General features: G+C 68.3%; 54 protein-coding genes (1 of these 54 only partly in view). 15 read left to right on the top strand and 39 right to left on the bottom strand.

Translation table 11 applies throughout. From position 1 onward, the window contains the following. The 15 genes from AQY21_RS04720 to AQY21_RS04650 form a co-directional block, all read right to left on the bottom strand. Positions 1-242 carry the 5' portion of an ABC transporter substrate-binding protein gene (locus tag AQY21_RS04720; RefSeq protein WP_058096629.1) on the bottom strand. 838 nt of this gene lie to the left of the window's left edge, so 242 of the gene's 1,080 nt are visible here — the first part of the coding sequence; its start codon is at positions 240-242; the stop codon falls past the left edge of the window. Positions 243-346: 104 nt separating this feature from the next. Beyond that, the gene (locus AQY21_RS04715) at positions 347-1,426 is read right to left on the bottom strand and encodes an ABC transporter substrate-binding protein (protein ID WP_058096643.1); all 1,080 of its coding nucleotides are present in this window, start codon (positions 1,424-1,426) and stop codon (positions 347-349) included. A gap of 32 nt (positions 1,427-1,458) precedes the next feature. Continuing rightward, entirely contained in the window at positions 1,459-2,562 is a 1,104-nt protein-coding gene (locus tag AQY21_RS04710) for an ABC transporter ATP-binding protein (RefSeq protein WP_058096628.1), read from the bottom strand. Between the two features lie 186 nt (positions 2,563-2,748). Beyond that, a complete protein-coding gene (locus AQY21_RS04705) occupies positions 2,749-3,975 on the bottom strand; it encodes an FAD-binding oxidoreductase (protein WP_058096627.1) in 1,227 nt (408 codons plus the stop codon). Continuing rightward, a complete protein-coding gene (locus AQY21_RS04700; RefSeq protein WP_058096626.1) occupies positions 3,972-4,538 on the bottom strand; it encodes a DUF421 domain-containing protein in 567 nt (188 codons plus the stop codon). Before AQY21_RS04700 ends, AQY21_RS04705 begins: the two co-directional genes overlap by 4 nt. A gap of 85 nt (positions 4,539-4,623) precedes the next feature. Then, a complete protein-coding gene (locus tag AQY21_RS04695) occupies positions 4,624-5,349 on the bottom strand; it encodes an SDR family oxidoreductase (protein ID WP_058096625.1) in 726 nt (241 codons plus the stop codon). A 40-nt stretch (positions 5,350-5,389) separates the two neighbouring features. Next, the gene (locus AQY21_RS04690) at positions 5,390-7,012 is read right to left on the bottom strand and encodes an FGGY-family carbohydrate kinase (RefSeq protein ID WP_058096624.1); all 1,623 of its coding nucleotides are present in this window, start codon (positions 7,010-7,012) and stop codon (positions 5,390-5,392) included. A 28-nt stretch (positions 7,013-7,040) separates the two neighbouring features. Then, the gene (locus AQY21_RS04685) at positions 7,041-7,772 is read right to left on the bottom strand and encodes an SDR family oxidoreductase (protein WP_058096623.1); all 732 of its coding nucleotides are present in this window, start codon (positions 7,770-7,772) and stop codon (positions 7,041-7,043) included. Between the two features lie 36 nt (positions 7,773-7,808). Further along, a complete protein-coding gene (locus AQY21_RS04680; protein ID WP_058096622.1) occupies positions 7,809-8,786 on the bottom strand; it encodes an ABC transporter permease in 978 nt (325 codons plus the stop codon). Further along, positions 8,776-10,275, bottom strand: coding sequence for a sugar ABC transporter ATP-binding protein (locus tag AQY21_RS04675; RefSeq protein WP_058096621.1), 1,500 nt, complete (start codon positions 10,273-10,275; stop codon positions 8,776-8,778). The genes AQY21_RS04680 and AQY21_RS04675 overlap by 11 nt, the downstream gene beginning before the upstream one ends. 70 nt (positions 10,276-10,345) lie before the next feature. Then, a complete protein-coding gene (locus AQY21_RS04670; RefSeq protein WP_058096620.1) occupies positions 10,346-11,251 on the bottom strand; it encodes an ABC transporter substrate-binding protein in 906 nt (301 codons plus the stop codon). 99 nt (positions 11,252-11,350) lie between these two features. After that, positions 11,351-12,235, bottom strand: coding sequence for an AraC family transcriptional regulator (locus AQY21_RS04665; RefSeq protein ID WP_058096619.1), 885 nt, complete (start codon positions 12,233-12,235; stop codon positions 11,351-11,353). Positions 12,236-12,485: 250 nt separating this feature from the next. Further along, entirely contained in the window at positions 12,486-13,943 is a 1,458-nt protein-coding gene (xylB, locus tag AQY21_RS04660; RefSeq protein WP_058096618.1) for a xylulokinase, read from the bottom strand. A gap of 5 nt (positions 13,944-13,948) precedes the next feature. Continuing rightward, a complete protein-coding gene (locus AQY21_RS04655; protein WP_058096617.1) occupies positions 13,949-14,986 on the bottom strand; it encodes an NAD(P)-dependent alcohol dehydrogenase in 1,038 nt (345 codons plus the stop codon). 194 nt (positions 14,987-15,180) lie between these two features. Then, the gene (locus AQY21_RS04650; RefSeq protein ID WP_058096616.1) at positions 15,181-15,645 is read right to left on the bottom strand and encodes a GatB/YqeY domain-containing protein; all 465 of its coding nucleotides are present in this window, start codon (positions 15,643-15,645) and stop codon (positions 15,181-15,183) included. A gap of 167 nt (positions 15,646-15,812) precedes the next feature. On the opposite strand from AQY21_RS04650, the gene carA reads away from it, so the two are divergent. Next, positions 15,813-16,961, top strand: coding sequence for a glutamine-hydrolyzing carbamoyl-phosphate synthase small subunit (gene carA, locus AQY21_RS04645; RefSeq protein ID WP_058096615.1), 1,149 nt, complete (start codon positions 15,813-15,815; stop codon positions 16,959-16,961). Between the two features lie 86 nt (positions 16,962-17,047). Then, positions 17,048-19,156 carry a glycosyltransferase gene (locus tag AQY21_RS04640; protein WP_058096614.1) on the top strand — a complete coding sequence of 703 codons (2,109 nt, stop codon included), beginning with the start codon at positions 17,048-17,050 and terminating at the stop codon, positions 19,154-19,156. Between the two features lie 15 nt (positions 19,157-19,171). Here AQY21_RS04640 and AQY21_RS04635 read toward each other — a convergent pair whose 3' ends face one another. Further along, positions 19,172-21,973: a hypothetical protein gene (locus AQY21_RS04635; protein WP_058096613.1), complete on the bottom strand. Its 2,802-nt coding sequence runs from the start codon at positions 21,971-21,973 to the stop codon at positions 19,172-19,174. 224 nt (positions 21,974-22,197) lie between these two features. On the opposite strand from AQY21_RS04635, the gene AQY21_RS04630 reads away from it, so the two are divergent. The 3 genes from AQY21_RS04630 (at position 22,198) to ilvN (ending at position 25,537) form a co-directional block, all read left to right on the top strand. Continuing rightward, complete coding sequence (locus tag AQY21_RS04630; RefSeq protein WP_058096612.1) at positions 22,198-23,043, top strand: arginyltransferase; 846 nt, start codon at positions 22,198-22,200, stop codon at positions 23,041-23,043. 164 nt (positions 23,044-23,207) lie between these two features. Beyond that, a complete protein-coding gene (locus AQY21_RS04625; protein WP_058096642.1) occupies positions 23,208-24,962 on the top strand; it encodes an acetolactate synthase 3 large subunit in 1,755 nt (584 codons plus the stop codon). A 14-nt stretch (positions 24,963-24,976) separates the two neighbouring features. Then, positions 24,977-25,537, top strand: coding sequence for an acetolactate synthase small subunit (ilvN, locus tag AQY21_RS04620; protein WP_058096611.1), 561 nt, complete (start codon positions 24,977-24,979; stop codon positions 25,535-25,537). Positions 25,538-25,542: 5 nt separating this feature from the next. Here ilvN and AQY21_RS04615 read toward each other — a convergent pair whose 3' ends face one another. Together AQY21_RS04615 and AQY21_RS04610 are read right to left on the bottom strand one after the other, a co-directional pair. After that, positions 25,543-25,884, bottom strand: coding sequence for a hypothetical protein (locus tag AQY21_RS04615; protein ID WP_058096610.1), 342 nt, complete (start codon positions 25,882-25,884; stop codon positions 25,543-25,545). A gap of 253 nt (positions 25,885-26,137) precedes the next feature. Then, positions 26,138-26,887 carry a M48 family metalloprotease gene (locus AQY21_RS04610; protein ID WP_058096641.1) on the bottom strand — a complete coding sequence of 250 codons (750 nt, stop codon included), beginning with the start codon at positions 26,885-26,887 and terminating at the stop codon, positions 26,138-26,140. Between the two features lie 122 nt (positions 26,888-27,009). Between AQY21_RS04610 and AQY21_RS04605 the strand changes: the two genes are divergently transcribed. Then, entirely contained in the window at positions 27,010-27,261 is a 252-nt protein-coding gene (locus AQY21_RS04605) for a hypothetical protein (protein ID WP_058096609.1), read from the top strand. Here the strand turns inward: AQY21_RS04605 and AQY21_RS04600 are convergent. Beyond that, complete coding sequence (locus AQY21_RS04600; RefSeq protein WP_058096608.1) at positions 27,258-27,506, bottom strand: DUF167 domain-containing protein; 249 nt, start codon at positions 27,504-27,506, stop codon at positions 27,258-27,260. The genes AQY21_RS04605 and AQY21_RS04600 overlap by 4 nt on opposite strands. 106 nt (positions 27,507-27,612) lie before the next feature. Here AQY21_RS04600 and AQY21_RS04595 point away from each other — a divergent pair, with 106 nt between their 5' ends. Together AQY21_RS04595 and AQY21_RS04590 are read left to right on the top strand one after the other, a co-directional pair. After that, positions 27,613-28,179 carry a nitroreductase gene (locus tag AQY21_RS04595; protein ID WP_058096640.1) on the top strand — a complete coding sequence of 189 codons (567 nt, stop codon included), beginning with the start codon at positions 27,613-27,615 and terminating at the stop codon, positions 28,177-28,179. Beyond that, positions 28,179-28,880 carry an EI24 domain-containing protein gene (locus tag AQY21_RS04590; RefSeq protein WP_058096607.1) on the top strand — a complete coding sequence of 234 codons (702 nt, stop codon included), beginning with the start codon at positions 28,179-28,181 and terminating at the stop codon, positions 28,878-28,880. The genes AQY21_RS04595 and AQY21_RS04590 overlap by 1 nt, the downstream gene beginning before the upstream one ends. Here AQY21_RS04590 and AQY21_RS04585 read toward each other — a convergent pair. Both AQY21_RS04585 and mce read right to left on the bottom strand, forming a co-directional pair. Next, on the bottom strand, positions 28,846-29,106 hold the full coding sequence (locus AQY21_RS04585; protein ID WP_058096606.1) for a DUF1467 family protein: 261 nt from the start codon (positions 29,104-29,106) through the stop codon (positions 28,846-28,848). The genes AQY21_RS04590 and AQY21_RS04585 overlap by 35 nt on opposite strands. Continuing rightward, on the bottom strand, positions 29,106-29,510 hold the full coding sequence (gene mce, locus AQY21_RS04580) for a methylmalonyl-CoA epimerase (protein ID WP_058096605.1): 405 nt from the start codon (positions 29,508-29,510) through the stop codon (positions 29,106-29,108). The genes AQY21_RS04585 and mce overlap by 1 nt, the downstream gene beginning before the upstream one ends. Before the next feature lie 137 nt (positions 29,511-29,647). Here mce and AQY21_RS04575 point away from each other — a divergent pair, with 137 nt between their 5' ends. Then, on the top strand, positions 29,648-30,376 hold the full coding sequence (locus tag AQY21_RS04575) for a response regulator (RefSeq protein ID WP_058096604.1): 729 nt from the start codon (positions 29,648-29,650) through the stop codon (positions 30,374-30,376). 4 nt (positions 30,377-30,380) lie between these two features. On the opposite strand, the gene AQY21_RS04570 is transcribed toward AQY21_RS04575, so the two are convergent. The 9 genes from AQY21_RS04570 to AQY21_RS04530 all read right to left on the bottom strand — a co-directional run bounded on the left by AQY21_RS04570 (position 30,381) and on the right by AQY21_RS04530 (position 40,461). Beyond that, positions 30,381-31,001 (bottom strand): GNAT family N-acetyltransferase, encoded by a 621-nt coding sequence (locus tag AQY21_RS04570; protein WP_238986688.1) that lies wholly within the window; start codon positions 30,999-31,001, stop codon positions 30,381-30,383. Positions 31,002-31,397: 396 nt separating this feature from the next. Next, complete coding sequence (locus AQY21_RS04565) at positions 31,398-32,579, bottom strand: DUF1501 domain-containing protein (protein ID WP_058096603.1); 1,182 nt, start codon at positions 32,577-32,579, stop codon at positions 31,398-31,400. Positions 32,580-32,589: 10 nt separating this feature from the next. Beyond that, on the bottom strand, positions 32,590-33,957 hold the full coding sequence (locus tag AQY21_RS04560) for a DUF1800 family protein (protein ID WP_058096602.1): 1,368 nt from the start codon (positions 33,955-33,957) through the stop codon (positions 32,590-32,592). A 126-nt stretch (positions 33,958-34,083) separates the two neighbouring features. Beyond that, complete coding sequence (gene aspS, locus AQY21_RS04555; RefSeq protein WP_058096601.1) at positions 34,084-35,859, bottom strand: aspartate--tRNA ligase; 1,776 nt, start codon at positions 35,857-35,859, stop codon at positions 34,084-34,086. 60 nt (positions 35,860-35,919) lie between these two features. Then, positions 35,920-36,576 (bottom strand): type II CAAX prenyl endopeptidase Rce1 family protein, encoded by a 657-nt coding sequence (locus AQY21_RS04550; RefSeq protein ID WP_058096600.1) that lies wholly within the window; start codon positions 36,574-36,576, stop codon positions 35,920-35,922. Further along, positions 36,552-37,334, bottom strand: coding sequence for a GH25 family lysozyme (locus AQY21_RS04545; protein ID WP_058096599.1), 783 nt, complete (start codon positions 37,332-37,334; stop codon positions 36,552-36,554). Before AQY21_RS04545 ends, AQY21_RS04550 begins: the two co-directional genes overlap by 25 nt. 171 nt (positions 37,335-37,505) lie before the next feature. Beyond that, positions 37,506-37,964 carry a DUF2267 domain-containing protein gene (locus AQY21_RS04540; RefSeq protein WP_058096598.1) on the bottom strand — a complete coding sequence of 153 codons (459 nt, stop codon included), beginning with the start codon at positions 37,962-37,964 and terminating at the stop codon, positions 37,506-37,508. 82 nt (positions 37,965-38,046) lie between these two features. Then, complete coding sequence (locus AQY21_RS04535) at positions 38,047-39,426, bottom strand: FAD-binding oxidoreductase (RefSeq protein WP_058096597.1); 1,380 nt, start codon at positions 39,424-39,426, stop codon at positions 38,047-38,049. Positions 39,427-39,492: 66 nt separating this feature from the next. Beyond that, the gene (locus tag AQY21_RS04530; RefSeq protein WP_058096596.1) at positions 39,493-40,461 is read right to left on the bottom strand and encodes a DUF808 domain-containing protein; all 969 of its coding nucleotides are present in this window, start codon (positions 40,459-40,461) and stop codon (positions 39,493-39,495) included. Positions 40,462-40,618: 157 nt separating this feature from the next. Between AQY21_RS04530 and cobS the strand changes: the two genes are divergently transcribed. The 5 genes from cobS to AQY21_RS04505 all read left to right on the top strand — a co-directional run bounded on the left by cobS (position 40,619) and on the right by AQY21_RS04505 (position 47,735). Then, positions 40,619-41,593: a cobaltochelatase subunit CobS gene (gene cobS, locus AQY21_RS04525; protein WP_058096595.1), complete on the top strand. Its 975-nt coding sequence runs from the start codon at positions 40,619-40,621 to the stop codon at positions 41,591-41,593. Between the two features lie 25 nt (positions 41,594-41,618). Beyond that, positions 41,619-42,665 (top strand): hypothetical protein, encoded by a 1,047-nt coding sequence (locus tag AQY21_RS04520; RefSeq protein WP_058096594.1) that lies wholly within the window; start codon positions 41,619-41,621, stop codon positions 42,663-42,665. Between the two features lie 8 nt (positions 42,666-42,673). Further along, on the top strand, positions 42,674-44,536 hold the full coding sequence (gene cobT, locus AQY21_RS04515; protein ID WP_058096593.1) for a cobaltochelatase subunit CobT: 1,863 nt from the start codon (positions 42,674-42,676) through the stop codon (positions 44,534-44,536). A 100-nt stretch (positions 44,537-44,636) separates the two neighbouring features. Further along, positions 44,637-45,890: an exopolysaccharide biosynthesis GT4 family glycosyltransferase EpsE gene (gene epsE / locus AQY21_RS04510; protein WP_203416380.1), complete on the top strand. Its 1,254-nt coding sequence runs from the start codon at positions 44,637-44,639 to the stop codon at positions 45,888-45,890. Positions 45,891-45,917: 27 nt separating this feature from the next. After that, on the top strand, positions 45,918-47,735 hold the full coding sequence (locus AQY21_RS04505; protein ID WP_058096591.1) for an aminopeptidase P family protein: 1,818 nt from the start codon (positions 45,918-45,920) through the stop codon (positions 47,733-47,735). Positions 47,736-47,924: 189 nt separating this feature from the next. On the opposite strand, the gene AQY21_RS04500 is transcribed toward AQY21_RS04505, so the two are convergent. The 6 genes from AQY21_RS04500 to AQY21_RS04475 all read right to left on the bottom strand — a co-directional run bounded on the left by AQY21_RS04500 (position 47,925) and on the right by AQY21_RS04475 (position 51,937). After that, positions 47,925-48,971, bottom strand: a complete 1,047-nt coding sequence (locus AQY21_RS04500; protein ID WP_058096590.1) for a DUF475 domain-containing protein — start codon at positions 48,969-48,971, stop codon at positions 47,925-47,927. A gap of 76 nt (positions 48,972-49,047) precedes the next feature. Further along, positions 49,048-49,287: a hypothetical protein gene (locus tag AQY21_RS29300; protein ID WP_203416378.1), complete on the bottom strand. Its 240-nt coding sequence runs from the start codon at positions 49,285-49,287 to the stop codon at positions 49,048-49,050. Positions 49,288-49,307: 20 nt separating this feature from the next. Then, positions 49,308-50,258, bottom strand: coding sequence for a D-glycerate dehydrogenase (locus AQY21_RS04490; RefSeq protein WP_058096588.1), 951 nt, complete (start codon positions 50,256-50,258; stop codon positions 49,308-49,310). Then, positions 50,258-50,599 carry a tRNA-binding protein gene (locus AQY21_RS04485; RefSeq protein ID WP_058096587.1) on the bottom strand — a complete coding sequence of 114 codons (342 nt, stop codon included), beginning with the start codon at positions 50,597-50,599 and terminating at the stop codon, positions 50,258-50,260. Before AQY21_RS04485 ends, AQY21_RS04490 begins: the two co-directional genes overlap by 1 nt. Then, positions 50,596-51,399 (bottom strand): pyrroline-5-carboxylate reductase, encoded by an 804-nt coding sequence (gene proC, locus AQY21_RS04480; protein ID WP_058096586.1) that lies wholly within the window; start codon positions 51,397-51,399, stop codon positions 50,596-50,598. Before proC ends, AQY21_RS04485 begins: the two co-directional genes overlap by 4 nt. Positions 51,400-51,436: 37 nt before the next feature. After that, positions 51,437-51,937 (bottom strand): YbjN domain-containing protein, encoded by a 501-nt coding sequence (locus tag AQY21_RS04475; RefSeq protein WP_058096585.1) that lies wholly within the window; start codon positions 51,935-51,937, stop codon positions 51,437-51,439. A gap of 236 nt (positions 51,938-52,173) precedes the next feature. Here AQY21_RS04475 and cobD point away from each other — a divergent pair, with 236 nt between their 5' ends. Continuing rightward, complete coding sequence (gene cobD, locus AQY21_RS04470) at positions 52,174-53,136, top strand: threonine-phosphate decarboxylase CobD (RefSeq protein ID WP_058096584.1); 963 nt, start codon at positions 52,174-52,176, stop codon at positions 53,134-53,136. On the opposite strand, the gene AQY21_RS04465 is transcribed toward cobD, so the two are convergent. From AQY21_RS04465 to AQY21_RS04455, 3 genes are read right to left on the bottom strand one after another with little or no spacing between them, the layout of a single operon-like run. Next, positions 53,120-54,163: a 5-(carboxyamino)imidazole ribonucleotide synthase gene (locus AQY21_RS04465; protein WP_058096583.1), complete on the bottom strand. Its 1,044-nt coding sequence runs from the start codon at positions 54,161-54,163 to the stop codon at positions 53,120-53,122. The genes cobD and AQY21_RS04465 overlap by 17 nt on opposite strands. Then, positions 54,156-54,653, bottom strand: coding sequence for a 5-(carboxyamino)imidazole ribonucleotide mutase (gene purE / locus AQY21_RS04460; RefSeq protein WP_058096582.1), 498 nt, complete (start codon positions 54,651-54,653; stop codon positions 54,156-54,158). The genes AQY21_RS04465 and purE overlap by 8 nt, the downstream gene beginning before the upstream one ends. A 52-nt stretch (positions 54,654-54,705) precedes the next feature. Further along, positions 54,706-54,924: a YdcH family protein gene (locus AQY21_RS04455; RefSeq protein WP_058096581.1), complete on the bottom strand. Its 219-nt coding sequence runs from the start codon at positions 54,922-54,924 to the stop codon at positions 54,706-54,708. Positions 54,925-54,987: the final 63 nt, after the last annotated feature.

Genomic DNA, 54,987 nt, shown 5'->3' with positions numbered 1-54,987 from the left:
TCGAAGACGTCGCCGGTGATATTGCCCGCCTCGACCTGCGCCTTCAGCGGCGTGGCCGGGTTGTCGGCAGCCAGCATGTTCACCTTGATGCCGGTCTGTTCGGCAAAGGGGATGTTATAGGCCTCGACCTGCGAGCGTTCATAGGCGCCGCCCCAGGAGACGACGTTGACCTCCTTGTTCTGGGCATGGGCCGCGAGACCAAGGCTGCACAGCGCCGAGGTCAAGATCAATGTGGTTTTCATGTTCTACTCCCGTTGGTGTCCGCGGCGCTTTGGCCGTCTTTTGCCCGTTCGGGCTTTTATTCGGATGGCCGCGGCGGGGATGGCCCCGCCGCGGGCCGGACAGGTCAGTTCGCCAGCCAGGCGTTGAAGCGTTCCTGCAATTCGGCGTCGTGATCGACCCAGAAATCCAGGTTCGAGGCCAGCGCCTGCTCCAGGTTCTCGGCATAGGTCGGCAGGTTCGGCCCCATCGGCACGTCGGTGCCCTCGATATTGCCGACCAGCGCGGCGGCCGAGATGCGCGGCGGGCCGTAGCTGATGAACTCGGCGGCGCGGGCCTGCTGTTCGGGCGCGGTCGAGAAGGCGATGAATTCCTTCGCCGCCTCGGGATTGGGGGCGCCCTTCGGCATGACCCAGCCCTCCATCTCGTAGATCTGGCCGTCCCAGACGATCTTGAAGGGCTTGCCCTCCTGCTGGGCGGCGTTGAAGATCCGGCCGTTGAAGGCAAAGGCCATGGTCACCTCGCCATCGGCCAGCAGCTGCGGCGGCTGGGCGCCGGCTTCCCACCAGATCACGTTGTCCTTGATGGTGTCGAGCTTGGCAAAGGCGCGGTCCACGCCCTCGGGCGTGCCCAGCACCTCATAGACCTGGTCGGGCGCGACGCCGTCGGCCATCAGCGCGAATTCCAGGTTGAACTTGGCACCCTTGCGCATGGTGCGCTTGCCGGGGAATTTCGCCGTGTCGAAGAAATCCGCCGCGCCGGCGGGCTTGGCATCGGGGAACTTGCTGTCGTCATAGGCCAGGATCATCGAATAGACATCCGTGCCCACGAAGCATTCGGTGATCGCGCCCTCGATGAAGTCATCCGTCGCCGCGGTGCCGTCGGCGGCGGGGGTCAGGATCGCGGGGTCGATCTCCTCCAGCAGCCCCTCGTCGCAGAGCCGCACGGCATCGGCATATTCGACCGAGGCCACGTCGATCGAGACATTGCCCGCCTCGACCTGGGCCTTGACCGGGGTCGCGGGGTTGTCGGCATCCGAGACCACGACCTTGATGCCGGTCTGCGCCTCGAAAGGCTTGGCATAGGCCTCGACATGGCTCATGCCATAGGCGCCGCCCCAGGACAGCAGGTTGACCTGCTTGTCCTGCGCCTGGGCGGCTGCCGCGGCCGTGACCAGCGCAGAGGTCAGTATCAGCGTGCGTTTCATCATAACTCCCTGGTTCCTTGCTCGATGCACACTCAGACCGGATCGAGGGCGCGGGCGTCCTCGGGATGCCAGCCGATCCGTATCGTCTGGCCGGGCGACAGCTTCACCTGGCCCAGCGTATTGCGGTATTTCATGACGAAATCATCCTGGCCGGCGACATGCAGCCGCGCCCGCAGGATGTCGCCCATATAGATCACGTCGCGCACCTGCGCCTCGATGGTATGGGCGCCGTGGGGCATCAGCTCGGGCTTGAACTCGACCCGCTCGGGCCGGATCGAGACCGTCGTCGTCTTGCCGCTTTCGCGGATGTTGACGGCGGTGGCGTCGATCAGCTCGCCATTGCCCAGCCGCACCAGCGCCTTGTCGCCCTGCAACTGCTCGATGGTGCCACGCAGCGCGTTGTTTTCGCCGATGAAAGCGGCGACGAAGCTGTTCTCGGGCTGTTCATACAGCACCGGCGGCGCGGCAAGCTGCTGGATCCGCCCGTCGTTGAACACGGCGATGCGGTCCGACATGGTCAGCGCCTCGCCCTGGTCGTGGGTTACATAGACCACGGTGATGCCCAGCCGGTCGTGCAGGGCCTTGATCTCGAACTGCATGTGCTCGCGCAGCTGCTTGTCCAGCGCGCCCAGCGGCTCGTCCATCAAGACCAGCTTGGGGTCGAAGACCAGCGCCCGGGCCAGCGCGATCCGCTGCTGCTGGCCGCCGGAAAGCTGCGCCGGGCGGCGGTTCTTGAACTGGCCCATCTGCACCATGTCGAGCGCGCGGGCGATGCGGGTCTCGCGCTCGGCCTTGCCCATGCCGCGCACTTCCAGCGGAAAGGACAGGTTTTCGCCCACGCTCATATGTGGGAACAGCGCATAGTTCTGGAACACCATGCCGATGCCGCGCTTGTGGGGCGGCACATCGTTGATGTTGCGCCCGTCCAGCCGGATCTCGCCATGGGTCGCCGTCTCGAATCCGGCCAGCATCATCAGACAGGTGGTCTTGCCCGAACCGGACGGACCAAGCATGGTGAGAAATTCGCCCTTGCCGATGGTCAGGTTCAGATCTTTGACCACAAGTGTCTGGCCATCATAGCTTTTCTGGACGTGATCGAAGACAACGAAGGCGTCGTTGCCGGGGTCTGCTGTCACGATGCGGGCTCCCTGTTTCTATTGGTTCTTCGTTCCGCCAGCCAACAGTAATCGGCGCTTGTCGGAGAATGCAACTCACTTGTCGTCGCAGCCGGCAGGACGCAGGCGACGAAGTCGATGTCGCATTGCGTCACTGCCCTTTCGCCGGGCAGATTCGGGCTTGCAGGTAAGGGTTCGGCCGCCGGTTCAGCGAAACCGATAGAGGTCGGCATCCGGATCGCTCCGGCCGTCGATCCGGCGCGCGGTCAGTTCGGCCGCGATGACGGAATAGGTGATGCCGTTGCCGCCGAACCCCATCACCGCATGGCAGCGCCGGCAGCCCGGCACCGCGTCGATGATCGGCAGGCCGTCGTCGCTGTCGCCGAAGGCCGCGGCCCAGCGATAGGCCGGGCGGCCGATGCGGATGCCGCAGGTCTCGCGCAGCTTGCGCGCGATCTCGGCGGCGTTGCGGCGCAGCTTGTCCGCATCCTCATAGGCATCGGGGCTTGCTTCGTCCTCGCCGCCGGCGATGATCCGGCCGGTGGGCGTGGTGCGGAAATACAGATAGGGGTCGGCCGCCTCCCAGACCAGGAAATCCCGCAGCCAGGCCGGATGGCGCACCCCCTCGGCCGAGGCCACCGCCCAGGTCGAGATGATGCGGTGATGCGCCGAGGCGAGCTGCGGCAGGAATTCGTAGCCGGTGCAGAACACCGCATGGCCCGCCACCAGCACCCGCCCGGTCGAGGAGGTCAGCGCCACCCCATCCGCCAGTTCGGCGAAATCGGTGACCTCGAAGGGCGAGACGATCTCGGCCCCGCGCTCTTGCGCCACCCGCAGCAGCCCCGCCGTCAACTGCCCCGGATTGGCCGAGGCCGAGGCGGTCGAGACGATGGCGCCGGTGCGGTCGATGCCGAATGCCTCCAGCAGGCGCTGGCGAGGGATGAACTCGGCCGCGATGCCGGTCTCGCGGCGCAGCGCCGCCTCGGCCTCCAGCGCGCGAAAGCCCATCTCGTCGCCGGCGAGGTAGAGCGCCCGCTTGCGCTGCATCTGGCAGTCGAGGCCCAGACGGCGCGACAGGCGCAGCAACGCCTCGACCGCCTTGACCGAGCGGCGCCAGGCCCGCGCCGCCTTGTCGGGTCCGATCTGGCGCATGAGCCGGCTCAGCGGCACGTCGATCTCGTGCTGGATCATCGCGGTCGAGGCGAGCGACGAGCCCCGCACCGGCTGGCGGCGATCCACAAGCAGCACCCGCCGCTTGCGCCGGGTCAGCCGCTCGGCCAGCAGCGCCGCGGAAATGCCGGTGCCGACGATCACCACGTCCCAGCGCGGCTGCGAGGGCGCCACCTGATACTCTGCCGAGATATGCGGCGTCTCGGCCCAGAAGGGATGCGCCGTGCGCAGCCGCCGCTTGATGGTGCGGCGCATCACGGTCATGCCTCGTCCGCCCAGGCCATTTCGCCCGGCGGAAGGACGGGCGGCTGGTAAAGCCCGGCCGCGCCGTCCCGGTCCCGCTTCAGCACCGAAAGCGTGCCGTCCGCCTCGAGAATGGCGAACTTGATGTCGGCAAGGTCGGCCACGCCCTTTTCGCGCAGCTTGGCATAGAGTTCGCCCATGCCAATGCCCTGCCGGCGCAGGCGGTCGCGGTGGACGCGGCCCTCGGTGACGACGATGCGCGGCCGGCCCTCGAACAGCCGCGACAGCAGGTCCGAGGACAGGATCGCCTCGTCCACCAGCTTGTTGAAGGCCGCGACCAGGAAGATGGCGAACATCGCCGGCAGCAGGGGCACGTCGGGATAGAACAGCGAATCACCCACCGCCGAGCCGATGGCGATGACCAGCAGGAACTCGACGATGGAGAGCTGCGCCACCGTGCGCCCGCCCAGCCAGCGCATCAGGGCCAGCGTGTAGAAATAGATGATGACGGTGCGGAAGAAGATCTCCCAGGCGAAGCCCAGGTCCTGATCGCCCAGGAAGATGCGGTGAAGGTCTTCGAGCATGGCTGTCCCCCGGCTCGCGCCGGTTCTGGCGCCGAGAGACAAGCCGCGACGGCCGGCGCCGGTTCCACGCCCCGGCCTGAAGCGGTCAGACGGCGAGGAATCCCCCATCCAGCGGCAGCACCGCGCCGGTGACCATGCGGCTGTCGTCCGAGAGCAGCAGCGCGATGCCTTGCGCGACCTCCTCGGCCTCGGCAAAGCGGTTCAGGGGATGGCGCACCATCATCGGCTGGCTTTTTGCCGGGTCCGACCAGGCCTCGGCCGCCAGTTCGGTCAGGGTGATAGTGGGCGCCACGGCGTTCACGCGGATGCCATGCGGGCCCAGTTCCTTGGCCAGCACGCGGGTCGCGCCCTCCAGCCCGGCCTTGGAGGCGGCATAGCACAAGTGGTCCTGGAAGCCGCGATGGCCGGCGATCGAGGTGATGTTGACGATGGCACCGCCGCCACCCGCCGCAACGCGGGCGCGGGCGAATTCCTGGCAGCAGATCAGCGCCGCGCGCAGATTGATGCCCAGCACCGCCTCATAACCGGCCTCGGTCATGTCCAGCACGCTTTCCAGCACGTTGATGCCGGCGCTGTTGATCAGGTAGTCGGCGGCCCCCGCCTCGGCCATGGCGACGCGGGTGGCGGCCGGGTCGGCCAGGTCGACGCGGATGCCGCGCGCGCCGATCTCGGCCGCGAGGCTGTCGAGGTCGGATTGCGTGCGCGACAGCGCCACGACCTGCGCGCCGCGTTCGGCCATGAGCCGGGCGCAGGCGCGGCCGATCCCTTTGCCCGCGCCGGTGATGATAACGGTCTTGCCCGAGAATTGCATGGTTCCTCGCATGATCGGTTCGGCGGCAGCGCCGCCGTGTTCAGTTCGGCGACAGGGCCGCCATGGAGGCGCGGATCTGCCGCGCCGTGGATTGCAGCGCTAGGAAGGCGGCGTGGCGCGCGTCCTGCCGCGCCCGGCTGGCGGGATCGGGGGCGCAGTGCGTGGCGATGCGCGACATGGCGGGCATGGCGCTGTGCAGGTCGGGGAACAGCCCCGCCGCCACCGCGCCCAGCATCGCCGAGCCGAGCAGCACCGGCTCGGGGCATTCCGTCACCTCGACCGGCAGCCCGGTGGCATCCGCCAGAAGCTGCCGGGTCAGCGGATGCGCGCCGGCGCCGCCGCTGACGCTGATCGTCTCGACCGGAGCGCCGTTCTGGGCCTGGGTCTCGATGATCTGCCGCAGCCCGTAGCCCAGGCCGCAAATGCCCGCGACATAAAGCGCGACCAGCGAATCCGGCCCGGTCTCCATCCCCTGCCCCATGATGACGGCGCGGGCATGGGGATCGGCGAAGGGCGCACGGTTGCCCAGGAATTCGGGCACGACATGCAGCTCATCCGCCAGCCGCACGGCGGCGCTGGCCTCTCCCGCCAGTTCCAGCGCCCGGTCGGCCAGCCATTGCGGCAGGGACTTGCCCGCCGCCTCGGCCAGCGCCGTCGCCTCGGCCGTGGCGGGATGCAGCTGCACCAGCTGGTCGATGGCGGCGCCGGCGGCGGACTGGCCGCCCTCGTTCAGCCACATGCCGGGCACCATGGCGGAATAATAGGGGCCCCAGACGCCCGGCACGAAGGCCGGCTCGCGCGTGGTGGTCATGGTGCAGGAGGAGGTGCCGAAGACATAGCCCAGGCAGCGCGTCGCATCGCCCCCGGCCGCGACCGTGCCGACGCCGCCGGCATGGGCGTCGATCAGCCCCGCCGCGACAGCGGTGCCGGGGCGCAGCCCCATCGCCTCGGCGGCGGCCTCGGTCAGCCCCTGCCCCAGCGGCGTGCCGGGATCGACGACGCGGGCACCGATGCGGGCGAAGCCGTCATCGGCCAGATCGCCCAGCCCGATCTGGCGGAAATAATCCGCGTCCCAGCGCCCTTCATGCGCCAGATAGGTCCATTTGCAGGTGACGGTGCAGGCGGACCGCTCCAGCGCGCCGGTCGCCTTCCAGGTCAGGAAATCGGTCAGGTCGAAGAAATGCGCCGCCGCCGCATAGACCTCGGGCCGGTGCTCGCGCAGCCACAAGAGCTTCGGTGTCTCCATCTCGGGCGAGATGCGGGTGCCGACATATTTCAGCACCTCATGGCCCTGCGCATTGATGCGCTCGGCCTGCTCGACGGCGCGATGGTCCATCCAGACGATGATGTCGCGTTCGGGATGGGCGGGGTCGCCCACCGGCAGCGTCGCATCCCCGGCCCCGCGCACGACCAGCGAGCAGGTGGCATCGAAGCCGATGCCCGCGACCTGCGCCGGGTCGATCCCGGCGCGGGCCACGCTGTCCCGGACGGAACCGCAGACCGCGCGCCAGACCTGCTCGCTGGACTGTTCGGCGATGATGCCGCGTTCCCGGTGCATCTCGATGGGGCGCTTGGCGGTGGCAAGCAGGCGGCCCGCGCGGTCGAAGACCCCGGCCCGGGCCGAGCCGGTGCCGACGTCGATGCCGATCAGATACTGGTCCATGGCGCTTCTCCGTTCCGGGTGCCGGGCGTCAGACGCGGTCGAAATTGGTCGGCAGCACCAGCATGTCGCGGATGGTGACGGTGCGCTTGCGGGTCAGCATGTATTCGACCGCATCCGCGACCTCTTCCGCGTCGATCAGGCTGCCGGATTCCCTGGCCTTGCGCAGGTTCTCCTCGGGCCAGTCGGCCAGCAGCGCCGAGACCACCGGGCCGGGCGAGACCTGCATGACCCGCACGCCATGCGGGATCATCTGTCGGCGCATGCCCTGGACGAAGCTGGTAATCGCCCATTTCGAGCCGGAATAGACCGGCTCCCACCAGGTCGGGAAATGGCCGGCGATCGAGCAGGTGACGACGATGTCACCGGTCTTGCGCAGGGTCATGTGCGGCACGACGGCGCGGACGTTCTTCATCACCGCGTTGACGTTGAGGTTCAGCATCCGGTCGATGGCCTCGGGCGTCGTCTCGGTCAGGTCGCCGCCGATATAGGTGCCGGCGTTGCAATAGAGGATGTCGATATGATCGACCTTGCCCAGGATCTCGGGGATCATGGCATTGCAGCTGTCGGCGTCCAGCAGGTTCGTCACCTGCGGGATCGCCCTGGGCCCCAGCTTGCCGGCCAGTTCGGCCAGCGCCGCCTCGTTCCAGTCCACCATGACCACGGTGGCGCCGCGATCCAGCAGCCGCTCGGTGGCGGCAAGGCCGATCCCCGAGGCCGCGCCGGTGATGACGGCGATCTTGCCGTCCAGCGATTCAGACATTCCATTCTCCTGTCTTTCTAATGGGTTGGGCGGGGCTCAGCGCCATTCGCGCCCGATATAGATGGCCAGCAGGATGATCGCGCCCTTGATGACGTCCTGGAGATAGGGGTTGATGCCCATCAGGTTCAGGCCGTTGTTCAGGATGCCCAGCAGCACCGCGCCGATCAGCGTGCCCAGGATCAGCCCGCGCCCGCCCGAGATGGCGGTGCCGCCCAGCACCACGGCGGCGATGGCGTCAAGCTCGAAGCCCTGGCCGGCATTGGGCTGGCCGCTCATCAGCCGCCCGGTCAGGATCACCGCGGCCAAGGCCGAGGTCAGGCCCGAGATGCCATAGACCGCCAGCTTCACCCGCTGGGTCTTGACGCCCGACAGCCGTGCCGCGGTCTCGTTGCCGCCAAGCGCATAGACATGGCGGCCAAAGGCGGTGCGTTGCAGCAGCACCCAGGCCACGGCATAGATCAGCACCATGATGATGACCGGGACCGGCACCACGCCGATGCGCCCCACCCCGAACCAGGAAATCCAGCTGGGGATGCCGCTGATCGGATAGCCGCCCGAATAGATCAGGCCCAGCCCGCGCGCCATGCCCATGGTGGCCAGCGTCACGATGATCGCCGGCATCCGGCCCCAGGCGACCAGCACGCCGTTGGCCAGCCCGATGCCCAGGCCGATCAGCAGCCCGATGAGCAGCGCCACCGGCGCGGGCAGGCCCATGTTGACCATCAGCCCGGCGCTGAGCGTGCCGACCAGCGCCATGACCGCGCCGACCGACAGGTCGATGCCGCCGGTCAGGATCACGAAGGTCATGCCGACCGCGAGGATGCCGACGACCGACACCTGCCGCAGCACGTTCAGGATATTGTTCAGGCTGAAGAAATTGTCGCTGGCGAGCCCCATCAGGATCGAGACGGTGATCAGCCCGATCAGCGGCAGCGCCAGAGGCGAATGCAGCAGGCGGCCAAACGAGAAGCCGCCGGTTTTCCCGGCCGCGCCGGTGTTTGCGTCATGCGACATGTTCAACTCTCCCGGTCGTGGCATGGGTCATGATGGTTTCGGAATTGATCTCGGCCCCCTCGACCGTGGCCACGATCCCGCCCGAGCGGAACACGCAGACCCGGTCGGACATGCCGATCACCTCGGGCAGTTCGGACGAGATCATGATGATGGCGCCGCCCTTCGCGGTGAATTCGCGCATCAGCGTATAGATTTCCGCCTTGGCGCCGACATCGATGCCGCGCGTCGGCTCGTCGAAGATCAACACCTGCATGTCGTGGTTCAGCCAGCGGGCGATGACGACCTTCTGCTGGTTGCCACCCGACAGCGTATCGACGCGGGCATGCGGCCCCTGCGCCTTGACGCGGACCTGCGCCATGGCGGACCTCGTGCTGTCCAGCTCCTTCTTCAGGTCGATGAACCAGTGGTTCTTGCGATACTTGCCGTAATTGTTCAGCGATACGTTTTGCAGGATCGAAAAGCTGGTGATCAGCCCCTGCTCCTTGCGGCTTTCCGGCAGCAGGCCGATGCCGTGGGCCAGCCCCTCGTCCGGGCCGCGGAAGCGTTTCTCGACCCCGTCCACCTTCACCTTGCAGCGTTGGGCCGGATACGCCCCCAGCATGGCCAGCACGGTTTCCGTGCGGCCGGAGCCGACCAGCCCGGCAAAGCCCAGGATCTCGCCCTTGCGCAGGGCAAAGCGCGAGACGGGGCCGCTCTTCTTCAGCTGCACCTCCTCGACCTCGACGACGACGGGGGCAGTCGAGGGGGCCGGCTTGGGCGGGAAGTTGCTCTCGATCCGGCGACCGACCATCATCTCGACCAGCCGGTCGTTGTCGACCTCGGAAACCGCGCAGGAGCCGACGAACTCGCCGTCGCGCAGCACGGTGATGCGGTCGCAGATCTCGAAGATCTCTTCCAGATGATGCGAGATGAAGATGATCGCCACGCCCTGCCGGCGCAGCTCGCGCATGACCTTGAACAGGTGCTCGACCTCCGAGGGCGTCAGGGTCGCGGTGGGCTCGTCCAGCACCAGGATGCGGGCGTTCAGGGACAGCGCCTTGGCGATCTCGACGAATTGCTGCTCGGCGACCGACAGGCGGTGCACCGGCACGTCCAAGGCCACGTCCACCGCAAGTTGGCGCATGATCTCGGCAGCACGCTTGCGCATCGCCTTGCGGTCCAACATGCCCAGGCGGCTGCGCATCTCGCGCGCCAGGAACATGTTCTCGACCGCGTCAAGATAGGGGATCAGGCTGAATTCCTGGAACACGATGCCGATGCCGGCGGCAATGGCCTGGTCGTAATCGGCGAAATGGCGCTCGGTCCCCTCGATGCGGATCGTGCCCTCGCTGGGCTGGATGATGCCGCAGAGGATCTTCATCAGCGTGGACTTGCCGGCGCCGTTCTCGCCCAGCAGCGCATGGACCTCGCCGGCGCGGACCTGCATGTCGACGCCGTGCAGGACCTCGATCTTGCCGAAGCTTTTTCGGATTCCGTTCAGTTCCAGCATGATGCCCTCCTGAATGGCTGGGAAATGTCCCGCCCCCGCGACATGCGGGGGCGGGCGCGGGGAGGAACCCTTACCAGCTGAACTCGGCAGCGTTCTCGGCGTCAACGACCATGACATCGATCGGCACTTCCTTCGGCACCACGCGGGCGCCCCATTTCTGCGCCAGCGCCATGGCCAGGCCGACGCGGACCTGGTCGCGCGGGAATTGCGCGGTGGTCTCGATGAACGGGCCGCCCGCGGCGATGGCCTGGACCGCTTCCGGCGCGCCGTCCACCGAGGTCAGCTTGATGTCCTTGCCCGAGCCCTGGATCGCCGCCAGCGCCCCCATGGCCCCGCCGTCGTTGACCGAGAAGATGCCGGCCAGGTTCGGATGCGACTGGATCATGTTCTCGACCACGCCCAACGCGACCGAGCGATCCTGGCGGCCGTTCTGGGTAGTGACCAGGGTGATTTCCGGGAACTCCTCCAGCGCGGCCTTGCAGCCCTCGACGCGCTGAAGGATCGGCACGACCGGGATGCCGTCCAGGATCGCGACCTCGCCCTTGCCCTCCAGCGCCTCGCCCAGATACTTGCAGGACATGTAGCCGGCATCGCGGTTCTTGGAACCGACGAAGGTATCGACCGGGCCGTTCGCATTCGCATCGACCGCGACCACGGTGACGCCGGCGGCCTTGGCGGCATGGACGGCGGCCTCGATCCCGGCGCTGTCGGTCGGGTTCAGCAGCAGGATGTCGATGTTCTGTTGCAGCATGTCCTCGACATCCGAGATCTGCTTGGCGACGTCATGGCCGGCATCGGTCACCACCACATCGGCGCCCAGGCTGGCGGCGGCTTCGTTCAGCGCCTCCTGCATGGACACGAAATAGGGGTTGTTCAGCTCCTGGAAGGTCATGCCGATCTTCAGCTTGTCCTGGGCCAGCGCCGGGGCCGCCAGCAGCGCCAACGCGGCCGAGGCGGTAAGCAGTTTCAATTTCATCAGGGTTCCCTCCCATCTGGATGAAAGCAGGCAAAGCCTGCGCGTCTCCGGGCGGCGCCGCGCCGCCCGAATTGGTGAAATTCGCTTTGCGGGTCCTTGTCAGTCCGCCATGACCAGCGCCTTTTGCGCCGCGAATGTCGCGCGGAACTGCGAGGGGGACATTCCCTTGAGCTTCAGGAAATGCCGGTTGAAGTTCGACAGGTTCGAAAACCCGACCTCATAGCAGATCTCGGCCACCTTGATGTCGGGATCGGTCAGCAGCATCTGGCAGGCCAGATCGACGCGCAGCTGGTTGCGATAGCGCACCAGCGTGGTGCCGGTATGGCGCTTGAAGGCGCGGGAAAAGGCGCTTTGGCTTTGCCCGACCATCTCGGCCAGCTCGCCCTCCTCGATCTGCTCGGTCAGGTGCTCGCGCAGATAACCCAGCGCGCGGTTGATGCCGCCGTCATGGGTGCGCGTCAGGTCCAGCTCGAAGCTGAGGCTGGCCAGCACATCGTATTCCGAGGCATTGGCCAGGATGTCCAGGATCTCCCAGAACAGCGCCAGGCGGCGGATGCCCTGCGCCTCGATCAGCCGCTCGACCAGCGGGCGGATGCGGGCGCTGGTCGCGTCGTCGAACAGCAGGCCGCGGCGCGAGCGGTCCAGGAGCGGGCGCAGCGCCTCCATCTCGGGCATGGCGGCGCAGGCATCCTCGATAAAGGGCTCGGGGAACTGGATCACCAGCGAGCGCAGCGGCACGATCTCGCCGGGCTGGATATCGCTGATCCAGTTCTGCGGCAGGTTCGGCCCGGTCATGATCAGCTGGCCGGGCCGGAAGCTGCCGACATGGTCGCCGATGTAGAAGGTGCCCGAGGTGGCGACGACCAGATGGATCTCGTATTCGGGATGATAATGCCAGCGCACCGTACGGAACGGATAGCCGTGCATCCACGCGGCGAAGGATTCGCCCTTGCGGATGTGGACCAGTTCCAGATCGGGTTGCATTGACCTTCCTCCCTGCGCGTCGGGCCTCCTGGCGGGCTGCCGCGGACGTTCAGGAATCATAGGCTTCAAGCCGCGCCGCGATCCACATCAGGGCGAAAAAAATACCGATACTTTTTTGACCGAAATCGCACAGAAATTGAAGAGGCTCGGGGAAAGGGGCGCGGCAAGATCTTGCTGCATAGCAGAAAGATCTTGCCGCATCGCAGCGAAATGGGCCTGCTTTTTTCGGAAAAACCAGCCGTTGACGCTATCAGGCGCCCGGCGCGGTCAAATCCCGCAGGCGCGGATAAGCGGCATGATAGGCCTCATACTTTTTCGCATAGGCCGCGGCCAGTTGGGGATCGGGAACAACCTCGGCACGAACAGCGGGCTTGGCGAAGACGCGTTCGGACGTGTCGCCCGTCGCGCAGGCGGCCGCGAGCTTGGCCGCCCCGAAGGCCGCGCCGAAATCGCCGTCCTCGGGCTCCAGCAGCGTCAGGCCGGTGACCGAGGCCATGATCCGTAGCCATGCGGGCGAGCGCGCACCGCCGCCGACCGCATAGGCGGCCTCGATCGGGGTGCCGGCCTTGCGCAGCGCATGGACGCAATCGGCAAAGGCCATGGCCACGCCCTCCATTGCCGCCTGCGCCAGATCGGCCAGCCCGGTGGCGCGGCGCAGGCCCAGGAAGGCACCGGTCGCGTCGGGATCGTTCAGCGGCGTGCGCTCGCCCGAGAGGTAAGGCAGGAACAGCACCGGCGAGGGCGCCGTCACCTCGCCGACCAGCGCGGCAAGCTCCGGCACCGTCTTGCCGGTGATCTCGGACAGCCAGGTCATGCTGTCGGTCGCCGACAGGATCACCCCCATCTGGTGCCAGGTGTCCGGCACGGCATGGCAGAAGGTATGCACCGCGTCGGCGGTATTCGGCGCGTAAGCCTCGGTGGCGGCGAACAGCACGCCCGAGGTGCCCAAGGACAGGAATCCCGTGCCCGGCGTCATCACCCCCATGCCGCAGGCCGTGGCGGCATTGTCGCCGCCGCCGCCCGCCACCGGCACGCGCGGAATGCCCCAGCGCTCGGCCAATTCGGCGCGCAGATGGCCCGAGACATCGCTGCCCTCGACCAGCCGCGGCATCTGGGCGCGCGTCAGCCCGGTCGCGGCCAGCAGCGTATCCGACCAGTCGCGCTTGCCCACGTCCAGCCACAGCGTCCCGGCGGCATCCGACATCTCGGCGACATGCTCGCCGGTCAGCCAGAGCCGCAGGTAATCCTTGGGCAGCAGCACCTTGGCGGTCCGCTCAAAGATCGCGGGCTCGTTCTGCGCCACCCAGAGCAGTTTCGGCGCGGTGAACCCCGCCATCACCAGATTGCCGGCGATGCCGTGAAAATCGGCCCACGCGGTCAGTTCGGCGCATTGCGGCCCCGATCGGCCGTCGTTCCACAGGATGCAGGGCCGCAGCACCCGGTCCGCGCCGTCCAGCAGCGTGGCGCCATGCATATGCCCCGACAGGCCGATGGCCTGAAGCCGCGCCATGGCCTCGGGGTGCTCGCGCAGCAGCGCCCCGATCACCGCCTCGGCCCCGGCGATCCAGTCTGCCGGAGCCTGCTCGGACCAGCCGGGATGCGGGCGGCTGACGGTCAGGGCCGCATGGGCGACGCCGACGGTCGCGAAGGTCTCGTCCACCAGCATCGCCTTGATGCCCGAGGTGCCCAGGTCCAGTCCCAGATACATGGCGCTTACTCCGGCATGACGATCTGCAATTTCACGTCGGTCTCGCGCGCCTCGACGGCACGGTCGAAGCCGGCGATGCTGTCCTCGAAGGGGATGCTGGCCGAGATCAGCGGCTTGAGATCCACCTTGCCCGAGGCGATCAGCGCGATGGCGCGGTCATAGACGTTGGCATAGCGGAAGACGGTCTCGACCCGCAGTTCCTTGGCCTGCAACCCGACGATGTCCACCGGCACCGGATCGACCGGCATGCCGACCAGCACGATGGCGCCCCCCGGACGCGCAAGCTGGTGCATGGACAGGATCGCCGGCGCGGCGCCCGAGCATTCGAAGACGATGTCGGCGCCCCAGTTGTCGGTCGCCTCGGCCACCGCCCCGGCCAGCGGCCGGTTGCGGATGTTCACCGTCTCGATGCCGTCATAGGCGCCGATGATGTCCAGCTTGGGCTGGGCCAGGTCGGCCACGATCACCCGCGCGCAGCCCCCGGCCAGCGCCGCCAGCGCCACCATCATGCCGATGGGACCGGCGCCGGTGACCACCGCCACGTCGCCCGGCTGGATGCGGGCCCGCAGCGCCGCCTGCATGCCGATGGCGAAGGGCTCGACCATCGCCCCTTCCGCAAAGCTCACGTTGTCGGGCAGCTTGTAGGTGAAGGCGGCGGGGTGGACGACCTCGGGCGTCAGGCAGCCATGCACCGGCGGCGTCGCCCAGAAGGTCACGGCGGGATCGACATTGTAGATCCCCAGCTTCGCGGCGCGCGAGGTCGGATCGGGAATCCCCGGTTCCATGCAGACCCGGTCGCCGGGTTTCAGGTTCGTGACCTCGGCTCCCGCCTCGATCACCGTGCCCGCGGCCTCGTGCCCCAGCACCATCGGCGCGCGGACCACGAAATGCCCGATCTTGCCATGGGTATAGTAATGCACGTCCGAGCCGCAGATCCCGACCGTATGCGTCCTGATCCGCACGTCCTTGGGCCCGAGCCTGGCGGGGATGTCGAAATCCCGCAGCGACAGCCTGCCCTTTTCTTCCAGCACCAGTGCCTTCATCGCCCGTCCTCCTGATGGCCGCGCCGCCTCCCGGCGCCCTCGACTCGCGTCATTGGCGGCGAGTCGGGGCGGATGTAAACAGAAACCCGCGCCGTGCGCGAGCTTTTGCTCATCAGAAGAATAAATGTATCAGTCCTTGGCTGCGAAAGCTATGCGCCGCGGGACTGCGGCAGCCCCGGTCCCAGAGAATCGGGTCACTTCATCAGCCGGTCCTTGACCATGGGGCCGACGGCGCCGAAATCCATCTGCCCGGCATGGCGCGTGCGCAGCTCGGCCATGACCCGGCCCATGTCGCGGATCGACTCGGCGCCCAGATCGGCGATGGCCTTGTCGATGGCGGCGCGGGTTTCCGCCTCGTCCAGCTGGCGCGGCAGATAGGACTGGATCACCTTGATCTCGTCCAGCTCGCGCTCGGCCAGTTCCAGACGGCCGCCCTCCTCATAGGCTTTCGCCGATTCCTGGCGCTGCTTGACCATCTTGGACAGAATGGCGGTCAGGTCGGCTTCGGCCAGCCCGGCCTCATCGCCGCCTTCAGTGCGGGCAGCGATCTCGCGGTCCTTGATCGCGGCCGAGATCAGCCGCAGCGTCGAGAGCCGCGCCGAGTCCTTGGCTTTCATCGCCTCCTTGGTGTCGGCCAGAATACGTTCGCGCAGTCCCATGTGATCCTCGCTGAATGAATTCCGCCGGGTGGTGCCCGGCTTCGCCCCCGCCGTCAAGCCGTGCCTCAACCCCGGCCCGGCGCCAAAGTTCCGCGCGGCGCCGGTTCCCGCCTTGACGCCCGCCCGCCCTTTACCTAGGTTCCCGCCGATTTACCCGGAGAGTGACGATGCCCCAGAAACCGACCGCATGTCTTGCGCTTGCCGACGGCACCGTGTTCCACGGCCAGGGCTTCGGCGCGGTCGGGGAAGTGGTGGCCGAGCTGGTCTTCAACACCGCGATGACCGGCTATCAGGAGATCATGACCGATCCCTCCTATGCCAGCCAGATCGTGACCTTCACCTTTCCCCATATCGGCAATACCGGCGTGACCGAGCAGGACGACGAGGCACCCGAGCCCGTCGCCTCGGGCATCGTGGTGAAATGGGACCCGACCGAGCCCTCGAACTGGCGGGCCAGTGCCGATCTGGTCGAGTGGATGACGCGGCGCGGCCGCATCGGCATGGGCGGCGTCGATACCCGCCGCCTGACCCGCGCGATCCGCCAGCAGGGCTCGCCGCATGTGGTTCTGGCCCATGACCCCGAGGGGAACTTCGACATCGCCGCCATGGTCGCCAAGGCGCGCGACTGGAAGGGCATCGTCGGCCTCGACCTCGCCAAGGAGGTGAGCTGCCGGCAAAGCTATCGCTGGGACGAGGGGCTGTGGTCCTGGCCCGGCACCTTCGGCGGGTCGGAGGAAAAGAAGCCCTTCCGCGTCGTCGCCGTCGATTACGGCGCCAAGCGCAACATCCTGCGCTCGCTGGCGCACAGCGGCGCCGAGGTGACGGTCCTGCCTGCCACCGCCACCGCCGAGGAGGTGCTGGCGCACGACCCCGAGGGCGTGTTCCTGTCGAACGGCCCGGGCGATCCGGCCGCGACCGGCGAATATGCCGTGCCGATGATCCGCGAACTGCTGGGCAAGGACCTGCCGATCTTCGGGATTTGCCTTGGCCATCAGATGCTTGCTCTGGCGCTGGGTGCCAGCACCATCAAGATGAACCACGGCCATCATGGTGCCAACCATCCGGTCAAGGACGTGGAAACCGGCAAGGTCGAGATCACCTCGATGAACCACGGTTTCGCCGTCGATGCCCAGACCCTGCCCGAAGGCGTGATCGAGACCCATGTCAGCCTGTTCGACGGCTCGAACTGCGGGCTGCGGGTGGCGGACAAGCCGGTCTTCTCGGTGCAATATCACCCCGAGGCCAGCCCCGGCCCGCAGGACAGCGCCTATCTGTTCGAGCGTTTCGCCGAGGCGATGCGCGGCCGGCGCGGCTGATCCCGGCGAAGCCGGCGCGATTAACCCGTTCTTAACTCTCTGCATGCCAGAGATTGGGTCGGAATGACCCAGACCGGGAATCGCGCATGGCCCGCACTGCTCTCCTCAGGCCCTTCGGGGGCGCATCGCGGCCGACTGCGGCGCCTGCCGCCGGGGAAGCGGTCATCGCACCCCGCGACCTGCGCCCGCTGGGCCAGATCCTGATCGAGGACGGCGCGGTCGATCCGCGCAACCTGCTCAAGGCCCTGGTCATGCGCCAGCGGCAGGCGGCCCGGCTGGGCGAGATCCTGCTGGCCAACGGCTGGGTGCAGGAAGAGGCGCTGATTCGCGCCCTGTCCCGGCAATGGCGCAGCAGCGTGCTGGACCTCAAGGCGCTGCCGCCCGATCCGCGTCTGGTCGATGCCATGGGCGCGCAGCTTTGCCTGGCCGAGGGCGTGGTGCCCTGGCGGCGGGTCGGCGGCGTGACCTTCATCGCCACCGCCCGCCCCGAACATTTCGAGGCGCTGAAGGGCCGCCTGCCTGCCGGTTTCGGCGCGGTGCGGATGCTGCTCTGCTCGGCAAACGCCGCGCGCGAGGCGATCCTGGCGCTGCGCCGCACCGCGCTGATCCGCCAGGCGGAAGCCCGCGTGCCCGCGCAGGAGAGCTGCCGCACCCGCAATGAACGCCGCTTCGCCCGAATCGCCGTGGGCGTGATCGCGGCGGCGGCGCTGGGATTGGCGCTGGCGCCGGTCGCGGTGATCGCGCTGCTGACCGCCTGGGCGGTGCTGACGCTGATCGCCTCGGCCATGCTGAAACTGCTCTCCTTTGCCGCCATCCTGCGCCGGCACCGCCGCGACCGCATGCAGGCGGAAGCCATGGCCCGCGGCAGGATCCCGCCCCCCGAGATGACGGCGCCGCTGCCGGTGATCTCGGTCATGGTGCCGCTGTTCGCCGAGGCCGACATCGCCGAGAAGCTGATCGGCCGGCTGTCACGGCTGGACTACCCCCGCGAGCTGATGGACGTCCTGATCGTGGTCGAGGAGACCGACCGCCTCACCTGCGCGGCGCTGGAGAGCGCCCGGCTGCCGCGCTGGATGCGGGTGGTGAAGGTGCCCGACGGGCCGGTCCGCACCAAGCCGCGGGCGTTGAACTATGCGCTGAACTTCTGCCGCGGCTCGATCATCGGGGTCTGGGACGCCGAGGATCGGCCCGAGCCCGACCAACTGCACAAGGTCGCGCGCGGCTTCCATTTCGCCCCGCCCGATGTGGCCTGCCTGCAAGGCGTGTTGGACTATTACAACCCGCGCACCAACTGGCTGGCCCGCGCCTTCACCATCGAATACGCCTCATGGTTCCGCGCCACGCTGGCCGGGGCGGCGGCGCTGGACCTGGTGGCGCCGCTGGGCGGGACGACGCTGTTCTTCCGCCGCGCGGCACTGGAAGCGGTCGGCGCCTGGGACGCCTGGAACGTGACCGAGGATGCCGATCTGGGGGTGCGGCTGACCCGGCGCGGCTATCGCACGCAGATGCTCGACACCGTCACGCATGAGGAGGCGAATTGCCGCCTGATCCCCTGGATCAAGCAGCGCTCGCGCTGGCTCAAGGGCTTCGCCATGACCTGGGGCGTGCATATGCGCGACCCGGCGGCGCTGTGGCGCGACCTGGGCGCGCGGCGCTTCATCGGCTTGCAGGTGCAGCTTTTCGCCTCGGTCTCGCAATATCTGCTGGCGCCGGTGCTGTGGAGCTTCTGGCTGCTCAGCCTCGGCCTGCCGCATCCGATGCGCCCCGTGCTGTCGGGAATGCTGGGCGGCAATGCCATCGCCATCCTGTTCACGCTGTTCGTCGCGTCGGAACTGCTGAACATCGCCATCGGCTGCTGGGCGGTGCGCGGGCCCCGGCATCGCCACCTGCTGCCCTGGGTGCCGACGCTGCACCTGTATTTCCCGCTCGGCTGCCTGGCTGCGTGGAAGGCGATCTATGAGGTGGTGGCAAAGCCCTTTTACTGGGACAAGACCCAGCACGGCCTCTTCGAGGCCAGCCTGGACGAGACATCCGAGCCCGCCGCCCAGACCGCCGGCAGGCTGATTCCCCTGCGCGAAGCGCCCGATCGGCCTGCTGGGGCGATGATCGCCGGGCCGGCCATGGTCGCATCCGCCCCCGCGGCAGGTCAGGACCGGCCGGCCTCGCTGGTTCCGGTGCTGGGCCGGATCGGCTGAACCGGCGGAATGTCGCTATTCCGCCTGCGCCGCGACCCCCGCCAGCACGTCGTCGATGATGGCGCCCGCCGTCGCGACCGTTTCGGCCAGCCGGGCGGCCAGATCCTCCAGCGAAGCCGTGCCGGTCTCGCGCAGCAGAAAGGCCTGACCACCCCTGCCGAGATTGTCCATGTCGAGCGGCTTTTCGGTCAGCAGCCGGCCGGCGCATTGCAGATTCCACAGGAACCGCCGGGCCGAGGCCAGCCTTTCCCCCTCCTCGCGACCGATCAGCCCGGCCCGCAAGCCGGCGCGCAGCTGCGCCTGCACAGCCCGCGCCGGCGAGCCGGCACGCAGCGCGAAACATTGCGCCAGCAATTCGATGTCCTGCAACCGGCCGCGGCCGATCTTGGCCTCCCAGGCGCCGTCCGGAGCCTTGGCGGCGAAGATGCGCGCCCGCATCTCGGCCAGGTCGGGCAGGACACGCGGATCGGAGCCGCGGGTCTGCAGCACCGCGACCCGCAGCGCCTCGACCTCATCGGCCAGGGCCGCGGCCTCGCTGCCGCAGGTGCCGATCACCCGGGCACGGGTCAGCGCCAGATGCTCCCAGGTCCAGGCCTCGGTCATCTGGTAGTCGCGAAAGCTCTGCACCGAGGTCGCCACCGGGCCCTGCCGGCCCGAAGGCCGCAGCCGCATGTCGACCTCGTAAAGCCGCCCGGCCGAGGTCGGCGCCGACAGCGCCGTGATGACCGCCTGGGTCAGCCGCGCGTAATAGGCCCGCGTCGCCAGCGGCTTCGGCCCCTCGGACGCCTCTTGTCCGGCGGCGTCATAGATCACGATCAGGTCCAGGTCCGACGAGGCATTGAGCTGCCGCGCCCCCAGCGAGCCCATGCCCAGCACCACCGCCCCCCGGCCCGGCGCCGACCCGTGCCGGCGGGCGAATTCCGCCGCCACGATCGGGAACAGCGCCGCCACGGCGCTATCGGCAATATCGGCATATTGCCCGCCCGCCTCCTCGGCGCCGATCAGGCTGCGCAGGTGATGGACGCCGATGCGGAACTGCCCCTCATGCGCCCAGCGCCGCGCCGCATCCAGCGCCTGTTCATAGCCGCCATTGGGCGCGTTCAGCGCCGCCTCCAGCACCTGGTCGAGCTGGCGGCGCAGCTCGGCCGCACCCGGCCATTGCGCGAAGAAGCTGCCGGCCAGCACCGCATCCAGCACCTCGGGATGGCGCGCCAGATAGGCGGCAAGTCCGGGCGCCGTGCCGCAGATATCGGCGATCAGCTCAATGAGCTGCGGATTAGCCTCGAACAGCGAGAACAGCTGCACCCCGGCCGGCAGCCCGGCCAGGAAGGCGTCGAACCGGGCCAGCGCCTCCTCGGCATGGGCGGCGGCTGTCAGGCGGGTCAGCAGATCGGGCTCGATCCGGGCAAAGACCTCGCGCCCACGGGCCGAGCGCAGCGCGGGATAGCTGCGCCAGCGCTCCACCATCGCCTCGGCCTCGGCCGAGAGCTTCGGGCGGGCGCGGCGCTCGCCGGGGGCGAAGAAATCCCCGGTCAGCGCCTCGACCCGGCTCAGCCGCGCGGCAAGACGCGCCGACCAGGCGGCGGTGTCGGCTTCGCCCATCATCCGGGCGATGGTGTCCAGACCTTCGGCCGAGGCGGGCAGCGAATGGGTCTGGGCGTCGTTCACCATCTGGATGCGGTGTTCGATCTCGCGATGCTCGCGGTAATGCGCGGTCAGTTCCTCGGCGACCTCGGCCGGCACCCAGCCCTTTTCGGCCAGCCGCGCCAGCCCCTCGACCGTGCCGCGTGCGCGCAGGTCGGTGTCGCGGCCACCGGCGATCAGCTGGCGGGTCTGGGTGAAGAACTCGATCTCGCGGATGCCGCCCTGGCCCAGCTTCATGTTATGGCCGGGCACCTCGATGCGGCCATGCAGCCCCTTGTGGTCGCGAATGCGCAGCCGCATGTCATGCGCATCCTGGATGGCGGCGAAATCCAGATGCCGCCGCCAGACGAAGGGACGCAGCTCGCGCAGGAAACGCCCCCCCGCCGCCAGATCGCCGCCGCAGGGCCGCGCCTTGATATAGGCGCTGCGCTCCCAGGTGCGGCCCTCGGCCTCGTAATAGGCCAGCGCCGCCGAGATCGAGATGCAGACCGGCGTCACCGCGGCGTCGGGCCGCAACCGCAGATCGGTGCGAAAGACATAGCCCTGGTCGGTATTGTCCGAGATCGTCGCCGCCGCCTTGCGGGTGGCGCGGATCAGGGCGGCGCGGGCATCATACTGGTCGTCCGGTGCATAGGCGCTGTCGTCGTAAAGCACGATCAGGTCGATATCCGAGGAATAGTTCAGCTCTCCCGCGCCCATCTTGCCCATGGCGAGCGCCACGATGCCGGCGGCATCGGCCCCGGTCGGGGGCAGCTTGCCGCGTGCCTGCTCGGCCGCGACATGGGCGCGCAGCGCCAGGTCGGTGGCGCGGTCGGCCAGGTCGGTCAGCGCGCCGGTCACCTGTTCCAGCCGCCAGACGCCGCCCAGATCGGCCAGCGCCGCCCACAGCGCCACCCGCCGCTTGGCCCGGCGCAGCGCCGGGCCGAGGGCGTCGGCGGAAAGCGTCTCGAACCCGGCGGTTTCGCGGGCGACGACATCCTCCTGCGCCAGCGCCTCGGGCAGCCAGTCGGCTTCCCGCTCGATCAGCCCGGCCAGATAGGGGCTGCACCCGGCAGCGCCCCGGATCAGGTCGCCCAGGCGGGGATCGGCGATCCCGGTCGCTTGCAGCGCAGAGAGGCCGCGGCCAGGATCGGCGGGAATGGGCAGGCGGGTGATGCGGGCGGCGAAATCCATGGCCGCAGCCTAGCCGCAGCCGACGCCGCGTCAATGCCGTGCAGATGGGCCGGGACAGCCGGTCCTTGCGGTTTCCCCGCTTGGCGGCGAGGGCAACTGTTGCTAGGCTCAGCCCGAGAGCCATTGACAGCAGACAAGCCGCAGCCGACACGCGCCGACATGAGAGTGACCCGACCGCATGCGCCCGCAAGCATGCCGCACCCCGAGAGCCGGGGGCGCGGCTGATGCGGCACAGCCTGCCTCATGCACCGCAATTCTATGTGACGGCGCCGCAGCCCTGCCCCTATCTGCATGGCCGGGCCGAGCGCAAGCTGTTCACCGCGCTGGCCGGCGATTCGGCCAACGAGCTGAACAACGCCCTGTCGCGGCAGGGCTTTCGCCGCTCGCAGAACGTGCTCTACCGACCCAGTTGCGAAAGCTGCGTCGCCTGCATGTCGGCCCGCATCCGGGTGTCCGAGTTCAAGCCCTCGCGCACGCAGCGCCGGGTGGCGCGCAGGAATGCGCATCTGCGTCGGCTCGCCACCAGCGCCTGGGCGACCGAGGAGCAGTATGAACTGTTCCGCGCCTATCTGGACGAACGCCATGCCGATGGCGGCATGGCCGACATGGACATCTTCGAATTCGCCGCGATGATCGAGGAGACGCCGGTCCGCACCCGGGTCATCGAATATCGCACGCATCAGGGCGACAGCAGCGAGATTCCGCCCCCGCCGGGCAGCGACCGGCTGGTCGCCGTCTGCCTGACCGATGTGCTGGATGACGGGCTGAGCCTCGTCTACAGCTTCTACGACCCGGCGCTGGACAGCGCCAGCCTGGGCACGCATATCATCCTGGACCATATCGACCTGGCACGCAGCGCCGGCCTGCCCTTCGTCTATCTGGGCTATTGGGTGCCCGGCAGCCGCAAGATGGATTACAAGGCGAAATTCTCGGCGCTGGAGATCTACAAGGGCGGCGTCTGGCAGCCGATCGGCGACCCGGCGCAGCACACCTCCGACATCCACCCGCTGTCCATAGATCCGATCGTCGAACAGGTGGCGCGCATCAGCCTGCCCTCGCACCGGAAATGATTACCGAAAAGCCGGCGTCTCGGTAAGAATATTTCAAGAATTTGCGGCAACGGGTCATTTTCTTGGACAATCGCCATTGACCGCGCCGCGCCGCCCTCATAGTTTTCCGCGACGCTGCGGGGCGGCATCCCCGCCGTGTTTTTGTTCAGAGATGGAGAATGGGCATGTCCCGACAGATGACGGGTGCAAGGATGGTTATCGAAGCTCTGCGCGATCAGGGCGTCGATACGGTATTCGGCTATCCGGGCGGGGCGGTACTTCCCATTTATGACGAGATTTTCCAGCAGAACGACATCCGGCACATCCTGGTCCGCCATGAACAGGGCGCCGTCCACATGGCCGAGGGCTATGCCCGCTCGACCGGCAAGCCGGGGGTCGTCCTGGTTACCTCGGGGCCGGGCGCGACCAATGCGGTCACCGGGCTGACCGATGCGCTGATGGATTCGATCCCCATCGTCGTGCTGACCGGGCAGGTTCCGACCTTCCTGATCGGCACCGACGGTTTCCAGGAGGCCGATACCATCGGCATCACCCGCCCCTGCACCAAGCACAACTGGCTGGTGAAGGAGACGGACGAGCTGGCGGCGACGATCCACAAGGCCTTCCACATCGCTACCTCGGGCCGCCCGGGGCCGGTGCTGATCGACATTCCGAAGGACGTGCAATTCGCCACCGGCGAATATGTCGGCCCGAAGCAGATCGAGACCCCCAGCTACCAGCCGGTGAAAAAGGGCGATCTGACCACCATCACCCGGCTGGTCGAGCTGATGGAGACGGCCGAGCGGCCGATCCTCTACACCGGCGGCGGCGTCATCAACTCGGGCCCCGGCGCCAGCCAGCTGCTGCGCGAGCTGGCGGATGCGACGGGCTTCCCGGTCACCTCGACGCTGATGGGGCTGGGCGCCTATCCCGCCTCGGGCAAGGGCTGGATCGGCATGCTGGGCATGCATGGGCTCTATGAGGCCAACATGGCCATGCACGATTGCGACCTGATGATTGCGGTGGGCGCGCGCTTCGACGACCGCATCACCGGTCGCGTGGCGGATTTCAGCCCCGGCTCGGTCAAGGCGCAGATCGACATCGACCCCAGCTCGATCAACAAGGTGATCCATGTCGACCTGCCCATCGTCGGCGATGTCGGCCATGTGCTGGAGGACATGCTGAAGGTCTGGAAATCCCGCGGCCGCAAGACCAATGCCGGGGGGTTGCAGGCATGGTGGGCGCAGATCGAGCAGTGGAAGGCGCGCAATTGCCTTGCCTATCGCAACTCGGACAAGGTCATCAAACCGCAATACGCCTTGCAGCGGTTGCAGGCGCTGACCGCCGGGCGCAGCCCCTATTTCACCACCGAGGTCGGCCAGCACCAGATGTGGGCGGCGCAATTCCTGCATTTCGAGGATCCGAACCACTGGATGACCTCGGGCGGGCTGGGGACCATGGGCTATGGCCTGCCCGCCTCGATCGGGGTGCAGGTCGCCCATCCCGAGGCGCTGGTCATCAACGTCGCCGGCGAGGCGAGCTGGCTGATGAACATGCAGGAAATGGCCACCGCCGTGCAGTTCCGCGCCCCCGTCAAGCAGTTCATCATGAACAACGAGCGCCTGGGCATGGTCCGGCAATGGCAGCAATTGCTGCATGGCGAACGCTACAGCCAGAGCTGGTCGGAAAGCCTGCCGGATTTCGTCAAGCTGGCCGAGGCCTTCGGCTGCGGCGGGCGCACGGTCTCTGACCCGGCCGACCTGGACGCGGCAATCCAGGAGATGATCGACCATGACGGGCCGTTCATCCTGGACGTGCTGGTCGAGAAGCACGAGAATTGCTTCCCGATGATCCCCTCGGGCAAGCCGCATAACGAGATGCTGCTGGGCGAGGCCTCGACCGAAGGCGCCATTACCGGCGCCGGCGCGGCCCTGGTCTGATTTAGGAGAAGAACATGGCGGCATTGAACATCCAGAAGGGCGCATCCAGCCATTCGGCCTATGACCTGCGCGATCCGAACGCCCAGACCATCGAAAGCCACACGCTCGCAGTGCTGGTCGAGAACGAGCCGGGGGTGCTGGCGCGGGTCATCGGGCTGTTTTCCGGGCGCGGCTACAATATCGACAGCCTGACCGTGGCCGAGGTAGACCATCTGGGCCACCGCTCGCGCATCACCATCGTGACCCGCGGCACGCCGGCGGTGATCGAGCAGATCAAGGCCCAGCTTGGCCGCATCGTGCCGGTGCATGATGTCCACGACCTGACCGTCGAGGGTCCCTGCGTCGAACGCGAGCTGGGCCTGTTCAAGGTCACGAGCCGGGGCGACAAGCGGGTCGAGGCGCTGCGGATCGCCGAGATCTTCCGCGCCAGCGTGGTCGATTCGACCCTGGAAAGCTTTGTCTTCGAGATCACCGGCACGCCCGAGAAACTGGACGCCTTTGCCGAGCTGATGCGCCCCCTGGGACTGTCCGACCAGGCCCGCACCGGCGTCGCCGCGCTGGCGCGCGGCGCCTGAGCGAATCAGCGGGCGGCCGCCAGTTTCAGCGGCCGCTCCTGCGCCTCGATGTCCGGATTCGAGATCACCCGCAGCAGGGGACGGGGCTGTTTGGATTTCTCACCCATATCCCGCAGCAGGCCGGGCAGTTCCGACCGCCTGTTGCCGGCGACGAGGCTGACGAAGCGGGCATGACGCAGGCCGGCCTGCACCTCGTATTCAAGCTCGACCAGATCGCCCGCCTCGGGCCATTCGGTTGCGGTGACGAGGTTTTCCTTGCCCTGTAGATAGGCCAAGGCGCCATGATCCTCGCACCAGATCACGGCCTTCTCCTTGGCCGGACTGCTCCACAAAATGACCCCGATCATGAAAGCTCCTAAAGCAAACCCGCCCGGCAAATACGCGGCGTAACCCAACCCATGCGGGAAACTATCGGCAATTTCTCGCCTATGAAAGCAATTTTTGGCGGAACCGTTCAGTTTGACGCACGGTTTGCAGACAAATTGTGCTTTTGTGCCGAATTGGCTGCACGCTTGCGGGCCGCAATCGCGGTTTTCCCCTGACAAATCATCGGGCTTTTCCGGGATAATCGCGCGATGCAGCAATGCAACAGCGGCCGGGCTATCGCACCCTGCCCGCCCGGTAATCGGCCACCGCACGCGCCACCTGCCCCATGCGGGCGTTCCGCGACGGGTGCGTGCCCAGAATTTTATCACCCGGATCGGGGATGCGGGCAAAAAACAGCGCACCGTGCTCGGGGTCGAAACCGGCGTTCAGCGCGATGATCGCGCCCAGGTAATCCGCCTCGAGTTCCCAATCCTTGGAATAATAGCGGGCGCCGAACTGGGCGCCGAAATCCTGCGCCGTGCGAATCGATTCGGGATCGCCGCCATAGGCGCTGGCCAGCCCGCCCAGGATCACCGCGCCCACGGTCGCGGCGCCGGTCTTGCGGCTGATATGGCCCAGGATGTGATGGCTGGCCTCGTGCCCGACGACGAAGGCCAGCTCGTCTGCGTTCCGCGCCTCGCCGATCAGCGACAGGGTGAAGCCGATGATCGGCCGGCCGCTGGGATCGACGGTCTGGAAGGCGTTCGGCTCCAGCCCCGCGCGGTCATCCACCACGAACTGGAAGTCGCAATTGATCGGCTGGGTGCGGCGTTGCAGGCACTCGCGCTCGATCGCCGGCTCCATGCGGCTGACCACCGAGATGAAGGTGCGGGCCGATGCCGAGGCATTCGCCGGCGTATCCGGGGCCGGGGTGATGGTGACATCCGGGCCGCCGGGCTGGGGCATCCCCGGCGGCAGGGGCGCGGCGACGCAACCCGCCAGCACCAGCACGACCGCCGCCACCGCTTGCCACGTCCTGACCATCTGCCGCCCCCGCACACCTTGGTTTGCGCCACTCTAGCCGCGCCTTTCCTGCCGCGCCAAGCCCCGGGCTTGCCCAAGCCGCAATATCACGCGATTGTTGCAAAAAGCACGGAAGGACAGCCATGTTCACCATCGAGCATGATTTCGACGCGACCGTCATCACCCTGATCGACGAACTGCCCGAGACCGAGCTCGGCTCGCGGCCGCTGAACGAGGATGTCGTCATCCACAGCTTCGAGGACCGGGTGGTGGTCGAGCAATTCGACCCCGATACCGGCGAGCTGGCGCAGATCGTCCTGACCATCGAACAGCTGGAAGAACTGCGCGCCGCGCTGAACCTGCCCGAGGGCAATTACCGGCTGCAACGCGGCTAGTCGATGCGAAACAGCTTGTCGCGCGAGGTCGCGCCGCGAACCAGCACCAGCCGCGACTTGGCCACCCCCAGCGCCTTGGCCAGCAGCTTGGCCACGGCGGCATTGGCCTTGCCGTCCTCGGGCACTGTGGTGACGGTGACGCGAATCAGCTCTCCGTCCGGGATCACCGCATTGCGCGAGGCGCGTGGCGTGACGCGCACGGCGATTTGGGCGCCGGGCCGGGCAAGATGGCTCAGATCGGTCATGCCCCCTTTCAAGCCCGGCGCGGTGAAAAAGGCAATGCCGGCTGGTGCCGGCGGACCGGCCCGGCTATCTGGAGGCCAGGACATGCGCGAACCCGACGAGGACCGAATGGAACATGCCGACCCCGCCACCCTGGCCTTCCTGCGCCGCCGCCGCTCGCACCCGCCGAAGCTGCTGACCGGCCCCGCCCCCTCGCGCGAGGCGCTGGCGGAGTTGCTGGAGATGGCCGCCCGCGTGCCCGACCATGGCAAGCTGGAGCCCTGGCGCTTCCTGGTGCTGGAGCGCGCGACGCTGGACCGGCTGGCCCCGGTGCTGGCCGAGCATGTCGCGGCCTCGGGCGGCGACGAGGCGGCGGTGGAAAAGGCCCGATCGGCCTTCGCCTCGCCGGTGATCGTGGCGGTGGTCTCGGCCCCGGTCGAAAGCCCCAAGATCCCGGAATGGGAACAGTTCCTGTCGGCCGGCGCGGTCTGCCTGGAACTGCTGAACGCGGCGCTGGCGGCGGGCTATGGCGCCGCCTGGCTGACCGGCCCGGCGGCGCAGCCGGATTTCGCCCGCACGCATCTGGGCATCGGCGAGGACGAGCGCATTGTCGGCCTGATCCATATCGGCCGGCGCGGCGCTACCCCGCCCGAACGTCCGCGCCCGGATGTCGCGGCCAAGACGACCTTCCTCTGATGGTGCTGCGGGCACTGGTCCTCGCCTGGGGCGACCTGCTGCGGCCGCGCATCTTCGGCGTGGTCGCGCTTGGCGTGGCCCTGACGCTGGCGCTGTTCGTGGCGCTGCAAGCCGGCGCCTTCTGGGCGATCCGCGCCTTTGCGCCCGAGACGCTGACCCTGCCCTGGATCGGCACCGTCCCGCTGGCCCCCACGCTGTCCTGGAGCTCGCTGCTGCTGTTCCCGCTGATGAGCATCTTCCTGATGGCACCGGTCGCGGCCGGCTTTTCGGGGCTGTTCGCCGAGCGCGTCTCGGAGGCGGTCGAGCGGACGCATTATCCCGCCGCCCAGGGCCTGCCGGTCGATTTCTGGAGCGGGCTCTGGGAATCGCTCGCCGTCATGGGCGCGGTGATCCTGGTCACGCTGGTGACGCTGGTGCTGACGCCTTTCCTCGGCCCGTTGGCCTCGCTGCTGTTCTATGGCGGCAACGGCTGGCTTCTGGGCCGCGAGTTCTTCCAGATGGCGGCGCGGCGCCACCTGCACGAGCCGCAGGCGACCGCGCTGCGCCGCAGCCTGACCGCGCAAGCCACGGCGCTGGGGGTGTTGATCGCGCTCTTGCTGACGGTGCCGGTGCTGAACGTGGTCGTCCCGGTGCTGGCGGCGGCGGGCTTTACCCACCTCTACCATCTCAGCTCGTCCAGGCCTCGAGATCGGCGCGGGTGATGACGCCGGCGATGACGACATAGGCGATCACGCCCCAGATCAGCCCGGCGATCAGCGTCGCCCACAGCGCCTTCTTTTTCAGCTTGGGCTCGTGCGGGGCGCCGGCGGGGGTGCCGGGCGTCACCTGCCCCACATCGGCCTGGCTTTGCTGGCCGATCGGCAGCAGCACGAACAGCACCAGAAACCACAGCACGGCGTAAAGGACGATGCCCCCGGTCAGGCTCATCAGACCTGCTCCAGTTCGATCAGGCAGCCGTTGAAGTCCTTGGGATGCAGGAACAGCACCGGCTTGCCATGCGCGCCGATCTTGGGCTCGCCATTGCCCAGCACCCGCGCGCCCTCGGCCTTCAGCTTGTCGCGGGCGGCCAGGATATCCTCGACCTCGAAGCACATGTGATGGATGCCGCCCGAGGGGTTCTTTTCCAGAAAGCTCTTGATCGGGCTGTCCTCGCCCAGGGGATAGAGCAGCTCGATCTTGGTGTTCGGCAGCTCGATGAAGACGACGGTGACGCCGTGGTCGGGCTCGTCCTGCGGCGCTCCCACCTTGGCGCCGAGGCTGTTTTCATATTGCGCGGCCGCGGCCTTGAGGTCGGGCACGGCGATGGCGACATGGTTCAGGCGTCCGATCATCACTTCCTCCGTCGTTTGCGCCCTTCTAGGGCCAGAGCGCGGCGGGGGGAAGGAAAAGAAACCGCCGTTAACCGCTTCTTAGGGAAATCGCGCAATCCTCGTGGGCAGACGGTGATTCCCAGTGAGGATTTTGCAAGATGGAACAGGAAAGCATCGGTGCGGAGGACTTTCCCACCTGGCGGGCCACCCTGCCCGACCGGCCCCTGACCGGCCTGACGGTGCTGGTGGTCGAGGATTCGCGCGTCGCCTCCGAGGCGGTGCGCCTGCTGTGCCTGCGCTCCGGCGCGCGCATCCGCCGGGCCGACAGCATCCGCGCGGCGCTGCGGCATCTTCAGACCTATCGGCCGGGCGCGGTGATCGTGGACATGGGCCTGCCCGATGGCGACGGCGCCGAGATGATCGCGACCGTCGCGCGGGCCATGCCCCGGGTGCCGGTGATCCTGGGCATTTCGGGCGATCCGGCGAATCGCGCCGCCGCGCTTGCGGCGGGGGCGGACGGTTTCCTGGCCAAGCCCATCGAAAGCCTGGCCGTCTTCCAGGAGGCGATCCTGGCCGCCCTGCCGCCCGAGGCACGGCCCCAGGGACTGCGCCTCGTGCCCGACGATGTGATCGCCGCGGATCCCGAGGCGCTGCGCGACGATCTGGCGCATGTCGCCGATGTGCTGGCGCAGGCCGACGACACGGCGGCCATCGACTATATCGCGCGCTTCCTGGCCGGGGTGGCGCGTTCGGCCCATGACCGCATGCTGGAGGATGCGGCGACGGCGCTGGCGCGCGACCATGCCCAGGGCCGGGCGCTGGCCACCGACCTGGCCCGGATCAGCGGGCTGGTGCAGGACCGGCTGACGGCCGCCCGCATCTCCTGACCGTTCAGGTCCCGGTCAGCGCCGACAGGCTTTGCCGCTGGCGCCCCCGGGCATCGAAATTCGCGGGCGCGAGCCATGCCTGATGCGCCCGGGCAAGCCGCGGCCAGTCACAGTCGATGATGGCATACCAGGCCGTGTCGCGGTTGCGGCCCTTGTAGATCATGTGCTGGCGGAAGATGCCCTCGAAGGTGAAGCCATAGCGCAGCGCGGCCCGGCGCGAGGGGGCGTTCAGCGCATCGCATTTCCACTCGACCCGGCGATAGCCCGCGCCGAAGGCCCAGCCGATCATCAGCGAGATCGCCTCGGTCGCGGCCGGGGTGCGCTGCATCGGGGGGGCGATCTCGATATGGCCGATCTCGATCACCCCATTGGCCGGGTCGATGCGCATGAACGAGGCGAGCCCGCCGATCCTGCCCGTCGCACCGTCGCGCAGGGCATAGAAATACGGGTCCGTCCTGGCGGCCATCTCGGCCTGCCAGGCGCGATAGGCCGGCAGATCGGCGAAGGGACCGTAGCCCAGATAGTCCCAGACCCAGTCCTGCCCCCTATTGGCGGCGAACAGATCCTCGGCATGACGGCCTGGATCCAGCCGCTCCAGCCGCACATGGCGCCCCTCGATCCGCACGGGGCCAGGTGCCGGCGGCGGGGTGAAGCCGGCGACGACAGGCCCGGTCGGACGGTGGGGGCGGGAGGCGCCACCGGGATCGGCTGGGCCTGTGGCGGCTGGGCGCTTGGCGGCCACCGGGCCGGCGCCGTGGGGCGTTCTGACGGCTTCGCCAGTGGCACCCTCCGCGTCATCGGCAACCATCGAAGGGAATCCAAAGGTATCAGGCAAGCAGGCGGGATCGGCGGCGTCATCCTCCAGGCGCCTGTCAGCGCCATGGCGATCGGCGCCCGCGCCCTGGCCGGCCGGACCCATGCGGCCGGAAGCGTCGGCGGAATCCGCAGCGCTGCGGCCGGCAGGGCGCGGGACGGGGCTGGTATTGGAATCCTCGGGCATCGGCGAAGCTCCGGCGAAGGCTCAGGCCAGCATCCCCGGATCGCCCCCAAGATCAAGCCCGGGAAAGATCTCGCGCTCCAGCGTGTCGCGCCCGATCCCGAACAACCCGTGCATCGCCCAGGCGGCATAGGCGCGGATGTCGCGCGTGGGCATCAGGTCGCGATCGGCGTAAAGCTGGCCCTCGCCCAGACCCGGCCAGTCGCCGAAGGCCCGCCCGCCCCGGATCGCGCCGCCGGCCATCAGCAGCGCGCCGCCGGTGCCGTGATCGGTGCCGCCCGAACCGTTCTCGCCCACGGTGCGGCCGAATTCGGTCATGGCCAGCACCGTGGTGCGTCCCCAGTTCTCGCCCAGCCCCTCGCGCAGCTTCAGGATCGCCGCCGCCAGCCGCTCCAGCGCCCGGCCCAGCACCACCGGCTGGTTGGCATGGCTGTCCCAGCCGGGGATCGAGAAGGCGGCAATGCGGCTTTCCGCGTTCAGCCGGCTGGCGGTAAAGGCGGCCAGCGCCTGGGCATCGGCGGTCGGCCCCGAGTTCTTGCCGACATCCGTGGTTTCGGCGCTGATCTGCACCGCATCCTGCGCCGCCGTGCGGAACAGCGGGTCGTCGTGATAGACATGCTCCAGCAGCATCTGCGCCTGCGGCGACAGTTTCAGCCAGGCGCGCGGCGCCCAGCTGAGATGCGCGGCCTTGCCGGTCAGGATACGCATCTGCTCGACCCCCACGGCATAGGCGGTCTCGGCCTTGGCGCCGGGCGTGGCCTGCAACAGCCGGTTCAGCCAGCCGCCCACCCGCCGGTCCACCGGCAGGTCGTTGCCGGTCCCCGCCTCGAGCACGTCCTGGCCGTCGAAATGGCTGCGCTTGTCGCGATAGGGGGTCGAGACGGCATGGGCAAAGGCCAGCTCGCCCTTTTGCCACAGCGGCAGAAGCGGTTCGAGCCGCGGATGCAGCGCATAGAAGCCGTCGAGGTCCGGCGCGCCGTTTTCCGGCCCGACCGAAAGATTGCGGCGCAGCTTGCGCAGCATCGGGTCGCCATAGGGCTGGATCGCATCCAGCCCGTCCATGGCGCCGCGCAGGATGATGACGACCAGCCGGTTCTCGCCCGGAAGCGCGGCGAAGGTCATCGAGTTCATCAGCGGATGCGCCGCGGCCGAGCAGCCGATCAGCGCGGCCCCCTTCAGAAACAGGCGTCGGTCCAGTGTCAGCATCAGCCCTCTCCTATCGCCGGTTGAAATCGCCCGAGGCGAGGATCAGCGCCACGCCTTCGGCGGCGGATTCCGCCTTGGGCACGGCCCAGGCCAGCTCCGCCGATTGCGTGCCGCCGAAGGCCGAGACCAGCATCTCGCGCGGGTCGGGCAGTTCGTCCAGCAGCAGGCGGGGGATGCGCAGCGACCAGTTGATGCGCGCGGCCAGCGTCTGCGGCGCGATCCAGGCATCGGCGTCTTCCGGCCAGCCGTCCGGACCCTTGGGCCGGCCCCAGGGCTGGCCCATGGCCTCGACCGGGCCCCAGGCGATGCGGCGGAAATTCGGCAGTTCCAGCCGCGCGACCTGTTCGCCGCGGATGCCCAGCGCCCGCAGCCCGGCCACGCAGAAATCGAAGGGCTGGCGCACCTTTTGCCGCAGGCCCGAGGCCAGGTCGGGATGGGTGACCAGCACGCGATAGACCTGCGGCAGGTCGCCGCCGCTGTCGCGCCAAACCGCCGCCATCGCCTCGACCAGATCCTCGGAAGGCTGGTCCGAGCCGAAATGCACCGCCAACTTGCGCGACAGATACTGTGCCGTCTCGGGCCGGCGGGCGATGTCGCGAAAGGCGGCGCGGATGTCGTCCAGCCCGCCGCGCCGGCCGCCGCCATAGGCCTGGCCCAGCACGGTTTCGGCCCCCGGCTCGGCCCAAGCAGGCTTGAAGGCGAAACCCTCCTGATGCGTAAAGCTCAGCCCGGTCAGCAACTCGGCCAGTTCGCGCACGTCCTTCTGCTCATAGCCGGCGCCCACGCCCAGCGAATGCAGCTCCAGCGCCTCGCGGGCGAGGTTCTCGTTCAGGCCGAAATTGCGTTTGGGCCGACCCTTGGCGAAAGGCGAGCCCGGCCCGCGGCTGGAAGTCTGGTCCAGATAGACCAGCATCATCGGATGGGTGTCGGCAGCAAGGAACATGTCCTCGAAACGGCCGTTCACATGCGGGCGGATCGCCTCGTCCACGAAGGCCATGGCCAGGGGGTTGTTCACCTTGTTGGTGGCGCGGACGGTGAAATGGTCGCTCCAGAACTGCACCAGCCTTTCGCCGAAGCCGATGGGATCGTCCAGGGCGCGGATCACCCGGCGCCGCAGATCCTCGGCCGGCAGGATGCCGAGCAGCCGGTCGGCCTCCTGCGTCTCGGGCGGTTCGGGCCGGCCCTCGCGCCGGGCCAGGCGGCCCTCGCGGAACAGCGTCGCGATCTCGCTGGCCCTGGTGGTGGTCATCGCCTCGGGCCCCGGGCCGGCATTGGCGGGCCCGGCCAGGACCGTCTCAGCATCGGCGGGCGGCGGCATCAGCGGCGACAGGCCAAAGCCCAGACGGATCGCCGCCAGTTCGGGAAATCCAAAGCTCATGCAATCATCCTTGCAGGGGAAATCGCCCCATATGCAAGGTTATGGCATGATCCCGGCCCGGGGTCAGTTCACGCTTTCTTCAGATGCGGCGCCGCGGCAAGACCCTGCCGATGCGCCGCAGCGGGGTCACTCGCGCGGCAGCACACGCAGGCGCAGCTCGCGCAGCTGCTCGTTCGTGGGTTCGCTGGGGGCGCCCATCATCAGGTCCTCGGCGCGCTGGTTCATCGGGAACATGATGACCTCGCGGATGTTCACCTCGTCGGCCAGCAGCATGACGATGCGGTCGATCCCCGCCGCACAGCCGCCGTGCGGGGGCGCGCCATAGCGGAAGGCCTTGACCAGCCCGCCGAAGCGCCGCTCCACCTCGTCGCGGCCATAGCCGGCCAGTTCGAAGGCCCGGAACATGATCTCCGGCCGGTGGTTGCGGATCGCGCCCGAGACCAGCTCGTAGCCGTTGCAGGCGAGGTCGTATTGGTAGCCCTTGACCGCCAGCGGGTCGCCGTCCAGCGCCTCGATCCCGCCCTGCGGCATCGAGAACGGGTTGTGGCTGAAGTCGATCCTGCCGTCCTCGCCCTTCTCATACATCGGGAAATCGACGATCCAGGCGAATTTGAACTGGTGCTCGTCGGTCAGGCCCAGCTCGCGGCCGATCTCGTTGCGGGCACGGCCGGCGATGGCCTCGAAGGTTTCCGGCTTGCCGCCCAGGAAGAAGACCGCATCGCCTTCGCCCAGGCCCAACTGGCTGCGGATCGCCTCGGTCTTGTCATGGCCGAGCGCCTTGGCGATGGGACCGGCAGCCTCGGTCGAGCCGTCCTCGGCCTTGCGCCAGAAGATATAGCCCATGCCGGGCAGGCCCTGCTGTTGCGCGAAGGCGTTCATGCGGTCGGCGAACTTGCGCGAGCCGCCGCCCGGCGCGGGGATGGCGCGGACCTCGGTGCCCTCCTGCTCGAGCAGCTTGGCGAAGATGCCAAAGCCCGAGCCGCGGAAATGCTCGCTGACCACCTGCATCTCGATGGGGTTGCGCAGGTCGGGCTTGTCCGAGCCGTATTTCAGCATCGCCTCGGCATAGGGGATGCGCGGCCAGTCCGCATCGACGCGGCGGCCGCCGCCGAAGGCCTCGAACAGGCCCTGGATCACCGGCTGGATGGCGCGGAACACGTCCTCCTGCTCGACAAAGGACATCTCCATGTCGAGCTGGTAGAAATCCGTGGGCGAGCGGTCGGCGCGCGGGTCCTCGTCGCGGAAGCAGGGCGCGATCTGGAAATACTTGTCGAAGCCCGCGACCATGATCAGCTGCTTGAACTGCTGCGGCGCCTGCGGCAGGGCGTAGAACTTGCCCGGATGCAGGCGCGAGGGCACCAGGAAGTCGCGCGCGCCCTCGGGCGAGGAGGCGGTGATGATCGGGGTCTGGAACTCGGTGAAGCCCTGCTCCCACATCGCGTCGCGCAGCCATTTCACCACGCGCGAGCGCAGCATGATGTTGTTGTGCAGGCTGTCGCGGCGCAGGTCGAGGAAGCGATAGGCCAGCCGCGTCTCCTCGGGATAGTCCTGGTCGCCGAAGACCGGCAGCGGCAGGTCGTCCGAGGCGCCCAGCACCTCCATCGCCGTGGCATAGACCTCGATCTCGCCGGTCGGCAGCTTGGGGTTGACGAGGCTGGCGTCGCGCAGCTTCACCTTGCCGTCGATGCGGATCACCGTCTCGGCGCGCAGCTTTTCCAGCGCCGGGAAGGCGGGCGAGTCGCTGTCGGCGATCACCTGGGTGATGCCGTAATGGTCGCGCAGGTCGATGAACAGCACGCCGCCATGGTCGCGGACCCGGTGGACCCAGCCGGACAGACGGACTTCGGACCCGGCGGCAGCGGCGGTCAACTCGCCGCAGGTATGGCTGCGATAGGCGCTCATCGTTTTTCCCCTTGCGTATCGGCCACGCATGAACCGCGCCGCGCGGGGGAAGTCAAGCAATCAGAACGGCCGCACCACGTTGCCGGTATAGAAATAGGCGCCCATGCCGACCGCGAAGAGCACGTTGCCCGCCACCGCATGCAAGACCCAGGCCGAGGGGAAGCCGCGCTCCAGATAGGCGCGGGCAAAGAACCAGCCGCCGATGAAGGTCAGGGCCGCGACCACCCAGGACCAGTACATCAGATGCGCAAAGGAAAACACCGCCGCGTTCAGCGCGATCGCCCCCTGCCCGGCCGGCAGCAGCACGGCATAGCGGTGAAAGAACAGCGGGCGAAAGATCAGCTCTTGCGGCAGGGCCGAGAGGATCGGGTAGAAGGTCCAGATCACCAGCAGGAAGTCGGGCCGGTTGCGCACGATCTGGAAGATCGAGTTCGGGCTGCTGAACCACAGGATCGCCAGCCCCGCAAACAGCGTGGCCAGTGCGATGCCGGCGATCTCGCGCCAGGGCAGCCGGCTCCAGCCGCGCACCAGGCTGTGCCAGCGAAAGCCGCCGGTGCACCACAGAAGGCCCAGGCCGGCGAGGCTGAACACCGCCAGGGCCTCGAACAGCAGATGGCCCGGCAGGAACACCGCAATGGCCAACGGCGCCCCGAGATAGAGCGCCGTAAACTCGACCCAGAGCAGGCCGCGCTCTATTGCAGCCTTTGATTCAGCCATATCCGCCACTGTGCGGGCGAGCCCGCAAAGACGTTCAGGTCCACGTTGCCGTTGATCCCCGGCACGATGCCGGTTCCGGTATATTGCCAGAAGCTGTAACGCTGACCAGGATAGACGATGCGCGGATGGCCGGCAACCGAGCGCAGCCAGAACTCCTCGGGCCAGGAGCCGAGGTTGTTGTCGCGATAGAAATCGACCGTGGTGTAGATGATCGGGCGCTGGCCGTAATGGCGGTGCAGGATGTCCTTGAAGATCTTGGCCTCGCGCAGGATTTCATGGCTGGGCGGGCGATGCGGACAGGTCTTGGAAGCGGTCCATTCCAGGTCCAGCACCGGCGGCAGCGCGCCGCGTTCCCGGGGCACGTTGGCGATGAACCAGGACGCCTGTTCCGCCCCCGAGCGGCAGAAGTAGAAATAGTGATAGGCGCCACGCGGGATGCGCGCCTGCGCCGCCTCGCGCCAGTAGCGGCGGAAATTCGGGTCGGCATGGTCGCCGCCCTCGGTCGCCTTGATGAAGGCAAAGCTGATGCCCGAGCTGCGCACCCGGTGCCAGTCGATGTCGCCCTGCCAGCGCGAGATGTCGATGCCGTGGACCGGATGGTCGTATGGATGCCCGCCGATCCAGGGATGCGGCGCGCTGTCGCCGAATTTCGGGCCGCTGCCCTGCCCCGCCATCACCGCCGGCCCGCTGGAGGGACCCCCGCAGGAGGCCAGCGCGACCAGCGCCAGCACCGTCAAAATCTTGCCCAGGAATGTCATCTCTGCCCTCTGCCGCCGCGCATGCCGCGCGCTCTGCCTCTGCGCCTGTGCTCGGCGCTTCGTGTCCTTATCGCAAAGGCGCGGGGCTCTGTCACGATGGCGTGACAGTCACGAGTTTGTCAGGGACGCCCGCGTCCGCGCGCATCTCCACCGCAGGTTGCGCGGCCCGTTTCAGAAGATCCGCGGCGCGATCTCTCTGGGGTCGGCCCCATCGACATGCCAGAACTGGACCGCGCCCGGCGGCAGGCATTCCAGGACGCGCTGGAGATCCGCCTTGTTCGTGTAGCGGCGGATGGTCCAGGCCACGGCTTCGATGGCGTTGTCCGGGGTCAGGTTGTGATGCGGCCGGACCTGTTGCGCCTCTCGGGGCATGATCCGGCGGTCGGCAAAGGGCACCGGCTTGTCGTCGGGTTTCCAGCCGGCCACGAAGATCGCCCTGGGAATCGCCGGCAGGACGGACGCGAAATCCAGCCCCTGCTGCGCCGTGAGTCGGCGACGGAAGACCTGGAACACGCCGTCCAGGGCGGTATAGGCGCTGTTGTCCGAGACCAGGTCCATGCGGTCCTTGAGATCGTCGAGAATCGCGCGCCATTCCTTGGATGCATGGCGATAGGTCCATGGCATTGGCATTGTCCGCTCCTCCCTGCCGGAATGCGCTGCCGATGCGGACGGGCGGCGCGCCCGGCCGGAATCTGCCGGCGCGCCCTGCCCCTCAGCCCATCTCCGGCACCAGCTTGCCGGGGTTCAGCACGCCCTCGGGGTCCAGCGCCTGCTTGATCGCCGCCATCACGCCGATGGCCGCGCCGTGCTGGGCGGGCATCAGGGGCTTCTTGCCGATGCCCACGCCATGCTCGCCGGTGATGGTGCCGCCCACCGCGATCGCACGCTCGGCCATGCGCAGCGCGACGCGCTTGGCGGCGGCAAGCTCGGCCTCGTCGCCGGGCATCACCAGGATCTGGGCGTGGAAGTTCCCGTCGCCGACATGGCCGACGATGGGGCCCAGCAGGCCCTCGGCGCGGATGTCCTCGGCCGCCGCGGCCACCGCGGCGGGCAGATGCGACATCGGCACGCAGACATCCGTCACCACCGCCGTCGCGCCCGGCCGCAGCGCCAGGCAGGAGCGATAGGCGTTGTGCCGCATCTTCCACAAGGCCGCCCGCGCCTCGGGCGTCGTCGCCCAGTCGAAGCCGGTGCCGCCGAACTCGCCCGCCAGCGCGCCGAAGCTTTCGGCATCGCCCTTGACCGAGGCGGGCGCGCCGTGGAACTCGACCATCAGATGCGGCCCTTCATGCATCTGCGTGCCCGAGGCGCGGTTGAAGGCGCGCACCACATCGGCGTCGATGAACTCGATCCGCGCCATGGGGATGCCCGACTGGATCGTCGCGGTGACGCATTCCACCGCCTGCTCCAGCGTCGCGAAGCCGCAGACCGCCGAGGCGACCTCCTCGGGCTGGCCGTGCAGCCGCAGGGTCAGCTCGGTGATGATGCCCAGCGTGCCCTCGGAGCCGACGAACAGCGCGGTCAGGTCATAGCCGGCACTGGATTTCGCCGCCCGCGTGCCGGTGCGGATGACGCGCCCGTCGGCCAGCACCACCTCGAGCGCCAGCACGTTGTCGCGCATGGTGCCGTAGCGCACCGCCGTGGTCCCCGAGGCGCGGGTCGCCGCCATGCCGCCCAGCGAGGCATTGGCACCGGGATCGACCGGGAAGAACAGGCCGGTCGCGCGCAATTCGGTATTCAGCGCCTCGCGCGTGCAGCCGGGCTGGACGCTGACCTGCATGTCCTCGGCCCGGATCTCCAGCACCCGGTCCATCTTCGACAGGTCGATGACCAGCCCGCCCTGCGGCGCCAAGGCCTGCCCCTCCAGCGAAGTACCGGTGCCCCAGCCGATCATCGGCACGCGATGCGCATGGCAGATGGCGGCGATGCGCGACACCTCCTCGGTCGAGACCGGCCAGGCCACCGCGTCGGGCGGCGGGACGCGGTGGAAGGTCTCGGACTGGGCGTGCAGTTCGCGGTCGGCGCCGCTGGTGGACAGACGCGCACCCAGAAGCGCGGAAAGCGCCTCAAGCACCGGGGCGGGAATGGGCATGGCAGTCCTCCTGAATTGGTATGGCAGGGAAATAGCCCTGCCGCCGGTCCAAGGGCAAGCCGGGGATCAGGCTTTCTCGCCAAGGGCACCCTTGACCGCCTCGATGGCCGGGGTGACGGCGTGATGCGCCACCGGGATCAGGATCATGCCCCAGACCACCCCGAAGATGCCGTCGAAAAAGGCCGTCGTGGCCCAGGCCGCAAATCCCGGCGCGGCTGGCAGGGCATGGGCCGCCGCCTCGGCCATGCCATGGATCCATTCATAGGGCTGGTGCTGGCCCAGTTCGTGCAGCCCGTGAATGACGATCTGGCCGCCGACCCAGATCATCGCAGCAGTGCCGACCACGGTCAGCGCCTTCATGAAACCCGGCATGACATGCACGATGCCGCGCCCAAGCCCCGCCAGCGGCCCGCCGCGCTCGTGCAGATGCAAGCCGACATCGTCCGCCTTTACGATCAGCGCCACGAAGCCGTAGACCGCGACGGTGATGCCCAGCGCCACCACGGCCAGGATCAGCGCCTTCATCCAGATCGCATCGCCGTTCGGAATCGTGGCCAGCGCGATGGTCATAATCTCGGCCGAGAGGATGAAGTCGGTCTTGATCGCGCCGCGCACCCGTTCCTCTTCCAGCCCGGCGGCGCCTTCCTCGGTCACCGTCAGATGCGGTTCGTTGACCTTGTGGTGGCTGAGCGCATGCACGAGCTTCTCGGCACCCTCGAAACACAGGTAGGAGCCGCCCACCATCAGCAGCGGCGTGATCGCCCAAGGCGCAAAGGCCGACAGGAGCAGCGCGATGGGCAGCAGGATCACCAGCTTGTTGTAAAGCGAGCCGCGGGCGATCTTCATCACGATCGGCACCTCGCGCGCGGCGGAAAAGCCGTGCACGTATTTCGGCGTCACCGCCGCGTCGTCGATCACCGCGCCGGCGGCCTTGCTGCCGGCCTTGACCGCCTGCCCCGCCACGTCGTCGATCGACGCCGCCGCGATCTTGGCGATCCCCGCCACATCGTCCAAGAGCGCCAGCAATCCGCTCATGCCAATCCGTCCCGTCCCAAGGTCTCCGCGCGGCACTCTAGGCGCCCTCGTCCGCAGGCGCAATTCGCAGCCGGGGCGATGGTTCCCGCGCCCCGCCCGGCTTGCACCCGCGCGGGGAATCATTCATCAAGCATGGGACAATCGAAAGGGCCGCCCCATGCTGGATCAGAACGCGAAACCGACCGAGGAGATCGACCTGCGCGAGGTCTTCGGCCTTGACAGCGACATGAAGGTCAAGGGCTTTGCCGAGCGATCCGACCGGGTGCCCGACATCGACTCGACCTACAAGTTCGACCCCGACACCACCCTGGCGATCCTGGCCGGCTTTGCCTACAACCGACGGGTGATGATCCAGGGCTATCACGGCACCGGCAAATCGACGCATATCGAGCAGGTAGCGGCGCGGCTGAACTGGCCCTGCGTGCGGGTGAACCTGGACAGCCACGTCAGCCGCATCGACCTGATCGGCAAGGACGCGATCAAGCTGGTCGAGGGCAAGCAGGTCACGGTGTTCCACGAGGGCATCCTGCCCTGGGCGCTGCGCAACCCGACCGCCATCGTCTTCGACGAATACGACGCCGGCCGCGCCGACGTGATGTTCGTGATCCAGCGCGTGCTGGAGGCCGACGGCAAGCTGACGCTGCTGGACCAGAACGAGGTCATCACGCCCAATCCCTATTTCCGCCTGTTCGCGACGGCGAACACCGTGGGCCTGGGCGACACGACCGGCCTCTATCACGGCACCCAGCAGATCAACCAAGGCCAGATGGACCGCTGGTCTCTGGTGGCGACGCTGAACTACCTGAGCCACGACGCCGAGGCCGCCATCGTTCTGGCCAAGAACCCGACCTACAACACCGAGAAGGGCCGCAAGATCATCAGCCAGATGGTGACGCTGGCCGACCTGACGCGGACCGCCTTCATGCAGGGCGACCTGTCCACGGTCATGTCGCCGCGCACGGTGATCGCATGGGCGCAGAACGCCCGCATCTTCGGCGACAACGTGGGCTATGCCTTCCGGCTGACCTTCCTGAACAAATGCGACGAGCTGGAGCGCCAGACCGTGGCCGAGTTCTACCAGCGCCTGTTCGACGAGGAACTGCCGGAAAGCGCGGCGGTCAAGGCGGGGTGATGGGGCCCCTGGCCCGAGCAGCGTAATGGCAGCGAAGTTCAAGAGCATTTATGTCCATATCGGGGACATGAAGGCTGGCTCGACATCGTTGCAGCGTTTCCTGCGTTCGGACGGCTTCAGCGGGATGGATCTGGATATGGTCTATCCCGGCTGGGCCGAAAACCACAGCCGGCTGGCAAAGGCGCTGCGGGTCAGGCCGGGAGGCGGGCTCATGGCACGGATATGCCGTGCACAATTGACGCTTGCCCCCCGCGCCTCGGTCTGCGTCCTGTCGGACGAGCATTTCTCGGTGCTGCGGCCGGACGTGTTGAAGGCGTTCGCCGACATGGTGCTTCAGCCCTTTGCCGAGCGCGTGCATCTGGTCCACTACGTCCGCCCGCATCTGTCGCGGATGAGATCGGTCTATGCCGAGGTGGTCAAGATCGGCGCCGATCTGCGGCGCTTCCAGGATTTCGTCCAGCAAAGCACCGGGCGCGGCCGCTTTCTGCAAAGCGGAACCATCGACGCATGGCGGCAGCAGTTCGGCGATGCCTATATCCTGCGCCCCCTGCTGCGCCAGCATCTGGTCGGAGGCGATATCGTGACGGATTTCCTGTCCATCTGCACCGGCAGCGCCGTTGCCACGCCTGGCATCCCGGCCGAGAACAGAAGCCTCGATCCGACCGGCCTGGGCGAGGTGCAGCGGATTCACCGCCGCCTCCAGCACCGCAGCCCGGCGCTGCGCCTTGCGGTCGGCTATGAGTTCGACCGCCTCTATCGCAAGCATGCCGCGGGTGCGGGTGACGGGCTCAGGCTGGCGCTTTCGCCGCGCAACGCCGCCGGTTTCCAAAGCCGCTACCACATGGATGCCATCGGCATGGACCGCAGGCTGGGGCTCGAAGCGCGCGGCTTTGCCGATGCCCTGGCCCGTGATATGCAGGATGCGACGGTAGGCGTTACGGATCCGTTCGACCTGGCCGCCACCCCCGCCGCCTCTGCCGCGAGCAGGGCGGTCGGGCCCTGGTTGTCCCTGCCGTTGCCGGACCGTGCGGTCGGTAGCGCATTGTCCCGCTACACCCGGTTGAGAAGGTGACCCCGCCCATGAAGAAATCCGACAACCCCGCCGATCCGTTCAAGAAGGCCCTGACCGAGGCGACCCGCGCCCTGGCCGAGGATCACGAGCTGAACGTGACCTTCACCGCCGACCCTTCCGGCGTGGCGGGCGACACCATGCGCCTGCCGCAGGTCAGCCGCCGCATGACCCGCGACGAGGTGCTGCTGGCGCGCGGCACCGCCGATGCGCTGGCGATGAAGCTGCGCCACCACGACGCCGGAACCCATGCGAAATACGCCCCCGCCGGGCCGATGGCGCGCGACCTCTACGAGGCGATGGAGACGGCGCGCTGCGAGGCGTTGGGCGCGCGCGACATGCCCGGGGCGCTGTCGAACATCGACGCCAAGCTGGGGCAGGAGGCCGAGCGCAAGGGCTATGGCCAGATCAAGGCCCCGGCGGATGCGCCGCTGGCCGTCGCTGCGGGCTATATCGTGCGGCAGGCGGCCACCGGCCGCGCCCTGCCCTCGGCCGCGCAGCATGTCGCGGACCTGTGGCGGCCCTTCGTCGAGGAACAGGCCGGCGCCGATCTGGAGCAGGTGGGCGAGGTGCTGGCCGACCAGGCCGCCTTCGCGCGGCTGGCCCGCAAGGTGATCGCCGACCTCGGCTATGGCGACCAGCTGGGCGAGGACCCGGACGAGCCGCAAGAGGACGAGGCCGACGAGAACGCCGAGCAGGACGAGGAGGCCGGCGACAACCAGTCCCGCGACCAGAACCAGGACGAGGACGCCGAGGCCAGCCCCGAGCGCACCCAGGACCAGACCCAGGACGAACGCCAGGCCCAGGTCAGCATGGACGACCAGTCCGACGAGGAACTGGTGGACGAGGCCGAGATGTCCGAGGCCGAGACGCCCCCCGACCTGCCGCCGCAGGTCAGCGAGGCAAGCCCGGATTACAAGGTCTATGCCCAGGAATTCGACGAGGAGATCCGCGCCGAGGACCTCGCCGACCCGGCCGAGCTGGAGCGGTTGCGCGCCTATCTCGACAAGCAGCTGGAACCCCTGCGCGGTGCCGTCTCGCGGCTGGCGAACAAGCTCCAGCGCCGCTTGCAGGCGCAGCAGAACCGCAGCTGGGAATTCGACAAGGAGGAAGGCGTGCTGGACGCCGGGCGCCTCGCCCGCGTGGTGGCGAACCCGACCACGCCGCTGTCCTTCAAGGTCGAGAAGGATACCGAGTTCCGCGACACGGTTGTGACGCTGCTTCTGGACAATTCCGGCTCGATGCGCGGCCGGCCGATCAGCATCGCCGCGATCTGCGCCGACGTTCTGGCCCGCACGCTGGAACGCAGCCAGGTCAAGGTCGAGATCCTGGGCTTCACCACCCGCGCCTGGAAAGGCGGACAAAGCCGCGAGAAATGGCTGGCCGCCGGCCGGCCGGCGCAGCCGGGACGGCTCAACGACCTGCGCCATATCATCTACAAGGGCGCCGATGCGCCCTGGCGGCGGGTGCGGCCGAACCTGGGCCTGATGATGAAAGAGGGGTTGCTCAAGGAAAACATCGACGGCGAGGCGCTGGAATGGGCGCATCGGCGGCTGGCCCGGCGGCCCGAGGCGCGGCGCATCCTGATGGTGATCTCGGACGGGGCGCCGGTGGACGATTCGACGCTGTCGGTCAATCCGGCGAATTTCCTGGAAAAGCACCTGCGCGACGTGATCGCGATGATCGAGCGCAAGAAGCAGGTCGAGCTGCTGGCCATCGGCATCGGCCATGACGTGACCCGCTATTACCAGCGCGCGGTGACGATCACCGATGCCGAGCAGCTGGCCGGCGCCATCACCGAACAGCTCGCCGCGCTGTTCGAGGCCGATCCCAGGAAGCGCGCCCGCGCCATGAGCCAGCGCCGGGCGGGATGAAAGCCTGTCCATTCCGGCTGCTTGATCTGCCCCGCCTGCCATGCGACCAATTTCGCCGGATCGGGGCCGCTTTCCGCCTCGCTGGCCAAGGGGCTTCGACGTGTTGAAGATCGGTTTTTTCATTCCCGAGTTTCCAGGCCAGACCCATATCTTCCTGTGGCGCGAGCGGCAGGCGCTGGCCGAACTGGGGATCGAGGCCGAGCTGATCTCGACCCGCCCACCGCCGCGCGCCGTCGCCTCGCACGCTTGGGCGGCCGAGGCGCAGGCCCGGACCCGCTACCTGATGCCGCTGGGCGGCGAGGGTTTCGGCATCGTCGCGGAATTCCTGCGCTCGGGGCCGACCGGCTGGGCGCGCGGCCTGGGCGCGGCGCTGAGCGCCGAGGCGCAGGGCGTCAAGGGGCGGGCGCGGATGCTGGCGCTGCTGGCCATGGGCGCGCGGCTGAAACGCATCGCCCGCCAGCAGGGCTGGACCCATGTCCATGTCCACAGCTGCGCCGACAGCGCCAATATCGCCATGTTCGCCGAGCGGCTGGGCGGGCCGGGCTACAGCCTGACCCTGCACGGCCCGACGCTGGAGGGCTACGGGCCGAACCAGCGGCAGAAATGGCGCCATGCGCGCTTCGCCACCATCATCTCGCAATTGCTGACGCGGGTGGCCGAGCGCGAGATCGGCACCGACCGCCCCGCCGTCATCAACGTGGCGCCGATGGGCGTGGACCTCGACCAGATCCAGCGCCGGACCCCTTGGCAGCCCCCCGCCCCCGGCGAGGCCCTGCGCCTGTTCAGCTGCGGGCGGCTGAACGCGGTCAAGGGCCACGACCACCTGATCGAGGCGGTCGCCCTGCTGCGCGCCCGCGGCATCGACGCCCGGCTGGAGATCGCCGGCGAGGACGAGCAGGGCGGCTCGGGCTATCACCGCCAGCTCGACACGCTGATCGCCGAGAAGGGCCTCGGCGACGCGGTCACGCTGCTGGGCGCGGTCAACGAGGATCGCGTGCGCGAGGGGCTGGAGTGCGCGCATGTCTTTGCGCTGGCCAGTCTGAACGAGGGCATCTCGGTCGCGATCATGGAGGCGATGGCGATGGAGATGCCGGTCGTCGTCACCGATGTCGGCGGCAATCACGAGCTGATCACCTCGGGCCGCGACGCGATCCTGGTGCCGCCCGAACGCCCCGAGATCATGGCGGACGAAATCGCCCGGCTGCACGCCGATCCGGCCGAGGCGCGGCGGCTGGCCCAGGCGTCCCGCGCCCGCGTCGCCGCCGAATTCCACCACCGCCGCAGCGCCGAGGCGGTGGCCGACGGCCTCGCGCGCACCCTGCCCGGCGCAAGCGCGGCGCTGGCCCGCGCCTGACAACCACAACAAGACCCGGAGGCGAGCATGTTCCAGAATTACGACAGCCATTCCGACCCCGCCGCGCATCCGCCCCGGCTGGCCGAATTGCGCCGCGAGCTGGCGGCGCGCGAACTCGACGGCTTCCTGGTGCCGCGCGCCGATGCGCATCAGGGCGAATATGTCGCGGCCCGCGATGCACGGCTGGCCTGGCTGACCGGATTCACCGGCAGCGCCGGTTTCTGCATCGTCACCCCGGATCGCGCCGGGGTGTTCATCGACGGCCGCTATCGCGTGCAGGTCAAGGCCGAGGTGGACCCCACGCATTTCACCCCGGTGCCCTGGCCGGAGACGAAACCCGCCGACTGGCTGCGCGCTGCGCTGCCCGAGGGCGGGCGCATCGGCTACGACCCCTGGCTGCACACGCGACGCGAGATCCGCGAGATGGAAAAGGGCTTGTCCGGCTCGGGCATCGCGCTGATCGCCCTCGACACGAACCCGGTCGATGCGATCTGGACCGACCAGCCCGAGGCGCCGGTCGGCGCGGTGCGGCTCTGGCCCGACGAGATCGCCGGCGAAACGGCGGCCGAGAAGCGCGCCCGCATCGCCCGGGCGCTGCGCGAGACCGGGCAGCAGGCGGCGGTGCTGACCCTGCCCGATTCGGTCTCGTGGCTGCTGAACATCCGCGGGGCAGACGTGCCGAAGAACCCGGTGGTGCAATGCTTCGCCATCATCGAGGAAAACGGCCATGTCGCCGTCTTCACCAACCCGGCCAAGTTCGGCGCGGAGGTGCGGGCGGCGCTTGGCAACGCAGTCTCGGTGCTGCCGCTGGACGCGCTGACCCCGGCGCTGACCAATCTTGCCGGCCCGGTGCGGGTCGATCCCGCCAGCGCCCCCGACCGGGTCTTCGCGCTGATCGAAAGCATGAACACCCCCATCGCGGAGGCCCCCGACCCGGTGATCCTGCCGAAAGCCTGCAAGAACCCGGCCGAGATCGCCGGCATGCGCGCCGCGCATCTGCAGGACGGCGCGGCGGTGACGGAACTCTTGTGCTGGCTTGACGCCCGCGCCGCACAGCTCGACGCCGAGCCGCTGACCGAGATCGACGTGGCGAAGAAGCTGGAGGAATTGCGCTTGGCGCGTGGCATCCTCGACATCAGCTTCGACACCATCGCGGCCACCGGCCCGCATGCCGCGATCCCGCATTACCATGTCGACCGGCAAAGCAACCTGCGCATCCTGCCCGGCCATGTCCTGCTGGTTGATTCCGGCGGGCAATACCCGAACGGCACTACCGACATCACCCGCACCCTGCCGATGGGCCCGGTCGATCCGGCGGTGCGCCGGCCCTATACGCGGGTGCTGCAAGGCATGATCGCCGTGTCGCAGGTGCAGTTCCCCAAGGGTGTCGCCGGCTGCCATATCGACGCCCTGGCCCGTGCGCCGCTGTGGTCCGAGGGCATGGATTACGACCACGGCACCGGCCATGGCGTCGGCGCCGGCCTGTCGGTGCACGAGGGGCCGGTGCGGATCTCGCGCATCTCGGAGATCCCGCTCGCCCCCGGCATGATCCTGTCGAACGAGCCGGGCTATTACCGCGAGGGCGCCTTCGGCATCCGCATCGAGAACCTGATCGTGGTCGAGAAGCGCGAAAGCCCGGACGGCCGCGAGATGCTGGGCTTCGAGACCCTGACCTTCGCCCCGATCGACCGCCGGCTGATCGAGCCCGGCCTGCTGGCGCCGGCCGAGATCGCCTGGCTCGACGCCTATCATGCACAGGTCTGGGAGAAGATCTCGCCGCTGGTCGATGGCGAGGTCCGCGACTGGCTCTCCCTGACGACGCGTCCGCTGGGCGGCGGCGCCTGACTACCGTTCTTTCCGTTTTCAGATGGCCATGCGACGGCGCAACCGGCGCCGCGCAACCCGGCAACGCGCCATGGCCCGGCTTCTCTGTTGTCCAAATACCCCCGCAACACCGCCTCCGGGCACTGCCGCATGGGTATTTAGGCAACGAAGAAAGCAAGAGGTCCCGCGCCCGGCCGGCTGCGGGGCTAGCTAGCCGTGCGGATGGCGGCGGCGCCAGGCCAGCGAGCTGAGAAAGGCCATGCCGATGAAACAGGCGCCCAGAAGGCCGGTGACGACCTCGGGGATCGGTCGCAGGGTCTGCACGAACATCAGGATAGACAGCACGAAGATCGACCAGAAGGCGCCGTGTTCGAGATAGCGGAAGGCGGCGAGCGTGCCGCGCTCGACCAGCATCACCGTCATTGAGCGCACATACATCGCGCCGATGCCCAGGCCGATGGCGATCAGGAACAGGTTCTGGGTCAGCGCGAAGGCGCCGATCACCCCGTCGAAGCTGAAGGACGCGTCCAGCACCTCCAGATAGAGAAAGGCGCCAAAGCCGCCGCGCGCCATGTCGGCCTGGCTGTGCTGGGCGCCCCAGCGGTCGAGCACATGGCCCAGCATGTCCACCAGCAGATAGGTGATCACCCCCCAGATCGCGGCGATGATGAAGGCATGTTCCTTTTCCGCCGGCAATTGGCCGACGATCACCAGCATGCAGACCAGCACGAAGCCCACCTCCATGCCGCGGATCTCGCCCAGCTTGCGCAGCGCGGCCTCGACGCCCTTGATCCAGTCCACGTCCTTGGCCTCGTCGAAGAAATAGTTCAGCGCCACCAGCATCAGGAACGAGCCACCGAAGGCGGCGATGGGCAGATGCGCCTCGTGGATGATGCGGGAATATTCCTGCGGCTGAGTGGCGGCGAGGCGAATTGCCTCCCACGGCGCGAGGTGGGCGGCGATCACCACCACCAGCAGGGGGAAGATCACCCGCATGCCGAACACCGCGATCAGGATCCCCCATGTCAGGAAGCGGCGCTGCCATTTCGGCACCATCTGCTTGAGCTTGTTGGCATTGACGATGGCATTGTCGAAGCTGAGCGAGATTTCCAGCACCGCCAGGATGCCGGCGATCAGGAAGAAGGCCAGCGCCCCCGAGCCGGTGCCGTGATATTCCCAGCCCAGGAAGGCGGCGAGCGCCAGCCCGGCGCCGGTGACGATGAAGGGCCAGGTCATGTAGCTGAGCGTGGATCTCATGAGGTTCCCATCATGCGGCTCGTGCCTTTCGGTCTTAGGGCCTGCCAGAAGGGCGGGCAAGGCGCGCGGGCGCAGATCAGCCCTGCATGTCGACCCGGGCAGGGCCGTCCTTCAGGCGCACCAGCACCGCCAGATCCATGACATTGGCGACGGTCACCACCCGCGCCGGCACGGCCATGGCCCAGACAGCCTTGCCCAGCGCGATCACCTGCCGGCATCCGCCCGGCCCCGGCGGATTGGCCAGCACCTCGGCCCTGGCCCCCATCACCGCCGCGCCAGACTCGGCTGCACCGATGCCCGCCCGGATCAGGGCCATGGTTCGCGCGCCGGGCGTCATCAGCTCACCCGGTCCGGCAGCGCCTGCCCCTCGGCAAAGGCGACCAGATTGTTCATCGCCCGCATCGCCATGGCGGTGCGCACCTCCTCGGCGGCGGTGCCCAGATGCGGCAGCAGGGTCACGTTCTCCATGGCGCAAAGCGCCGGCGCGACCTTCGGCTCGAATTCGTAAACATCAAGCCCTGCTCCGGCGATCCGGCCTTGCGCCAGCGCCTCGACCAGCGCCGCCTCCTCGACCACGTCGCCGCGGGCGATGTTGACGAGGTATGAGCGCGGCCCCAGCCGCTCCAGTTCATGCGCGCCGATCATGTGCCGGGTCTCGGCCCCGCCGGGCACGGCGACGACGGCGAAATCCGACTGCGCCAGCAACTCGTCCAGATCGGCCACCTGCCGGGCCGGGAAATCCAGCGAGGACACCACCGAGCGATTGTGGAACAGCACCTCCATGCCGAAGCCGAAATGGCAGCGCCGGGCGATGGCCTTGCCGATACGGCCCATGCCGATGATGCCCACCGTGCAGCCGGTGACATGCCGGCCCAGAAGCTGCGTCGGCTCCCAGCCGGTCCATGCGCCGCGACGCAGCAGCCGCTCGCCCTCGCCGGCCCGGCGCGCGGTCATCAGTATCAGGGTCAGGGCGATGTCGGCGGTGGCCTCGGTCACGGCGTCGGGGGTGTTGGTCACGGCGACGCCGGCCGCCGCGGCGGCAGCGACGTCGATATGGTTGTAGCCGGCGCCGAAATTGGCCAGCAGGCGGCAGCGCGGCTGAGCCTGAAAGGCCTCGGCGGTAAAGCGGTCGCCCAGCGTCGGCATGATCGCGTCGTAATCGGCCAGCGCCTGCGCCGCCTCATCGACGCCGAGCCCGTGCTTGCGGTCCAGGATCTCGGTCTCGAACCGCGCCCTCAGCGCCTGCTCTGCCGCCTGGGTCATGCGGCGCGTCACCAGAAGCTTCATCAATACATCCTCCCACCGACCGGCACCTCGCGCTCGGGACCGATCAGCACCACCTCGCCCGCCTCGTCGGGCAGGCCCAGCACCAGGACCTCGGACATGAACGGGCCGATCTGGCGCGGCGGGAAATTCACCACCGCCAGCACCTGACGGCCGATCAGCCCGTCCGGCACGTAATGCCGGGTGATCTGGGCCGAGCTTTTCCGCTCGCCGATCTCCGGCCCGAAATCCAGCCACAGCTTGAAGGCCGGGCGCCGTGCCTCGGGGAAAGGCTCGGCGCGGGTGATGCGGCCGACGCGGATCTCGACCTTCTCGAAATCCGCCCAGGCGATCCGGTCGCTCATTTCCCCAGCTCCCGCCCCCGCGCGGCGGCCGCCGCAATGGTACGGCGCATCAGCGGCGGCAGGCCGGTCCCGGGGTCCATCAGCTCCCCCAATCCCGCCGCCGTGGTGCCGCCGGGCGAGGTCACCGCCTCGCGCAGCTTCGCCGGGTCCTCGTCCTCATGCACGGCCAGCGCGCCGGCCCCGGCCACGGTGGCCCGCGCCAGTTCCAACGCCAGCGCCGGCGAAAGCCCCTCGGCCGCGCCGGCCGCCGCCATGGCCTCGATCATGTGAAAGACATAGGCGGGACCCGAGCCGGACAGTGCCGTCACCGCATCCATCTGGCCCTCGCTCTCCAGCCGCACCACGCGGCCGACGGCGGACATCAGCGCCTCGGCCAGCGCCATTTCGGTCTCGCCGGCTCTGGCATTGCCGATGATGGCGGTGATGCCCTGGCCGATGGCCGCCGGAGTGTTCGGCATGGTCCGCACGATGGGCGCCTGCGGAAAGGCCGCCTCATAGGCCGCCAAGGTCACCCCGGCCGCGACCGAGACCACCAGCGTCCCCGCCCCGACCGACAGCCGCTGCAACGCATCCGCCATCATCTGCGGCTTGACGGCGATTACCAGCACCGCCGGATCCTTTGGCAATTCTCCGTTGACCCAAATACCCAGATCCGACAGTTCCGCCCGGGGATGCGGGTCGATCACATGCACCGCCCCCGCCGCCAGCCCGCTCTTCAGCCAGCCGTCCAGAAGCGCGCTGCCCATGCGGCCGCAGCCGACCAGCACCAGCCCACGCGCATTCAGATCCGAAAAATCCATACCTTCCCCCTGACCTTGCCCGCACGAAGGCGGGAATTCAGGCGCGACCGTAGGCCTCGGACAGGGCGATGTCCATGGCAGCCTCCGGCGTGGCATCGCCCCAGCAGGCCAGCTGGAAACAGGGATAGAACCGCTCGCAGGCCAGGATGGCGTTGCCGATCATCTGGTCGATCTGCGAGGGTGCGGCGATGGCATCGCCCGCAAGCACCAGCCCGTAGCGCCAGACCATCAGCTTCTGCGGTCCCCAGAAGGTGAAGCCGCCATCCCAGACCTGGTCGTTGGCCAGGTTCAGCACCTCGTAGAGCGCCGGCAGCGTCTCGACCGGGGGATCCATGTCGAAGGTGCAGATCAGCCGCAGCACCTCCTCGCGCGGCGACCAGGCCAGCGTGATCGAATAGGTGCGCCATTGCCCCTCGACCGCCATGGCGATCTGATCCTCGGCCAGACGGTCGAAATCCCATTCGTGATAGGCCGCGACGGTTTCCACGATGTCGATGGGATGGATGTCATCGCTATGGATGAAGTCCAGCTGTGCCATATCCTGTCCCCCTGCCTGTCTGCGAGCGGAGCGAAGGTCGAACCCCAACCCTTGGCCCCAACCCTTGGTGACCCAGACTACACCCGGCGTAGTTTCCGGAATGTGCCTACAATATATCGTGTGCCGGTTCCATGAGGGTGTAAAGCGAAAATTCCGTTACCGGATCGCGACAGCCGGTCTCCGCCGCTTGACCACCGGCTTTCGTGCGGGTTCAAGGACGCCGGGGAGGATTGCCCATGCGCGACCACGGCGGTGATATCGACAAGGCGGCCAGCCGCTTCGGGCGGGCAGACTGGATCGACCTGTCAACGGGAATCAACCGCCGGCCCTGGCAGGCAGGACCGCTTTCGCCCCATGCGCTGACCGCCTTGCCGACGCGCGCCGATACCGCCCGCCTCTGCGCCCTGGCCGCGGCCCGATTCGGCGGGCCGCAGGATCAGGTGCTGCCGCTGGCCGGCGCCTCGGCGGCGATCCAGCTTCTGCCGCATCTGCTGCCGGGCCGGCGGGCGGCGGTGTTGTCCCCGACCTATAACGAACATGCCGCCAGCCTGCGCGCCGCCGGCTGGGATGTGGCCGAGCCTGCCGATCCGGCTGCGCTGGCCGGTGCCGATCTGGCGGTCATCGTGAACCCGAACAACCCGGACGGGCGCGAGTTCACGCCCGCGCAGATCGCCGCCATTGCCGCCAGCGTCGGGCATCTGGTGGTGGACGAAAGCTTTGCCGATCCGCGCCCCGACCTGTCGGTGGCGGGCGCGCGGCCGGAAAACGTGACCGTGCTGCGCAGCTTCGGCAAGTTCTGGGGCCTCGCCGGGCTGCGGCTGGGCTTCGCCATCGCCGCGCCGGATCTGCTGGCGCGACTGGCCGAGCGCGCCGGCCCCTGGTCGGTCGGCGGCCCGGCCCTGGAGATCGGCGCGCAGGCGCTGGCCGATGCGCAATGGATCGACGACACCGTGGTCTGGCTGTCCGAGGCGGCGCTGCATCTGGACCAGATCGTCACGCCGCATTGGCCGCTGGCGGGCGGCACGCATCTGTTCCGGCTCTACGACACACCCGACGCACCGGCCGCACATGAACTGCTGGCCCGCGCCGGCATCTGGAGCCGCATCTTTCCCTGGCACCCGCGCTGGATCCGCCTGGGCATTCCCGGCTCGCGCGAAGAATTCGACCGCGTGGCGGGCGCCTTTACAGCACCCGGTTGACATGGCCCATCTTGCGGCCCGGACGCGCATCGCCCTTGCCGTAAAGATGGACCTGCATGCGCGGCTGCTTCAGCAATTCCGGCAGGCGCAGCACGTCGTCGCCGATCAGGTTCTGCATCTCGACATCGGCGTAGCGCTGGCCGTCGCCCAGGGGCAGGCCGGCCACGGCGCGGATATGCTGCTCGAACTGGTCCACGGCGCAGCCCGCCTGCGTCCAATGGCCGGAATTGTGCACGCGCGGCGCGATCTCGTTCACCACCAGCCCCTCCGCGGTCACGAACAGCTCGACCCCCATGACGCCGATATAGTCCAGCGCATTGACGATGCGCGCCGCGATCAGCACCGCATCGGTCAGCAGGCCGGCGGACAAGCCGCAAGGCACCGTGGTGGTGCGCAGGATGCCCTCGCGATGCACATTCAGGCCCGGATCATAGGCCGCGACCTGCCCGTCGGCGCCGCGCGCGACGATGACGCTGATCTCGGCCGAGAAATCCACGAACCCCTCCAGCACCGAGGGCGCGCCGGTCCAGTCCCGGTGCCCGGCATCGGAAAAGCGGATCTGCCCCTTGCCGTCATAGCCCAGGCGCCGGGTCTTGAGGATCGCCGGCGCCCCCAAGGCCGCCAGCGCCTCGGGCAGATCGGCCTCGGTCTCGACATTGCGATAGGGCGCGGTGCAGAGCCCGATCCCGGTCAGGAAATCCTTTTCGCTCAGCCGGTCCTGCGACACGGCCAAGGCACGGCGGTTCGGCCGGATCGGGCGCAGCGATTCCAGCAGATCCAGCGCCGCCGTCGGCACGTTCTCGAATTCATAGGTGATGACATCGACCGATTCGGCGAAGGCGCGCAGCGCCGCCTGGTCCTCATAGGGCGCGGTGGTCAGCCGATGCGCCACGTCGCCCGCCGGCGCGGCGCCCGGCTCGTAGACATGGCAGCGATAGCCCAGCCGGCTGGCCGCGACCGAGAGCATGCGGCCAAGCTGACCGCCGCCCAGGATGCCGATGGTCGCGCCGGGTTTCAGTTCACTCATCGCGCGGCTCCTCGGGGATGGAATCGGACAGCGCCTGCCGCCAGGCGTCCAGCCGCGCCGCCAGGTCGGGATCGGAAACCGCCAGGATGCCGGCCGCCATCAGCCCGGCATTGGCGGCACCCGCGGCACCGATGGCCATGGTGGCGACCGGATAGCCCCTGGGCATCTGAAGGATGGAATAAAGCGAATCGACGCCGGACAGCGCCTTGGTCTGCACCGGCACGCCGATCACCGGCACCCGGGTCTTGCTGGCCATCATGCCCGGCAAATGCGCGGCCCCGCCGGCGCCGGCGATGATGACCTTCAGCCCGCGCGCCACCGCCGTCTTGCCATAATCCCACAGCCGGTCCGGCGTGCGATGCGCGGAAACGATTCGCGCCTCGTAGCCGATGCCCAACTCGTCCAGGATGGCGGCGGCCTCACGCATGGTCGGCCAGTCGGACTGGCTGCCCATAATGATCCCCACGGGTTTTTCGGCGGCTTTTTCCATGGCTCGACCCCCTTTTGCGCCCCGCCCTACAGCGCCGGGCGGGATCATGCAATCAGGCGATGATGTCGGGGGTCAACTCGTCCTCGAGCCGGGAGATGCGGTCCTTGAGCGCAAGCTTTTGCTTCTTGAGCCGTTGCAGCGTCAGCGAATGGGTCAGGCTCTGTTCCGACAGCGCGGCGATCGCCTCGTCAAGATCCCGGTGCTCGCGCCGCAGCACTTCGAGCTTGGCGCGGGCGATCTCGTCATGGGACATCTCGTGTTGGGCGTTCATCTCGGGCCTCGGGCTGGATCGTTCCGGTTATAGCGCAGGCCCCCGGCGTTGTTAATGGTTTTG

Origin of the sequence: Paracoccus sp. MKU1, from assembly GCF_001447385.1 — a bacterium.
Taxonomy (GTDB): Bacteria; Pseudomonadota; Alphaproteobacteria; order Rhodobacterales; family Rhodobacteraceae; genus Paracoccus.
Note: the sequence above shows the minus strand (reverse complement) of the source record. Positions and strands in the feature narration are given on the sequence as shown.

What these genes read in the sequence shown, in the direction of transcription:
- AQY21_RS04500 (WP_058096590.1), bottom strand. Translation starts at nt 48,971, where the DNA reads ATGAGATCCACGCTCAGCTACATGACCTGGCCCTTCATCGTCACCGGC.
- AQY21_RS04705 (WP_058096627.1), bottom strand. Translation starts at nt 3,975, where the DNA reads ATGACCGTGATGCGCCGCACCATCAAGCGGCGGCTGCGCACGGCGCAT.
- AQY21_RS04475 (WP_058096585.1), bottom strand. Translation starts at nt 51,937, where the DNA reads ATGGCACAGCTGGACTTCATCCATAGCGATGACATCCATCCCATCGAC.
- AQY21_RS04520 (WP_058096594.1), top strand. Translation starts at nt 41,619, where the DNA reads ATGGCAGCGAAGTTCAAGAGCATTTATGTCCATATCGGGGACATGAAG.
- AQY21_RS04535 (WP_058096597.1), bottom strand. Translation starts at nt 39,426, where the DNA reads ATGCCCATTCCCGCCCCGGTGCTTGAGGCGCTTTCCGCGCTTCTGGGT.
- AQY21_RS04630 (WP_058096612.1), top strand. Translation starts at nt 22,198, where the DNA reads ATGCGGCACAGCCTGCCTCATGCACCGCAATTCTATGTGACGGCGCCG.
- AQY21_RS04560 (WP_058096602.1), bottom strand. Translation starts at nt 33,957, where the DNA reads ATGAGCTTTGGATTTCCCGAACTGGCGGCGATCCGTCTGGGCTTTGGC.
- cobD (WP_058096584.1), top strand. Translation starts at nt 52,174, where the DNA reads ATGCGCGACCACGGCGGTGATATCGACAAGGCGGCCAGCCGCTTCGGG.
- AQY21_RS04680 (WP_058096622.1), bottom strand. Translation starts at nt 8,786, where the DNA reads ATGTCGCATGACGCAAACACCGGCGCGGCCGGGAAAACCGGCGGCTTC.
- AQY21_RS04585 (WP_058096606.1), bottom strand. Translation starts at nt 29,106, where the DNA reads ATGAGCCTGACCGGGGGCATCGTCCTTTACGCCGTGCTGTGGTTTCTG.
- AQY21_RS04655 (WP_058096617.1), bottom strand. Translation starts at nt 14,986, where the DNA reads ATGAAGGCACTGGTGCTGGAAGAAAAGGGCAGGCTGTCGCTGCGGGAT.
- AQY21_RS04600 (WP_058096608.1), bottom strand. Translation starts at nt 27,506, where the DNA reads ATGACCGATCTGAGCCATCTTGCCCGGCCCGGCGCCCAAATCGCCGTG.
- AQY21_RS29300 (WP_203416378.1), bottom strand. Translation starts at nt 49,287, where the DNA reads ATGGCCCTGATCCGGGCGGGCATCGGTGCAGCCGAGTCTGGCGCGGCG.
- AQY21_RS04595 (WP_058096640.1), top strand. Translation starts at nt 27,613, where the DNA reads ATGGAACATGCCGACCCCGCCACCCTGGCCTTCCTGCGCCGCCGCCGC.
- carA (WP_058096615.1), top strand. Translation starts at nt 15,813, where the DNA reads ATGCCCCAGAAACCGACCGCATGTCTTGCGCTTGCCGACGGCACCGTG.
- AQY21_RS04505 (WP_058096591.1), top strand. Translation starts at nt 45,918, where the DNA reads ATGTTCCAGAATTACGACAGCCATTCCGACCCCGCCGCGCATCCGCCC.
- AQY21_RS04545 (WP_058096599.1), bottom strand. Translation starts at nt 37,334, where the DNA reads ATGACATTCCTGGGCAAGATTTTGACGGTGCTGGCGCTGGTCGCGCTG.
- AQY21_RS04490 (WP_058096588.1), bottom strand. Translation starts at nt 50,258, where the DNA reads ATGAAGCTTCTGGTGACGCGCCGCATGACCCAGGCGGCAGAGCAGGCG.
- AQY21_RS04540 (WP_058096598.1), bottom strand. Translation starts at nt 37,964, where the DNA reads ATGCCAATGCCATGGACCTATCGCCATGCATCCAAGGAATGGCGCGCG.
- AQY21_RS04690 (WP_058096624.1), bottom strand. Translation starts at nt 7,012, where the DNA reads ATGGACCAGTATCTGATCGGCATCGACGTCGGCACCGGCTCGGCCCGG.
- AQY21_RS04635 (WP_058096613.1), bottom strand. Translation starts at nt 21,973, where the DNA reads ATGGATTTCGCCGCCCGCATCACCCGCCTGCCCATTCCCGCCGATCCT.
- AQY21_RS04640 (WP_058096614.1), top strand. Translation starts at nt 17,048, where the DNA reads ATGGCCCGCACTGCTCTCCTCAGGCCCTTCGGGGGCGCATCGCGGCCG.
- AQY21_RS04695 (WP_058096625.1), bottom strand. Translation starts at nt 5,349, where the DNA reads ATGCAATTCTCGGGCAAGACCGTTATCATCACCGGCGCGGGCAAAGGG.
- AQY21_RS04700 (WP_058096626.1), bottom strand. Translation starts at nt 4,538, where the DNA reads ATGCTCGAAGACCTTCACCGCATCTTCCTGGGCGATCAGGACCTGGGC.
- AQY21_RS04455 (WP_058096581.1), bottom strand. Translation starts at nt 54,924, where the DNA reads ATGAACGCCCAACACGAGATGTCCCATGACGAGATCGCCCGCGCCAAG.
- ilvN (WP_058096611.1), top strand. Translation starts at nt 24,977, where the DNA reads ATGGCGGCATTGAACATCCAGAAGGGCGCATCCAGCCATTCGGCCTAT.
- AQY21_RS04605 (WP_058096609.1), top strand. Translation starts at nt 27,010, where the DNA reads ATGTTCACCATCGAGCATGATTTCGACGCGACCGTCATCACCCTGATC.
- xylB (WP_058096618.1), bottom strand. Translation starts at nt 13,943, where the DNA reads ATGTATCTGGGACTGGACCTGGGCACCTCGGGCATCAAGGCGATGCTG.
- mce (WP_058096605.1), bottom strand. Translation starts at nt 29,510, where the DNA reads ATGATCGGACGCCTGAACCATGTCGCCATCGCCGTGCCCGACCTCAAG.
- AQY21_RS04485 (WP_058096587.1), bottom strand. Translation starts at nt 50,599, where the DNA reads ATGAGCGACCGGATCGCCTGGGCGGATTTCGAGAAGGTCGAGATCCGC.
- AQY21_RS04465 (WP_058096583.1), bottom strand. Translation starts at nt 54,163, where the DNA reads ATGAGTGAACTGAAACCCGGCGCGACCATCGGCATCCTGGGCGGCGGT.
- AQY21_RS04670 (WP_058096620.1), bottom strand. Translation starts at nt 11,251, where the DNA reads ATGAAATTGAAACTGCTTACCGCCTCGGCCGCGTTGGCGCTGCTGGCG.
- AQY21_RS04675 (WP_058096621.1), bottom strand. Translation starts at nt 10,275, where the DNA reads ATGCTGGAACTGAACGGAATCCGAAAAAGCTTCGGCAAGATCGAGGTC.
- AQY21_RS04550 (WP_058096600.1), bottom strand. Translation starts at nt 36,576, where the DNA reads ATGGCTGAATCAAAGGCTGCAATAGAGCGCGGCCTGCTCTGGGTCGAG.
- AQY21_RS04575 (WP_058096604.1), top strand. Translation starts at nt 29,648, where the DNA reads ATGGAACAGGAAAGCATCGGTGCGGAGGACTTTCCCACCTGGCGGGCC.
- AQY21_RS04565 (WP_058096603.1), bottom strand. Translation starts at nt 32,579, where the DNA reads ATGCTGACACTGGACCGACGCCTGTTTCTGAAGGGGGCCGCGCTGATC.
- AQY21_RS04650 (WP_058096616.1), bottom strand. Translation starts at nt 15,645, where the DNA reads ATGGGACTGCGCGAACGTATTCTGGCCGACACCAAGGAGGCGATGAAA.
- proC (WP_058096586.1), bottom strand. Translation starts at nt 51,399, where the DNA reads ATGGATTTTTCGGATCTGAATGCGCGTGGGCTGGTGCTGGTCGGCTGC.
- AQY21_RS04685 (WP_058096623.1), bottom strand. Translation starts at nt 7,772, where the DNA reads ATGTCTGAATCGCTGGACGGCAAGATCGCCGTCATCACCGGCGCGGCC.
- aspS (WP_058096601.1), bottom strand. Translation starts at nt 35,859, where the DNA reads ATGAGCGCCTATCGCAGCCATACCTGCGGCGAGTTGACCGCCGCTGCC.
- AQY21_RS04615 (WP_058096610.1), bottom strand. Translation starts at nt 25,884, where the DNA reads ATGATCGGGGTCATTTTGTGGAGCAGTCCGGCCAAGGAGAAGGCCGTG.
- AQY21_RS04715 (WP_058096643.1), bottom strand. Translation starts at nt 1,426, where the DNA reads ATGAAACGCACGCTGATACTGACCTCTGCGCTGGTCACGGCCGCGGCA.
- purE (WP_058096582.1), bottom strand. Translation starts at nt 54,653, where the DNA reads ATGGAAAAAGCCGCCGAAAAACCCGTGGGGATCATTATGGGCAGCCAG.
- AQY21_RS04625 (WP_058096642.1), top strand. Translation starts at nt 23,208, where the DNA reads ATGTCCCGACAGATGACGGGTGCAAGGATGGTTATCGAAGCTCTGCGC.
- cobS (WP_058096595.1), top strand. Translation starts at nt 40,619, where the DNA reads ATGCTGGATCAGAACGCGAAACCGACCGAGGAGATCGACCTGCGCGAG.
- AQY21_RS04665 (WP_058096619.1), bottom strand. Translation starts at nt 12,235, where the DNA reads ATGCAACCCGATCTGGAACTGGTCCACATCCGCAAGGGCGAATCCTTC.
- AQY21_RS04590 (WP_058096607.1), top strand. Translation starts at nt 28,179, where the DNA reads ATGGTGCTGCGGGCACTGGTCCTCGCCTGGGGCGACCTGCTGCGGCCG.
- AQY21_RS04530 (WP_058096596.1), bottom strand. Translation starts at nt 40,461, where the DNA reads ATGAGCGGATTGCTGGCGCTCTTGGACGATGTGGCGGGGATCGCCAAG.
- cobT (WP_058096593.1), top strand. Translation starts at nt 42,674, where the DNA reads ATGAAGAAATCCGACAACCCCGCCGATCCGTTCAAGAAGGCCCTGACC.
- AQY21_RS04610 (WP_058096641.1), bottom strand. Translation starts at nt 26,887, where the DNA reads ATGGTCAGGACGTGGCAAGCGGTGGCGGCGGTCGTGCTGGTGCTGGCG.